Origin of the sequence: Nesterenkonia halobia (genome assembly GCF_039536005.1) — a bacterium.
In the GTDB taxonomy this organism is placed as follows: domain Bacteria; phylum Actinomycetota; class Actinomycetes; order Actinomycetales; family Micrococcaceae; genus Nesterenkonia; species Nesterenkonia halobia.
In genome coordinates, this window is sequence record NZ_BAAAYG010000002.1 from 1 (window position 1) to 55780 (window position 55780).

General features: G+C 72.4%; 52 protein-coding genes and 1 riboswitch (1 of these 53 cut by a window edge). Of the genes, 28 read left to right on the top strand and 24 right to left on the bottom strand.

The window, feature by feature from the left end; translation table 11 throughout:
- The first annotated feature begins 33 nt into the window (after window positions 1-33).
- Both ABD652_RS00795 and ABD652_RS00800 read left to right on the top strand, forming a co-directional pair.
- Window positions 34-996, top strand: coding sequence for an enoyl-CoA hydratase/isomerase family protein (locus tag ABD652_RS00795; protein WP_344717294.1), 963 nt, complete (start codon window positions 34-36; stop codon window positions 994-996).
- Window positions 993-1859, top strand: a complete 867-nt coding sequence (locus ABD652_RS00800) for a 3-hydroxyacyl-CoA dehydrogenase family protein (protein ID WP_344717295.1) — start codon at window positions 993-995, stop codon at window positions 1857-1859. The genes ABD652_RS00795 and ABD652_RS00800 overlap by 4 nt, the downstream gene beginning before the upstream one ends.
- 85 nt (window positions 1860-1944) lie before the next feature.
- Here the strand turns inward: ABD652_RS00800 and ABD652_RS00805 are convergent, their stop codons facing one another.
- The gene (locus ABD652_RS00805; RefSeq protein WP_344717296.1) at window positions 1945-2907 is read right to left on the bottom strand and encodes a GlxA family transcriptional regulator; all 963 of its coding nucleotides are present in this window, start codon (window positions 2905-2907) and stop codon (window positions 1945-1947) included.
- Window positions 2908-2977: 70 nt separating this feature from the next.
- Between ABD652_RS00805 and ABD652_RS00810 the strand changes: the two genes are divergently transcribed.
- Window positions 2978-3652, top strand: a complete 675-nt coding sequence (locus tag ABD652_RS00810; RefSeq protein ID WP_344717297.1) for an HD domain-containing protein — start codon at window positions 2978-2980, stop codon at window positions 3650-3652.
- A gap of 61 nt (window positions 3653-3713) precedes the next feature.
- Here the strand turns inward: ABD652_RS00810 and ABD652_RS00815 are convergent, their stop codons facing one another.
- The 3 genes from ABD652_RS00815 to ABD652_RS00825 are packed head-to-tail and all read right to left on the bottom strand — an operon-like array spanning window position 3714 to window position 7583.
- Window positions 3714-5222: a dihydrolipoamide acetyltransferase family protein gene (locus tag ABD652_RS00815; protein ID WP_344717298.1), complete on the bottom strand. Its 1509-nt coding sequence runs from the start codon at window positions 5220-5222 to the stop codon at window positions 3714-3716.
- Window position 5223: 1 nt separating this feature from the next.
- Window positions 5224-6330 (bottom strand): alpha-ketoacid dehydrogenase subunit beta, encoded by a 1107-nt coding sequence (locus ABD652_RS00820; RefSeq protein ID WP_344717299.1) that lies wholly within the window; start codon window positions 6328-6330, stop codon window positions 5224-5226.
- Between the two features lie 2 nt (window positions 6331-6332).
- Window positions 6333-7583 (bottom strand): thiamine pyrophosphate-dependent enzyme, encoded by a 1251-nt coding sequence (locus ABD652_RS00825; RefSeq protein ID WP_344717300.1) that lies wholly within the window; start codon window positions 7581-7583, stop codon window positions 6333-6335.
- A 218-nt stretch (window positions 7584-7801) separates the two neighbouring features.
- On the opposite strand from ABD652_RS00825, the gene ABD652_RS00830 reads away from it, so the two are divergent.
- Complete coding sequence (locus ABD652_RS00830) at window positions 7802-8293, top strand: Lrp/AsnC family transcriptional regulator (RefSeq protein ID WP_344717301.1); 492 nt, start codon at window positions 7802-7804, stop codon at window positions 8291-8293.
- Window positions 8294-8427: 134 nt separating this feature from the next.
- The gene (paaZ, locus tag ABD652_RS00835; RefSeq protein WP_344717302.1) at window positions 8428-10551 is read left to right on the top strand and encodes a phenylacetic acid degradation bifunctional protein PaaZ; all 2124 of its coding nucleotides are present in this window, start codon (window positions 8428-8430) and stop codon (window positions 10549-10551) included.
- Window positions 10552-10912: 361 nt separating this feature from the next.
- Here the strand turns inward: paaZ and ABD652_RS00840 are convergent, their stop codons facing one another.
- The 9 genes from ABD652_RS00840 to ABD652_RS00880 form a co-directional block, all read right to left on the bottom strand.
- A complete protein-coding gene (locus ABD652_RS00840; protein ID WP_344717303.1) occupies window positions 10913-11683 on the bottom strand; it encodes an enoyl-CoA hydratase/isomerase family protein in 771 nt (256 codons plus the stop codon).
- Between the two features lie 57 nt (window positions 11684-11740).
- The gene (gene paaE / locus ABD652_RS00845) at window positions 11741-12913 is read right to left on the bottom strand and encodes a 1,2-phenylacetyl-CoA epoxidase subunit PaaE (RefSeq protein ID WP_344717304.1); all 1173 of its coding nucleotides are present in this window, start codon (window positions 12911-12913) and stop codon (window positions 11741-11743) included.
- Window positions 12913-13464 carry a 1,2-phenylacetyl-CoA epoxidase subunit PaaD gene (paaD, locus tag ABD652_RS00850; RefSeq protein ID WP_344717305.1) on the bottom strand — a complete coding sequence of 184 codons (552 nt, stop codon included), beginning with the start codon at window positions 13462-13464 and terminating at the stop codon, window positions 12913-12915. The genes paaE and paaD overlap by 1 nt, the downstream gene beginning before the upstream one ends.
- Window positions 13465-13475: 11 nt before the next feature.
- On the bottom strand, window positions 13476-14303 hold the full coding sequence (gene paaC / locus ABD652_RS00855) for a 1,2-phenylacetyl-CoA epoxidase subunit PaaC (RefSeq protein ID WP_344717307.1): 828 nt from the start codon (window positions 14301-14303) through the stop codon (window positions 13476-13478).
- Entirely contained in the window at window positions 14300-14605 is a 306-nt protein-coding gene (gene paaB, locus ABD652_RS00860) for a 1,2-phenylacetyl-CoA epoxidase subunit PaaB (protein ID WP_344717308.1), read from the bottom strand. The genes paaC and paaB overlap by 4 nt, the downstream gene beginning before the upstream one ends.
- 58 nt (window positions 14606-14663) lie before the next feature.
- Window positions 14664-15689 carry a 1,2-phenylacetyl-CoA epoxidase subunit PaaA gene (gene paaA, locus ABD652_RS00865; protein ID WP_344717309.1) on the bottom strand — a complete coding sequence of 342 codons (1026 nt, stop codon included), beginning with the start codon at window positions 15687-15689 and terminating at the stop codon, window positions 14664-14666.
- Between the two features lie 115 nt (window positions 15690-15804).
- Window positions 15805-16455, bottom strand: a complete 651-nt coding sequence (locus tag ABD652_RS00870) for a TetR/AcrR family transcriptional regulator (protein ID WP_344717310.1) — start codon at window positions 16453-16455, stop codon at window positions 15805-15807.
- Between the two features lie 17 nt (window positions 16456-16472).
- Window positions 16473-17864 (bottom strand): phenylacetate--CoA ligase family protein, encoded by a 1392-nt coding sequence (locus ABD652_RS00875; RefSeq protein WP_344717311.1) that lies wholly within the window; start codon window positions 17862-17864, stop codon window positions 16473-16475.
- A gap of 5 nt (window positions 17865-17869) precedes the next feature.
- On the bottom strand, window positions 17870-18472 hold the full coding sequence (locus ABD652_RS00880) for a hotdog fold thioesterase (RefSeq protein ID WP_344717312.1): 603 nt from the start codon (window positions 18470-18472) through the stop codon (window positions 17870-17872).
- Window positions 18473-18710: 238 nt separating this feature from the next.
- Window positions 18711-18827: riboswitch (SAM riboswitch) on the top strand.
- Between the two features lie 129 nt (window positions 18828-18956).
- On the opposite strand from ABD652_RS00880, the gene ABD652_RS00885 reads away from it, so the two are divergent.
- Both ABD652_RS00885 and metX read left to right on the top strand, forming a co-directional pair.
- Entirely contained in the window at window positions 18957-20336 is a 1380-nt protein-coding gene (locus ABD652_RS00885; RefSeq protein WP_344717313.1) for an O-acetylhomoserine aminocarboxypropyltransferase/cysteine synthase family protein, read from the top strand.
- Window positions 20337-20523: 187 nt separating this feature from the next.
- Window positions 20524-21639, top strand: coding sequence for a homoserine O-acetyltransferase MetX (gene metX / locus ABD652_RS00890; RefSeq protein WP_344717923.1), 1116 nt, complete (start codon window positions 20524-20526; stop codon window positions 21637-21639).
- 24 nt (window positions 21640-21663) lie between these two features.
- Here metX and ABD652_RS00895 read toward each other — a convergent pair whose 3' ends face one another.
- Entirely contained in the window at window positions 21664-22581 is a 918-nt protein-coding gene (locus ABD652_RS00895) for an SGNH/GDSL hydrolase family protein (RefSeq protein ID WP_344717314.1), read from the bottom strand.
- Window positions 22582-22792: 211 nt separating this feature from the next.
- Between ABD652_RS00895 and ABD652_RS00900 the strand changes: the two genes are divergently transcribed.
- Window positions 22793-23464: an alpha/beta hydrolase gene (locus ABD652_RS00900; RefSeq protein WP_344717315.1), complete on the top strand. Its 672-nt coding sequence runs from the start codon at window positions 22793-22795 to the stop codon at window positions 23462-23464.
- Window positions 23465-23503: 39 nt separating this feature from the next.
- Here the strand turns inward: ABD652_RS00900 and ABD652_RS00905 are convergent, their stop codons facing one another.
- Window positions 23504-23887 (bottom strand): RNA-binding S4 domain-containing protein, encoded by a 384-nt coding sequence (locus ABD652_RS00905; RefSeq protein WP_344717317.1) that lies wholly within the window; start codon window positions 23885-23887, stop codon window positions 23504-23506.
- Window positions 23888-23973: 86 nt separating this feature from the next.
- Here ABD652_RS00905 and ABD652_RS00910 point away from each other — a divergent pair, with 86 nt between their 5' ends.
- The 6 genes from ABD652_RS00910 to ABD652_RS00935 all read left to right on the top strand — a co-directional run bounded on the left by ABD652_RS00910 (window position 23974) and on the right by ABD652_RS00935 (window position 30867).
- Complete coding sequence (locus ABD652_RS00910; RefSeq protein WP_344717318.1) at window positions 23974-24987, top strand: DMT family transporter; 1014 nt, start codon at window positions 23974-23976, stop codon at window positions 24985-24987.
- Window positions 24988-25045: 58 nt separating this feature from the next.
- Window positions 25046-25492, top strand: a complete 447-nt coding sequence (locus tag ABD652_RS00915; protein ID WP_344717319.1) for a VOC family protein — start codon at window positions 25046-25048, stop codon at window positions 25490-25492.
- Between the two features lie 185 nt (window positions 25493-25677).
- A complete protein-coding gene (locus tag ABD652_RS00920; RefSeq protein ID WP_344717320.1) occupies window positions 25678-27057 on the top strand; it encodes a glycine--tRNA ligase in 1380 nt (459 codons plus the stop codon).
- Window positions 27058-27223: 166 nt separating this feature from the next.
- Window positions 27224-28201 carry a GNAT family N-acetyltransferase gene (locus tag ABD652_RS00925; RefSeq protein WP_344717321.1) on the top strand — a complete coding sequence of 326 codons (978 nt, stop codon included), beginning with the start codon at window positions 27224-27226 and terminating at the stop codon, window positions 28199-28201.
- Window positions 28202-28286: 85 nt separating this feature from the next.
- Entirely contained in the window at window positions 28287-29441 is a 1155-nt protein-coding gene (gene dusB, locus ABD652_RS00930) for a tRNA dihydrouridine synthase DusB (RefSeq protein WP_344717322.1), read from the top strand.
- 103 nt (window positions 29442-29544) lie between these two features.
- The gene (locus tag ABD652_RS00935; protein ID WP_211364957.1) at window positions 29545-30867 is read left to right on the top strand and encodes a deoxyguanosinetriphosphate triphosphohydrolase; all 1323 of its coding nucleotides are present in this window, start codon (window positions 29545-29547) and stop codon (window positions 30865-30867) included.
- On the opposite strand, the gene ABD652_RS00940 is transcribed toward ABD652_RS00935, so the two are convergent.
- A complete protein-coding gene (locus ABD652_RS00940; protein ID WP_344717323.1) occupies window positions 30868-31464 on the bottom strand; it encodes an aminoacyl-tRNA deacylase in 597 nt (198 codons plus the stop codon).
- A 149-nt stretch (window positions 31465-31613) separates the two neighbouring features.
- On the opposite strand from ABD652_RS00940, the gene dnaG reads away from it, so the two are divergent.
- The 6 genes from dnaG (at window position 31614) to ABD652_RS00970 (ending at window position 41810) form a co-directional block, all read left to right on the top strand.
- Window positions 31614-33593, top strand: a complete 1980-nt coding sequence (dnaG, locus tag ABD652_RS00945; protein WP_344717324.1) for a DNA primase — start codon at window positions 31614-31616, stop codon at window positions 33591-33593.
- A 213-nt stretch (window positions 33594-33806) separates the two neighbouring features.
- Entirely contained in the window at window positions 33807-36506 is a 2700-nt protein-coding gene (locus ABD652_RS00950; RefSeq protein ID WP_344717325.1) for a phosphoenolpyruvate carboxylase, read from the top strand.
- Between the two features lie 81 nt (window positions 36507-36587).
- On the top strand, window positions 36588-38756 hold the full coding sequence (locus ABD652_RS00955; protein WP_344717326.1) for a prolyl oligopeptidase family serine peptidase: 2169 nt from the start codon (window positions 36588-36590) through the stop codon (window positions 38754-38756).
- A 229-nt stretch (window positions 38757-38985) separates the two neighbouring features.
- Window positions 38986-39621 carry a dihydrofolate reductase family protein gene (locus tag ABD652_RS00960; RefSeq protein ID WP_344717327.1) on the top strand — a complete coding sequence of 212 codons (636 nt, stop codon included), beginning with the start codon at window positions 38986-38988 and terminating at the stop codon, window positions 39619-39621.
- A gap of 216 nt (window positions 39622-39837) precedes the next feature.
- Window positions 39838-40935 carry an ATP-binding cassette domain-containing protein gene (locus tag ABD652_RS00965; RefSeq protein WP_344717328.1) on the top strand — a complete coding sequence of 366 codons (1098 nt, stop codon included), beginning with the start codon at window positions 39838-39840 and terminating at the stop codon, window positions 40933-40935.
- Entirely contained in the window at window positions 40932-41810 is an 879-nt protein-coding gene (locus tag ABD652_RS00970) for an ABC transporter permease (protein WP_153143379.1), read from the top strand. Before ABD652_RS00965 ends, ABD652_RS00970 begins: the two co-directional genes overlap by 4 nt.
- A gap of 95 nt (window positions 41811-41905) precedes the next feature.
- On the opposite strand, the gene ABD652_RS00975 is transcribed toward ABD652_RS00970, so the two are convergent.
- Window positions 41906-42238: a DUF4870 domain-containing protein gene (locus tag ABD652_RS00975; RefSeq protein WP_344717329.1), complete on the bottom strand. Its 333-nt coding sequence runs from the start codon at window positions 42236-42238 to the stop codon at window positions 41906-41908.
- Between the two features lie 417 nt (window positions 42239-42655).
- On the opposite strand from ABD652_RS00975, the gene ABD652_RS00980 reads away from it, so the two are divergent.
- The 3 genes from ABD652_RS00980 (at window position 42656) to ABD652_RS00990 (ending at window position 44125) form a co-directional block, all read left to right on the top strand.
- Complete coding sequence (locus ABD652_RS00980) at window positions 42656-43468, top strand: SIR2 family NAD-dependent protein deacylase (RefSeq protein WP_344717330.1); 813 nt, start codon at window positions 42656-42658, stop codon at window positions 43466-43468.
- A gap of 72 nt (window positions 43469-43540) precedes the next feature.
- On the top strand, window positions 43541-43822 hold the full coding sequence (locus ABD652_RS00985) for a DivIVA domain-containing protein (protein ID WP_344717331.1): 282 nt from the start codon (window positions 43541-43543) through the stop codon (window positions 43820-43822).
- 132 nt (window positions 43823-43954) lie between these two features.
- Window positions 43955-44125 carry a DUF3117 domain-containing protein gene (locus ABD652_RS00990; protein WP_153143382.1) on the top strand — a complete coding sequence of 57 codons (171 nt, stop codon included), beginning with the start codon at window positions 43955-43957 and terminating at the stop codon, window positions 44123-44125.
- A 43-nt stretch (window positions 44126-44168) separates the two neighbouring features.
- Here the strand turns inward: ABD652_RS00990 and ABD652_RS00995 are convergent, their stop codons facing one another.
- Window positions 44169-44819: an O-methyltransferase gene (locus ABD652_RS00995; RefSeq protein ID WP_246160997.1), complete on the bottom strand. Its 651-nt coding sequence runs from the start codon at window positions 44817-44819 to the stop codon at window positions 44169-44171.
- Window positions 44820-45020: 201 nt separating this feature from the next.
- Between ABD652_RS00995 and ABD652_RS01000 the strand changes: the two genes are divergently transcribed.
- Together ABD652_RS01000 and ABD652_RS01005 are read left to right on the top strand one after the other, a co-directional pair.
- On the top strand, window positions 45021-46088 hold the full coding sequence (locus ABD652_RS01000) for a hypothetical protein (RefSeq protein WP_344717332.1): 1068 nt from the start codon (window positions 45021-45023) through the stop codon (window positions 46086-46088).
- Window positions 46089-46131: 43 nt separating this feature from the next.
- Window positions 46132-46779: a twin-arginine translocase TatA/TatE family subunit gene (locus ABD652_RS01005; protein ID WP_344717333.1), complete on the top strand. Its 648-nt coding sequence runs from the start codon at window positions 46132-46134 to the stop codon at window positions 46777-46779.
- Window positions 46780-46826: 47 nt separating this feature from the next.
- Here ABD652_RS01005 and ABD652_RS01010 read toward each other — a convergent pair whose 3' ends face one another.
- From ABD652_RS01010 to ABD652_RS01025, 4 genes are all read right to left on the bottom strand, one after another.
- Window positions 46827-47954, bottom strand: a complete 1128-nt coding sequence (locus tag ABD652_RS01010; protein WP_344717334.1) for an Mrp/NBP35 family ATP-binding protein — start codon at window positions 47952-47954, stop codon at window positions 46827-46829.
- Between the two features lie 9 nt (window positions 47955-47963).
- Window positions 47964-48773 carry a DUF899 family protein gene (locus ABD652_RS01015; RefSeq protein ID WP_344717335.1) on the bottom strand — a complete coding sequence of 270 codons (810 nt, stop codon included), beginning with the start codon at window positions 48771-48773 and terminating at the stop codon, window positions 47964-47966.
- A gap of 144 nt (window positions 48774-48917) precedes the next feature.
- Complete coding sequence (locus ABD652_RS01020; RefSeq protein ID WP_344717336.1) at window positions 48918-49850, bottom strand: aldo/keto reductase; 933 nt, start codon at window positions 49848-49850, stop codon at window positions 48918-48920.
- A gap of 87 nt (window positions 49851-49937) precedes the next feature.
- Window positions 49938-50798, bottom strand: a complete 861-nt coding sequence (locus tag ABD652_RS01025) for an aldo/keto reductase (protein ID WP_344717337.1) — start codon at window positions 50796-50798, stop codon at window positions 49938-49940.
- Between the two features lie 170 nt (window positions 50799-50968).
- Between ABD652_RS01025 and ABD652_RS01030 the strand changes: the two genes are divergently transcribed.
- A complete protein-coding gene (locus ABD652_RS01030) occupies window positions 50969-51871 on the top strand; it encodes a LysR family transcriptional regulator (protein WP_344717338.1) in 903 nt (300 codons plus the stop codon).
- A 117-nt stretch (window positions 51872-51988) separates the two neighbouring features.
- On the top strand, window positions 51989-52930 hold the full coding sequence (locus ABD652_RS01035; protein WP_344717339.1) for a YflT domain-containing protein: 942 nt from the start codon (window positions 51989-51991) through the stop codon (window positions 52928-52930).
- A gap of 158 nt (window positions 52931-53088) precedes the next feature.
- Here the strand turns inward: ABD652_RS01035 and ABD652_RS01040 are convergent, their stop codons facing one another.
- Both ABD652_RS01040 and ABD652_RS01045 read right to left on the bottom strand, forming a co-directional pair.
- The gene (locus ABD652_RS01040; protein WP_344717340.1) at window positions 53089-53361 is read right to left on the bottom strand and encodes a GlsB/YeaQ/YmgE family stress response membrane protein; all 273 of its coding nucleotides are present in this window, start codon (window positions 53359-53361) and stop codon (window positions 53089-53091) included.
- A gap of 179 nt (window positions 53362-53540) precedes the next feature.
- A complete protein-coding gene (locus tag ABD652_RS01045; protein WP_344717341.1) occupies window positions 53541-55247 on the bottom strand; it encodes an aminopeptidase P family protein in 1707 nt (568 codons plus the stop codon).
- A 251-nt stretch (window positions 55248-55498) separates the two neighbouring features.
- Here ABD652_RS01045 and ABD652_RS01050 point away from each other — a divergent pair, with 251 nt between their 5' ends.
- Window positions 55499-55780: the 5' portion of a PHP domain-containing protein gene (locus tag ABD652_RS01050; RefSeq protein ID WP_344717342.1), read on the top strand. It continues 576 nt past the right edge of the window; only the first 282 of its 858 coding nucleotides appear in the window; it begins with the start codon at window positions 55499-55501; its stop codon lies beyond the right edge, outside the window.

Genomic DNA, 55780 nt, shown 5'->3' on the forward strand with positions numbered 1-55780 from the left:
CTCGGCGCTGCTGCTGGAGAGGGTGTGAGGAGCATGAACGGGCACGACCAGCACGACCAGCACGACCAGCACGACCAGCACGACGGCGGCCGCGACGCCGGTCAGCGCGACGAGCCCGCGGCGCCGCGGCTGGATGCCGCGGCCTTCACCACGCTGCGGATCACCGAGGGTGAGGACCGGCTGCATGCGCGGCTGGACCGCCCCGAGGTCCGCAACGCGATCGACGCGACGATGATCGACGAGCTCCACGCGCTCTGCGCGCATCTGGAGCACACGCCGAAGATCCTCATCCTCTCCGGCAGTCCCTCGACCGACTCCGGAGCCGACGGCGCCGACCCCGAGGCCCGGCCGCGCCGCGGCGTCTTCGCCTCCGGCGCCGACATTGCCCAGCTGCGCGACCGCCGGCGCCAGGACGCGCTGCGCGGGGTGAACTCGACCGCCTTCGACCGGCTGGCGAAGCTGCCGATGCCGGTCATCGCCGCCCTGGACGGCCACACCCTCGGCGGCGGCGCGGAGCTGGCCTGGGCCGCCGACTTCCGGCTGGGCACCCCCGCGCTGCGGGTGGGTCAGCCGGAGACCGGGCTGGGCATCATTCCGGCCGCCGGAGCACTCTGGCGACTGCGCGACCTCGCCGGCGAGGCGCTGGCCAAGGAGATCCTGCTGGCCGGCCGCATCCTCGACGCCGAGGAGGCGCTGGCCCACGGGCTGGTCAGCGAGATCCACCCGAGCCAGGAGCTGCTCGACGCCGCCGACGCCCTGGCCGGGCGCATCGCCGCCCAGGACCCGCTGGCGGTGCGGATCAGCAAGCAGGTCTTCGCCATGCCGCGCGAGGCGCACCCGCAGGTGGACAATCTCGCGCAGGCGATCCTCTTCGAGTCCGAGGCGAAGGTCGACCGCATGCAGGCCTTCCTGGATCGGCGAGAGGCCCGTCAGCAGGACCCGGAGCCGAACCGGGAACAGAACCGGGAGCAGACGACGTCAGGAGAGACGGCATGACCAGCAGCGCACTTCCCCCGACGGTCGGCGTGCTCGGCGGCGGCCGCATGGGCGCCGGGATCGCCCATGCGTTCCTGATCTCCGGGGCCGATGAGGTCCTCGTCGTCGACGTCACCGCCGAGGCCGCAGAGGCCGCACGCTCCCGGATCGCCGCCGACGTCGCCGCCTCCGTCGAGCGCGGCAAGATCGCCGGCGACCCCGAGGACTGGACCGGTCGACTGACGGTGACCACCGATCGGGCGACCTTCTCCCGCTGCGGGCTCGTCGTCGAGGCCGTGCCCGAGGACGCGCGGCTGAAGGCCGAGGCGCTGACCGACGTCGAGCAGCGGCTGGCCGCCGACGCCTGGCTGGCGACGAACACCTCCTCGCTGTCGGTGACCGAGCTCTCCGCCGCGCTGCGCCGTCCCGAGCGCTTCTGCGGGCTGCACTTCTTCAATCCGGTGCCGGCCTCGAAGCTGGTGGAAGTCGTCCTCGGCGGGCAGACCGGCGAGGAGCTGGCCGGCCGCGCCCGGGGATGGGTCGAGGCGCTGGGCAAGACCGCCGTCGTCGTGCAGGATGCGCCCGGCTTCGCCTCCTCGCGGCTGGGGGTGGCCATCGGCCTGGAGGCGATCCGCATGGTCGAGGACGGGGTGGCGGCGCCGCAGGCCATCGACGACGCGATGGTGCTGGGCTATAAGTTCCCCATCGGGCCGCTGGCGCTGACCGACGTCGTCGGGCTGGACGTGCGGCTGGGCATCGCCGAACATCTGGCCTCCGAACTGGGGGAGCGCTTCGCACCGCCCCAGCTGATGCGCGACATGGTCGCCCGCGGCGAGCTCGGGCGGAAGTCCGGGAAGGGGTTCTACGAGTATCCGGAGGGGTGAGCGCTCTGCTCGACGACCGGCCGGAGGACTGGAGTTGAGTCCGGCGACGCGCGGCCCGTCTCCGCTGTCGGGGCGGGCGCGTCCTTCACTTCGTGGACCGTGCGGACCGAAAGCGGCGACGATACTCGCTCGGCGTCACTCCGAGTCGGGAGGCGAAGGCTCGGCGCAGCGTCTCGGTGCTTCCGAAGCCCGCCTCATGCGCCGCGTCGCCGATGGTCGCGCCGGCGTCGAGCAGCACACGGGCTCGATCGAGCCGGACGGCTTCGAGGTGCTTCGACGGCGTGGCCCCGGTCTCGCGGCGGAACAGGCGCGTGAGATGACGCTCGCTGAGGCCGGCGTCCCGGGCCAGTCGGGCGACCGTGTGCGGAGCCGCGGGGTCTGACTCGATGCTCGCGACGACGTCGCGGAGCCTGGCGCTGGAGGCGCTCCCTTCGCGCTGCGGCGTCGAGAACTGGGACTGTCCGCCTGCCCGACGCATGTGCACCACCAGGCTCCGAGCGACTGCGCGGGCCAGCTCCGGGCCGTGATCCTCCTCGACCAGCGCCAGGGCCAGATCGATCCCGGCGGTGACACCCGCTGACGTGTAGACAGTCTCATCCTGGATGAAGATCGCGTCCTCGTCGACGGCGACTCCGGGGTATGACCGCTGCAGTCGCTCGGCCTGCTGCCAATGGGTCGTTGCTCGGCGCCCGTCGAGGGCGCCGGTCGCCGCCAGGATGAAAGCTCCTGTGCAGATGGAGACCACGCGCTCTGATCGCGAGATCAGGTTCTGGGCGGCGTGGACGAGGGACGAGGGCATCGGCCGGCCGGGCAGGTCGTCCCCGCCGCAGAGGACCGCGGTGCGGATGGGGCCTGCGGTCTCGGGCGAGGAGTCGACCGCGATGTCCAGCCCGATCGAGGTCTGCACCGGCCGCCCCGTCGGCGAGCTGTACCGGATCCGATAGTCGGCCCCGAGGCGGGCAGCCTCGCTGAAGACCTCGGCGCAGCCGGCCACGTCGAGCGCCTTCACTCCGGGGAAGACCAGGAACTCCACGTCGTGCGCCACCATGGCTGAAATTGTGGCATGACTGTCTGACAGGACCTTGGCGGCCGAGGGCCCTCGGCCGCATGGTGGGGGCATGGAGACGTCAGGACGCGAGGAAAGCACCGCTCACACCAGTACGACGATCGCGGGCATCACCGTGCCGGACACCGATCTGGTGCGCCGGGCGACGGATTTCGTCCGCGAGCGTGAGGACGATCTGCTCTTCGACCACTCGCGACGGGTGTTCTTCTTCGGCGCCCTCCAGGGGCGGCGGCGGGGCATCGACGTCGACTTGGAGCTGCTCTACGTCGGCGCGCTGTTCCACGACCTCGGCCTGACCGAGGAATACCGAGACTCTCACCGGCGATTCGAAGTCGACGGCGCTGAAGCCGCCTGGAACTTCCTGCTGGAGCATGGAGTCTCGGAGGCCGACGCGCGCCGGGTCTGGCTCGGCATCGCCCTGCACACCACGCCCGGAGTGCCTGAGTTCCTGGAGGGCGAGATCGCGCTGGTCACCGCCGGAGTGGAGACCGATGTGCTGGGCATCGGCTTCGACGACCTCAGCGCGGAGCAGCGTCGCGCTGTCACCTCCGCCCATCCGCGGCCGGACTTCAAGCGACGGATCCTTCACGCCTTCGCCGACGGGAATCGGCATCGACCGGAGACGACGTTCGGCACCGTCAATGCTGATGTGCTCGACCATTTCCTCCCAGATTTCGAGCGGACGGACTTCGTCGAGGTCATCCGATCCAACCCCTGGCCTGAATGAGCAGAGGCGCATGCGGCGGGCGCCGCTCGTCCGTCCCGCCCGGCTGCAGGGGCGACGGGCATCAGAGCTCCGCCAGCGCCGAGGCCGGGTCCTCCACGCAGCTGGCCACGAAGTGCAGGAATCCGCCGGCGGCGCCGCCGTCGCAGACGCGGTGGTCGAAGGCCAGCGTCAGCGTGGCGATGCTGCGCACGGTCAGTTCGCCGTCCACCGCCCAGGGGCGCTCCAGGATGCGCCCGATCCCGAGGATCGCGACCTCCGGATGGTTGATGATCGGCGTCGCCCCGTCGGAGCCGAAGACGCCGTAGTTGTTCACCGTGAAGGTCCCGCCGCTGAGCTCGGCGCCGGAGAGTCGTCCCGCGCGGGCGTCGGCGACCAGCCGGGAGACCTCCCGGTGCAGTCCGCGCGCGGAGAGCCGCTCGGCGCGCCGGACCACCGGCACCACCAGGCCGGTGTCGGTCTGGGCGGCGAAGCCCAGATTCACCCCGTCGAAGTGCACGATCTCCTGCTCGCCGTCCTCGCGGTCGTCGACGCGGGTCGCCAGCTCGGGGTGCCGCGCCAGTCCGGCGAGCACGAAGCGGCCGATCAGCGCCAGCAGCGACGGCGCCTCCTCCCCGGTGCGGGCGGCCTGCTCCTTCAGTCGCGCGCGCAGCGCCAGCAGCTCGGTGACGTCGACGTCCTGCCAGGTGGTCGCCTCCGGGATCTCCCGACGCGACGTCGCCAGCCGGGTGGCCACTGCCTTGCGGATGCCGGTGATCGGGTCGCGGTCGCTGATCGCGAGGCCGGCCGGGGCCGGTCGCGGAGCCTGTGCCGCGGCCGGCGACGCCGGGGGGCCGGCGGCGGAGGCCGGCGACGAGGCGCTCGTCTGCTGCGCCGTCGTCGCCGGTCGGTCTCCGGCCGTCTGCATCGCGGCGAGCACATCGGACCGGAGGATCAGCCCGTCGGGGCCCGAGCCGGCGAGCCCGCTCAGCGGGATGGCATGGTCGCGGGCCAGACGGCGCACCAGCGGCGAGGAGACGCGCGGGGCGCGCTCTCGGGGCGAAGAGGTCGCGGGCGCCGTGGAGGGCGTCGTGGAGGACGCCGACGGCGGGGCCGCACGACGACGGCGACGCCGTGGGCCGCCCGAGGCGCCGGAGGTGCCGTAGCCGATGAGCACGTTCCCGGATCCCTCGTCGGCGGTCTCCGGGGCGGGTGCGGCGTCCGGATCGCCGGGCACTGCGGCGCCGGCGCGCTCCTCCTCGCGATGGTCCAGCGCACCGGCCGACTGTGCGGCCGGCTGGGCGACTGGCGCCTGTGCGGCCGAGGGCTCGGCCGCCGCGTCCGGGCCCGCGGCGTCGTCGCCGGCGTCCACCGAGATCAGCGGACGCTCGACGATCATCGTGTCGCCCTCGGCGCCGTGCAGCCGCGTCACCGTCCCGGCGAAGGGGGAGGGGACCTCCAGAGTGGACTTCGCCGTCTCCACTTCGGCGACGGGCTGGTCGACGGCGATCGTGTCGCCCTCGGAGACCAGCCAGCTCAGCAGCGTGGCCTCGGTCAGTCCTTCTCCCAGGTCGGGAAGATCGAAAGTGGTCATGTCAGTCCTCCCACTGCAGCATGTCGAGCGCATCGAGCACGCGGTCCACGTCGGGCAGGTGGTGCTGTTCGAGCTTCGGCGACGGGTACGGGATGTCGAAGCCGGTCACCCGGCGCACGGGAGAGGCCAGCGAGTGGAAGCAGCGCTCCTGGATCCGGGCGACGATCTCTCCGGCGACGGAGGCGAATCCCTGGGCCTCGGCGACGACGATCGCCCGGCCGGTCTTCTCCACGGTGGCGGTCAGCGCGGCGTCGTCGAAGGGGACCAGGCTGCGCAGATCGAGCACCTCGGCCGAGATCCCCTCCTCCGCGGCGGCCTCGGCGGCGGCCAGCGCCGTGCTCACCGAGGGGCCGTAGCTGATCAGCGAGACGTCGCCGCCGGCCCGGGCGACGACGGCGCGACCCTCGGCGCCGACGCCGTCGGGCTCTGCGCCGGCCTCACCGGACCCGCCGGATCCGCCGGCCTCACCGGACCTGCCGGCCTCGTACTGCCGGCGCAGCGCCTCGAGATCGACCGGCTCCTTCGACCAGTAGAGCTTCTTCGGCTCGAAGAAGATCACCGGGTCGGGGGAGTCCACCGCCTCGCGCAGCATCAGATAGGCGTCGGCGACGGTCGCCGGAGTGTAGACCTTCAGGCCGGGAGTGTGGGCGTAGTAGGCCTCGGAGGAGTCGCAGTGGTGCTCGACGCCGCCGACGCCGCCGCCGTAGGGGATGCGGACCACCAGCGGGATCCGCACGCGGCCCCGGGTGCGGTTGCCGAACTTGGCGATATGGCTGAAGATCTGCTCCAGCCCGGGGTAGGCGAAGGCGTCGAACTGCATCTCGACCACCGGGCGCATGCCGTTCATCGCCATGCCGGCGGCCATGCCGGCGATGCCGGATTCGGCCAGCGGGGTGTCGAAGCACCGGTCGTCGCCGAAGCGACGGGCCAGGCCGTCGGTGATGCGGAAGACGCCGCCGAGCGTGCCGACGTCCTCGCCGAAGACGCAGACGGACGTCTCGGCGGCCATCGCATCGGAGAGCGCAGTGTTCAGCGCCGCGGCGAAGGTCGTCGGCCGCGGGGCGGGGCCGGGATCGGCGGCGCGGGTCTCGAGGTCGGGGGCGGCCATGGTCAGTCCTCCTGTCCGCGGGCGAGCTCGTCGGCGAGCTGGGCGCGCTGCTCGCGCAGCTGGGCGGTGGGCTCGGCGTGGACGTGGTCGAAGATCTCCAGCGGGTCGATCGGCGGATCGGCGGTCATCGCAGCGCGCAGCGAAGCGGCGACCTCCTCGGCCCGACCGCTGATGCGGGACTCGGCCGCGTCGTCGAGCACCCCCTGGGAGCTCAGGAACGTCTGCATCCGGGTCAGCGGGTCGTGGCGGCGCCAGAGCTCGACCTCGTGCGCGTCGCGGTAGCGGGTGTCGTCGTCGGCGTTGGTGTGGGCCTGCATGCGGTAGGTCGTCGCCTCCAGCAGCAGCGGCATCGAGCGCTCGCGCGCCAGCGAGACCGCCCGGCGCAGCGTGGCCAGCACCGCGACCATGTCATTGCCGTCGACCTGCTCGCCGGCCATGCCGTAGCCGATGGCCTTATGCGCCAGCGACGGCGCGGCGGACTGGTGGGAGAGCGGCACCGAGATGGCGTAGCCGTTGTTCTGCACGAAGAAGACCACCGGCACCTCGAAGACGGCGGCGAAATTCAGCGCCTCGTGGAAGTCGCCCTCGCTGGTCGCGCCGTCGCCGCACATCGCCAGCACCACGGTGTCCTCGCCGCGCAGCTTCGCCGCGTGGGCGACGCCGACGGCGTGCAGCAGCTGGGTGGTCAGCGGCGTCGACGGCGCCGAGACCCGATGGGCGATCGGGTCGAAGCCGCAGTGCCAGTCGCCGCGGAAGGAGACCATGACCTCCACCGGGTCCACGCCGCGGGTCATGATCGCCACCGAGTCGCGGTAGGTGGGGAACATCCAGTCGTCGGCGCCCAGCGCCAGCGCCGCGCCGACCTGACAGGCCTCCTGGCCGTGCGAGGAGGGGTAGACCGCCAATCGGCCCTGGCGGACCAGGGCATAGTTCTGGTCGTTGATGCGGCGGCCGACCACCAGGGCCTCATAGGCGGCGAGCAGCGTCTCGTCCTCCGGGACCGGGTACTCGTGCCCGGCGCTGGTGCCCTGCTCCTCCTCGGGGATCAGCGAGCCGTCGGGGGAGAGCATGCGGATCTGCTGGGCGGCGGGGAGCATGTACTGCTCGGGGGTGATGCCGAAGCTGCGGCTGGTCTGCTCGATGCGGGCGGCCTGCTCGGCCTTCTCGTGGGCGAGCGGCTCGTGCGGCTCGTGCGGCTCCTCGGGCGCGACGGCGCGGCCGCGTCCGTCGTCGGCGGCGATCTCCTCGTCCATGGCCTGCGGCCTCCTCGGGGTCATTCGGCTCGGGCCGGGCGGCCCGGGGTGTTCGGCGTCGGTGCGGAACGAGCACCCGGCCGCACGTCGAGTGTGACGCAGGTCATGCACGGTCTGCCATGCGTGCCGCGGATCGCAGACGATGTCCGACGGGAGAGGGGGTTCGGTGGACGATCTGTTCGCAATGCGCGACACGCGCACTGGTATCGTCCAGGAGTATGTCGACATTGCTGGACGATCACGCGACGAGCGGCCGACCGCCGGACGTCCTGGACCATCGGATCCTCGAGATGCTGAGCCTCGACGCCCGCGCCTCGGTCACGCGCATCGCCGAGGAGCTGCACCTCTCGCGGGCGAACGCCTACGAGCGGATCGCGCGGCTGCGCCGCTCCGGGGTGCTGCGCGGCTACACCGCGGTCATCGACCCGCGGGCGGCGGGGCTGGCCACTGCCGCCTACGTCTTCCTCACGCTGAAGCAGGATGACTGGGGCGTGCTGCGCGAGGCGCTGGCCGACGAGCCGGCGGTGCGGCATCTGGCTCTGGTGGGCGGGCAGTACGACGCGGTGCTGCTGGTGCGCACGCGCACTGTGGACGAGCTGCGCGCGGTGATCTTCGAGCGGATCCAGTCGCTCTCCTGCGTCCAGTCCTCGCAGACGGCGCTGATCTTCGACGATCATGCCGAGCACCGGCACGCAGTGCCGGAGGAATGATGGACGACGACGGTCCGTGGCGGCTTTCGGTGAGACCGGTCGTCGGTGTGCGGGCTGTCACACGGACGTGATCGGCGCTACGATGGATGTGATTACCGACCGTTCGGTCAGTTACCCATCGTCGAGAGGACGTCATGACAGCCATCGCCGCCGATCACGAGACGACCATCAGCCCGACCCGGCCGCTGCCCAGCTACCTCGCCGACGCCTGGTGGGCGCCGGAGGACCCGCAGCGGGTCAGTTCAGTGCGTGACGCGTCCACCGGCGAGCCGATCTGCCGGGTCTCCGCCGAAGGGCTGGACACTGCGGCCGCCGTCGCGCACGCCCGCGCCGTCGGGCAGCGCAGTCTGGGGGAGCTGACCTTCCATGAGCGGGCGATGCGGCTGAAGCAGATCGCGAGGCACCTGGACGAGCACAAGGAGGAGCTCTACGCGCTCTCCGACCGCACCGGCGCCACGCGGAAGGATCACCTGGTCGACGTCGACGGCGGCATCGGCACGCTGCGGACCTTCTCCTCGAAGGCGCGCAAGGAGCTGCCGAACGCGCAGGTGATCGTCGACGGCGCCGTCGAGCAGCTCTCCCGCGACGGCTCCTTCCTCGGCGAGCACATCTACACTCGCCTGACCGGCGTCGCCGTGCAGATCAACGCCTTCAACTTCCCGGTCTGGGGCATGCTGGAGAAGCTCGCCCCCAGCTTCATCGCCGGAGTGCCGACGATCGTGAAGCCCGCCTCGCAGACCGCCTACGTCACCCAGGCCTGCGTGCGGCTCATGGTCGGCTCCGGGCTGCTGCCCGCCGGGGCGATCCAGCTGATCTCCGGCTCCGCGGGCGATCTGCTCGATCACCTGGACCACCGCGACGTGCTGGCCTTCACCGGTTCGGCGTCGACGGCGCAGCTGCTGCGTTCGCACCCCAGCGTGCAGACCGCGGGACTGCGCTTCACCGCCGAGACCGACTCGCTCAATGCGGCCATCCTCGGACCCGACGCCGGCCCCGAGACTCCCGAGTTCGAGGCCTTCATCAAGTCCGTGGTCCTGGAGATGACCGCCAAGGCCGGACAGAAGTGCACTGCGGTGCGCCGGACCATCGTGCCCGACGAGCATGTGGACGCCGTCGTCGAGGCGCTGCGCGCGCGGCTGGACTCCCGCGCGGTGCTCGGCGACCCGCGCGACGCGGCGACCACTGTCGGCGCGCTCGCTTCGAAGGACCAGCAGGCCGAGGTCACCCGGGCGGTGGAGTCTCTGGTCGAGGCCGGCGGCGCTGTGCGCTGCGGCGGCGTCGACGGCGACCTGGGCGGCGTCGACGCCGAGGCCGGGGCATTCTTCCCGCCGACGGTGCTCTCCTTCGACGACGCCCGCACCCCGCAGGTCCACGCCGTGGAGGCCTTCGGGCCGGTGACCTCGGTGCTGGGCTACGCCGACGTCGACGATGCGGTGGAGCTCGCCGCCCTGGGCGGCGGCTCGCTGGTGGCGACCGTCTGCACGCACGACCCGGAGATCGCCGGAGCCTTCGCCCGCGGGATCGGCTCCCACCACGGGCGGGTGCTCTTCCTGGACCGCGACGACGCGAAGACCTCCACCGGCCATGGCTCGCCGCTGCCGCATCTGGTCCACGGCGGACCGGGTCGGGCCGGCGGCGGAGAGGAGCTCGGCGGCGTGCGGGCGGTGAAGCACCATATGCAGCGCACTGCGGTGCAGGGGTCGCCGGACCTGCTCACCGGGATCACCGGAGTCTGGCACCGCGGGGCGCGGGCGCAGACCGCGACGCCGGAGACCGTCGCCGACGGCAGTGCGGTCCACCCCTTCCGCAAATCGCTGGCCGAGCTGCGCCTCGGCGATCAGTTCGCCTCGGAGCTGCGGACGGTGACCCTGGAGGACATCGACGCCTTCGCCGCCTCCACCGGGGACACCTTCTACGCGCACACCGACGAGGAGGCCGCGACGGCGAACCCGTTCTTCCCGCGGCGCGTGGCCCACGGGTACCTGCTGGTCTCCTGGGCGGCGGGACTCTTCGTCGAGCCGGCGCCCGGACCCGTGCTGGCCAACACCGGGCTGGAGAATCTCTCCTTCGAGACGCCGGTGACCTACGACGACGCGATCCGGGTGACGCTGACCGCCAAGGAGATCATCCCGCGCGAGGACGAGGACTTCGGCCAGGTCCGCTGGGACGCGGTGCTGCACAACCAGCACGACGACGTCGTGGCGACCTACGACGTCCTCACCCGCGTGGCCGCGGAGAAGAAGCCCGAATGGGCCTGAGGTGATGAGCGGCCGGCTGGTCGATCGCTGAGTCGGTGGGGCCGCGCCGCGGTCGACCACCTGGTCGGCCGGGGCGCGGCGTCGGCTGAGGTCGGGCCGCCGGCCGGGATCGCTTCGCCCCGCCGGCCGGGACCGCTTCGCCCCGCCGGTCGGGACCGCTTCGCCCCGTGCTTTTCACCGGTCCCCGTCCAGTTGGGCCGGGATTCCGGAAGACGACGGGGCCGAGTGGCGACCCCGCCCAACTGGACGGGGAGGACCGGTGGGCCCCGCCCAACTGGACGGGGAGGATCGGATCACGGGCCCGGTGACCGAGCCCGGCTCGAAGCAGGGGAGCCGCGGGCGCTGCCGCGCGGCGGGCCGATCACTCGCCGCGGAAGACCGGCGTGCGCTTCTGCTGGAAGGCGGCGAAGCCCTCGGCGTAGTCGGTCGTGTCGCAGAGTCGGCCCTGGGCGCGATTCTCCTGCTGCAGAGACTCCCAGAGCCCGAGGCGCTCGTCGCGGATCCGGGCGACGAGCGCCTTGGACTCGCGGAAGGCGAGCGTCGGACCCGCCGCCGCACGGGCGGCTCGCGACCGGGTGAACTCCAGCAGCTCCTCGGCCGGCATCGTCCGGGAGAACAGTCCGCCGGCCACCGCCTCGGCGCCGGACATCAGATCGCCGGTGTAGATCAGGTCCAGCGTGCGGTGGGCGCCCAGGCGCTCGGTGAACAGCGCATGGCCTCCCGAGTCCAGCGTGGCGCCCAGGGCGGCGAAGGGCGAGCCGATCGTCGCGTCCTCGGCGACATAGACGACGTCGGTCGCGATCGCCAGTCCCAGGCCCACGCCCAGGCAGCCGCCGTGGACGGCGGCGAACGTCGGGGCGGGGAAGTCCGCCAGCCGGTGCAGCACCGGGGTGACGTGGTCCTGGAGGAAGGCCAGGGCGTCGTCGGTGGCCGGGTCGACGGCCGAGATGTCGCGGCCGGCGCTGAAGCCCTTCCCCTCGCCGCGCAGCAGCAGGGCCCGCACCCCGGCCTCCTCGGCGCGCACCAGGGCGTCGTCGAGCGCGGCCAGCGCCGCGGCATCCAGGGCATTGCGCTTCTTCGGGGCGTCGAGGACGATCTCGCCCAGGTCGTCGTCGAAGTCGGTGCGGATCATGGAGGCTCCTCGGGTCGGCGGTCGATGGTCGGCAGGCGGCTGCCGGCGGTCGGCGTCTCAGGTGTCGTAGTCGACGACGAGCTTCTCCCCGGTCGGCCGGGTCTGGCAGGTGAGCACGTAGCCGGCCTCGAGCTCGTCGGACTCCAGGGCGAAGTTCTCCTCCATGGTGAACTCCCCGGAGACGACCTTGGCGCGGCAGGTCCCGCAGACGCCGCCGGCGCAGGCGAAGGGCACGTCGGAGCGCGAGCGCAGGGCGGCATTGAGCACCGTCTCTCCGGAGGACTCCGGGGAGGTGACGCTGCCGGTGAGCCCGTCCAGAGTGAACTCGATCGTCCGGCCGTCCCCGTCGTCCTCGACCGGCTCCACCGTCCGGCCCTGCTGGCCGGCGGGGCGATCGGGGCGTCCGGTGGTGAACAGCTCGTAGCGGACGGACTCCTCGGGCACGTCCCGGGCGGCCAGCGCGTCGCGGGTCAGCTGCACGAGCTCGAAGGGTCCGCAGAGGAACCATTCGTCGGTCTCGGGGACCTGCAGGACCTGGTCCAGCAGGACCTGCAGCTTCTCCTCGTCGAGCCGGCCGGTGAACAGCGGGTTGATGCGCTGCTCGCGGCTGAGCACGTGGTGGACGGCGAACCGGGAGGGGAAGCGGTCCTTCAGGTCGCCGAGCTCCTCGGCGAACATCACGTCCGACGCCGACCGGTTGGCATAGACCAGGTCGACGGCGGCCTGCTCCGAGGCGGCCAGCACCGAGCGGACGATCGCCATGATGGGGGTGATCCCGGAGCCTGCGGCGACGGCGACCAGATGCACGTCGGGCCGCCGGGCGACCGCCTCGGCGGCCAGCTCCTCGGGATGGTTCATCGAGGTGATCGCGCGGCGCGAGACGAAGGCGCCCGCCGGATTCATCACGTCCAGCTGATCGCCGGGGGCCAGATGCTCGTTCGCCCAGGTGGAGAAGACCCCGCCGAGGTCCCGCTTGATCGCGATGCGGATCTCGCCGGGGATCGGCTGCTGGCACAGCGAGTACGACCGGCGGATCTCCTGGCCGTCGAGCCGGGTGCGCAGCGCCACGTACTGGCCGGGGGCGTAGTCGAAGTCGTCCTGCAGCTCCTCGGGCACGGCGAAGGCGACCTCCACCGAGTCGGCGGTCAGCCGGCGGACCTCGGAGACGGTCAGCGTCGAGAACGTCGCGCGACGGCGGGCGGCGGTCGACGCGGCGGGAGTGGTCGGCATCAGTGCACCTTGAAATGGTCGAAGGGCTCCAGGCAGTCGCGGCACTGGTACAGCGCCTTGCACGCGGTGGAGCTGAAGCGGGTCGTCTCACGGGTGTTCGTCGAGTCGCAGTGCGGGCATTTCACGCTCAGCCCCACCGCGACCGGACCGGCGGCGGCCGTCCCCGTCGGCGGGGCGATGCCGTAGTCGCGCAGGACCTCGCGGCCGCGCTCGGTCATCCAGTCGGTGGTCCAGGCGGGCTGCAGCACTGTGTCGACACGGACCTGCGCGTGGCCGGCGGCGCGGGCCGCGGCGGCGACGTCGGCGGTGATGGCGTCCATCGCCGGGCAGCCGGAGTAGGTCGGGGTGATGGTCACGACGGCGGTGCCGTCCTCGGCGACCCGCGCGTCGCGCAGGATGCCCAGATCGGCGATGCTGATCACCGGGATCTCCGGGTCGGTGACCGCCGCGGCCGCGGTCCAGAGGCCGACGTCGACTCCGGCGGGGGCGTCCTCCGCCGAGGGGAGCCGCGCGGGCACCGAGGTCTCGATCTCTGCGGCGTGGTCGATCATGGTCGTCCCCCTCACCAGGTCGCTCCGGGATGCCGGCGGGCCAGCACCTGCATCTCGGCCAGGAGGTGGCCGCGGTGCTCGGAGAACCGGCCGCTGCGGTCGGCGCCGAAGGATCCGCCGACTTCGGGGATCCGGAGTCCGGCCTGCTCGATGATCTCGCCGAGGCGGGCCATCGTCGGTTCGCGCAGCGTCGAGGGGGCCACGGCGACGGAGGCCAGCCGCGGGATCGGGTCGACGTCGATGAAGAGCTCCTCCACCGAGGCCCAGAGCTCGTCCAGCCCGGCCTGCAGGCGACGGGCTGACTCCTCGGTGCCCAGGCCCAGGCGCAGGGTCCACTGGATCGCATGGTCCTGGTGGTAGGCGACCTCCTTCAGGGCCTTGTCGGCGATCGCGGCCAGCGTCTCATCAGTCGAGCGGACCAGGCGGCTGTACACCTCGTGCTGGAAGATGCTGACGATCAGCTGCCGGGCGATGGTGCGGCCGAAGTCGCCGTTCTCCTGCTCGACGAGCCGGCAGGAGCGGAACTCCTCCTCGTCCCGGAAGTAGGCCAGGTCGTCCTCGGTCCGGTGCCAGGCGGTGCCGGCATAGGTCAGCAGGAAGCGGGCATGGCCCAGCAGGTCGAGGGCGATGTTGCCCAGGGCGACGTCCTCCTCCAGCTCCGGGGCGCGCGAGATCCAGGCGGAGAGGCGCTGGGCGAGCATCAGGGCGTCGTCGCCGAGGATCAGCGCATAGCGGGCGGTGTCCTCGTCGGCGACGGCGCCGGAGGCCGCCACCTCCTCGGCGGTGATCGCCTCGCCCTGCGACTGTCGGGTCGCCGAGTCGTGGGATGCGAAGCTCACAGGTGCTTCACCCCCTCGGAGGCCGTGTAATACGTCGCGTGGCGGTAGCTCTTGCCCTGCGGGGACTCGAAGAAGCTGCCCTTGGCGTCGGGGTCGGAGGCGGTGACCGCCTCGGCCGGCACGACCCAGACGGAGGTGCCCTCGTTGCGTCGGGTGTAGAGGTCACGCGCGTTGCGCACCGCCATGCTGGCGTCAGGGGCGTGCAGCGAGCCGGCGTGGACGTGGGAGAGTCCGCGGGCGGTGCGGATGAACACCTCCCACAGCGGCCAGCCGCCGGCGTCTGCAGAGTGCTCGGAAGTCATGGGTCTCGCCTTTCATGGACGGCGGGCCGACGTCGGCCCGGAGGCGGCGGAGGAGGGGTCAGGCGCCGACCGGCTCGGCGGCGGCCTGGCGGCGGGCGTAGGCCGCGGCGGCCTCGCGCACCCAGGCGCCCTCGTCGCGGGCGCGTCGATAGTGCTCCAGGCGCTGGCTGCTCAGCGGTCCCTGGCCCTTGAGCACGGCGAAGAACTCGTCCCAGTCGAGCTCGCCGAAGTCGTAGTGGCCGCGCTCCTCGTTCCACGCCAGATCCGGGTCCGGCAGGGTCAGTCCGAGCGCCTCGGCCTGCGGGACGATCATGTCCACGAAGCGCTGGCGCAGCTCGTCGTTGGTGAAGCGCTTGATGTTCCAGGCCATCGACTGCTGGGAGTTCGGCGAGTCGGTGTCGGGCGGGCCGAACATCTGCAGCGCCGGGCCGTAGAAGCGGTCGACGGCGTCCTGGGCCATCTGATGCTGCTCGTCGGTGCCGTGCGAGAGGGTGTGCAGGATCTCCCAGCCCTGGCGCTGGTGGAAGGACTCCTCCTTGCAGACGCGCACCATGGCTCGGCCGTAGGGGCCGTAGGAGGCGCGGCACAGCGGGACCTGGTTGGTGATCGCCGCGCCGTCGACCAGCCAGCCGATCGCGCCGATGTCCGCCCAGGTGCGGGCGGGGTAGTTGAAGATCGACGAATACTTCGCCCGGCCGGTGTAGAGCTGGTCGTAGAACGTCTCGCGAGCGGTGCCCAGCGTCTCGGCGGCCGAGTACAGGTAGAGGCCGTGGCCGGCCTCGTCCTGGACCTTCGCCATCAGGATGGCCTTGCGCTTCAGGCTGGGGGCCCGGGTGATCCAGTTGCCCTCCGGCTGCATGCCGATGATCTCGGAGTGGGCGTGCTGGGAGATCTGCCGCGCCAGCGACTTCCGGTAGTCCGCGGGCATCCAGTCGCGCGGCTCGATGCGGGAGTCCTCGGCGATGAGCTCGTCGAAGCGGGCCTGCCCGGCCTCGGCCTCCTCGGCCGCCGCGTCGGCGTCGGACGCGTCCGCCAGGCGCAGCGGGGCGGCGTGGGAGTCCTGCGCAGTGCTCGGGTGCGGCATGGTCAACCTCGATTCCGTCGCATTAATTACCGACCGTTCGTTCAGTATAGCAGGATGCGTGTGATGGTCAACACAGAGCGAGAGTAGGAGTGAAGCGAGAGCGAGGGTGGGGCGGTCAGCTCCGCGGAGCGCGCAGCCCCGTCAGCAGCAGGCCGGTGACCATCTCGGCCAGCGTCTCGTCGGAGTGGTCGTCCGTGGGGCGGTACCAGTCGACGATGGAGTTCACCATGCCCATCGCCAGTCGTGAGGCGGTGCGGGCGTCGACGTCGTCCCGCAGGTCCCCGTCATCCTGGGCCTGGCGGATCAGCTCGGCGATGCGCAGGGTGATCTCGCGGCGCCGTTGCAGCGCGCGGATCTCCAGCTCGGAGTTGCCGCGCAGTCGCAGCAGCAGGGTGACGTGCGGCAGCGAGGCCGTCAGGACCGCCACCGAGCCGCGGATGATCTCCTCGAGCTCCGCGACGGCGGGCGCTCCGCGGGACTCGGCCTCGGAGACGACGCGTTCGAGCTCGGCCAGCGAGCGGCTCAGCGCGATGTCCAGGATCTCCTCCTTGGAGGAGACGTGGTGATAGATCGCCGACTTCGAGATGCCGAGCTCCCGGGCCAGGACGCCCATCGACGTCGCCTCGTAGCCGTGCCGGTTGAAGGCCTCGACGCAGACGCGGATCAGGCCTTCGCGGTCGTAGCCGGGGCGGCCGCGGCGTCCGACGCGGGCGGCCTCGGTGCTACGGTCGGAGTCCTCGGCGGCGGTGGTCGCGATCTCGGGCATGACTCCCAGCCTAGCCGTCAGCCCGAGCGCGGGCGCTGGTCGTGGATCCGGCGCAGCTTGCCCGAGGAGCGGGCCAGCGTGCCCGGCTCCTCCACGCAGACCTCGCAGCTGGAGCCGACGGAGACCTTGATGCGGCGGGCCAGCTCGACGCCGGCCGCCGCGGCCGCCTCGGCGGCGGTCTCGGGGCGTCGTTCGATGCGCACCGTCATCCGGTCCATCGTCTCCGGCCGGCTGAGCCGCAGCTGGAAGTGCGGGGAGAGCGCCTCGAGCTCCAGGGCGATCTCCTCGATCTGCGAGGGGAAGAGGTTCACGCCGCGCAGGATGATCATGTCGTCGGAGCGGCCGGTGATGCGCCCCATGCGCCGGTGGCCGGGCCGGTCCGTGCCGGGCTGCAAGCGGGTCAGGTCGTGGGTGCGGTAGCGGATGATCGGCAGCGCCTGCTTGGTCAGCGTGGTGAAGACGAGCTCGCCGTCCTCGCCGGTGGACAGCGGGTGCTCGTCGAGCGGGTCGATGATCTCCGGCAGGAAGTGGTCCTCCCAGATCGTCGAGCCGTCCTGCCGGGCGGCCGACTCGCCGGCGACGCCGGGCCCCATCACTTCGGAGAGTCCGTAGATGTCGCAGGCGCGCAGCGCGAAGGTCCGCTCGATCTCCTCTCGCATCTGCTCTGTCCACGGCTCGGCGCCGAGCACGGCGACCTCCAAGGAGGTCTCGGCCGGATCGATGCCGGCGTCGCGGAAGGCGTCGGCCAGGGTGAGCAGGTAGGTCGGCGTGCAGAGGATGACCCGCGGGCGGAAGTCGCGGATGAGCTGGACCTGCTTCTCGGACTGGCCGCCGGACATCGGCACCACGGTGGTCTGCAGCTTCTCGGCGCCGTAGTGGGCGCCGAGGCCGCCGGTGAACAGCCCGTAGCCGTAGGCGTTGTGCACCAGGTCGCCGGGGCGGACGCCGGAGTGCCGCAGGCAGCGGGCGAGCAGCGTGGCCCAGGTGTCGAGGTCCTCGTCGGTATAGCCGACGACGGTCGGCAGGCCGGTGGTGCCGGAGGAGGCGTGGAGGCGGCGGATCTGCTCCCGCGGGACGGCGAAGGCCTCGAACGGGTAGGCCGCGCGCAGGAACTCCTTGTCGGTGAAGGGGAACTTCGCCAGATCCTCCAGCGACTGCAGGTCGTCCGGGCCGACGCCGTGGGCGTCGTAGAGCGCGCGGTAGGCGGGGACGTTCTCGTAGGCGTGCCGGACGGTCTGCTGCAGCCGGGTCAGCTGCAGCTCCTCGATCTCGGCGCGGCTGTACAGCTCCTCCGGGTCGGGGGAGGCCGGGTCGCGGCGCGTCGACTCGGGGTCGACCTCCGCCGGGCGGGAGGGGGTCTCGGGGGCGGTCGCGGGGGAGGAGTCGGCGGCACGGGAGGGGGAGGCCATGGGGATCACTTCTCTCCGGGGGTCTGGGCGGTGCGGTCGGCGCCGGCAGGGCCGGCAGGGCCGGCAGGGTCGGCAGGGTCGGCGGGTGCGGCGGAGGGCGCCGGCACAGTGCGCGAGCGGCCGCGGAAGACGGCGACGGGCTCGTCGTCGCAGGTGACCGTCACGTCGAAGACGCCGCTGCGTCCGGTGCGTGCGACCTCCACGGCCTCGGCGACCAGCTCGTCGCCGGGGCGCGTCGCACGCAGGAAGGTGATGTCGGCGCCGGAGGCGACGGTGACGGTGCCGTCGTCCTGATCCGGGTGGTTGCATGCCATCGCGAAGCATGTGTCGGCCAGGGCGAAGATCATCCCGCCGTGGGCGATCGCGAAGCCGTTGGTCATCTCCGGCCGCAGCGTCATGGCCAGGCGGGCGCGGCCGGGCTCGGCGAGGAGCACCTCGGCGCCCAGCCATCCCGCGCATCGATCCGTCTCCAGCATGCGGTGGCGCGGCCCGTCGTCGGGCATCGGCACGCCTCGCGGGGAGGCGCTCGGCGCGGAGGGTCCTGCGGCGTCCGGCGGCTCGACCGTGGCCGTCGGCGACGGCCGCTCGGGGTGGGCGGGCTCGGGCATCACAGGCTCCTCACGATTTATAGACCGATTGGTCGGTAAATAAACTCAAGCACTGGAGGGTGTGTGATGTCAAGCACATCCGTGGAGGCGGGCGGGGCGGGTCGTCGGGCGCCGGGGGCGGAGATCACCGGCGTCGAGTGCACGGCCCGCCGGCGGGAGGGTCCACATCCTGAGATTCTGCGCCGGTCTCCCGGCGGGGACTTGCCCTTTCGGCCTCGCGCGGGCAGACTGATGACCAGGTCAAGAGTGCCAGCGTGAAACCCCGGTTTGCTGGCCGGCAACCCTCCAGTTCGCGGTGGGGTGCCCCGGGTGACGACCAGGCTTCGTCGGGATTCCGGCGGGGCAAGCGCGGGCCATCACACGACACAGTGCGGCCCACCTCATGTCCTTCGACAGGGCCGCATGGCAGGTTCTCTCGCCCGCAGCGCGGGCGGCGCCTCCGTTCCGGTCCCTGTCGCCACGACCGCATTGAACGGAGAGCTCGATGAGCAGCACTGAGAACACCGCTCCCACCTGGAGCTTCGAGACCCAGCAGATCCACTCCGGCGTCGAGCCGGACCCCGTCACCGGCGCGCGGGCGCTGCCGATCCAGCAGACCACCTCCTTCGTCTTCCCGAGCGCCGAGACCGCCGGGAAGCGCTTCGGCCTGGAGGAGCTCGGCCCGATCTACTCCCGGCTGACCAACCCCACCGTCGAGGCGGTGGAGAACAAGATCGCCGCGCTCGAGGGCGGCGTCGGCGCGCTCGCGGTCGGCTCCGGCCAGGCCGCGGCGTCGATCGCGCTGCTGAACGTCGTCGAGACCGGCGGCCACGTCGTCGCCTCGCCGTCGCTGTACGGCGGGACGCAGAACCTCTTCAAGCACACCCTGCCCAAGTTCGGCATCGAGGTCACCTTCGTCGAGGACCCCGACGACGTCGAGTCCTGGCGGGCGGCCACGCGGGAGAACACCGGCGCCTTCTTCGGCGAGGTCGTCGCGAACCCGCGCGGCGACGTGCTCGACCTGGAGGCCGTCGCGGCGATCGCCCACGAGCACGGGGCCCCGCTGATCGTGGACAACACGCTGACCAGCCCGTACCTGATCCGGCCGATCGAGCACGGCGCCGACGTCGTCGTCCACTCGGCGACCAAGTTCCTGGGCGGCCACGGCACGGCGATCGCCGGCGTGATCATCGACTCCGGGAACTTCGACTACACGAAGAACCCGCAGCGCTTCCCGGGCTTCAACGAGCCGGACGAGAGCTACCACGGCATCGTCTTCGGCCGGGACCTGGGCGTCGACGGGATCTTCGGGGTCAACCTGTCCTACATCCTCAAGGCGCGCGTGCAGCTGCTGCGCGACCTGGGCCCGTCGCTCTCGCCGCACAACGCCTTCGAGATCAACCTCGGTCTGGAGACGCTGAGCCTGCGCATCGAGCGCCACGTCTCCAACGCCGAGGCGGTGGCGGAGTACCTGGAGAACCATCCGGCGGTGACGCGCGTGAGCTACCCGGGCCTGGAGTCCAGCCCCTGGCACGAGCGGGCGCGGAAGTACCTGCCCAAGGGCGTCGGCTCGGTGCTGGCCTTCGAGGTCGAGGGCGGCGCGGAGGTCGGTCAGGCGGTCGTCGACGGACTGCAGCTGCACTCGCTGGTCGCCAACGTCGGCGACGTCCGTTCGCTGGCGATCCACCCGGGCTCGACCACGCACCGTCAGCTGACCGAGGAGGAGCAGGCCGCCGCCGGAGTCGTCCCCGGCCTGGTGCGCCTCTCGGTGGGCCTCGAGCACATCGACGACATCCTCGCCGACCTCGACCAGGCCCTCGCCGCGGCCGCCTCCGGCGGCGCCGAGGCCCCGGCCGAGTCGACGGAGCCGACCCCGGTCGGCTGACCCCGGCGCGGCGCGTCGACGACGACGGCCCGGTCCGCCGGCACCCTCACGGTGCCGCGGGCCGGGCCCTCGGCGTCGAGGCCGGGCCGACGAGCACACCATGTCCGACTGCGACGACCGCGACCGCCGCGGCAGCGACGACTGCACGGATCCGCGGGATCCCCGACCTTCAGGAGCCCCCGAGCCGATGACCGCCCAGGTGCCGACCACGACCGTTCGACCCGACGGCGCGCTCGCCGTCGTCGACGTCGGCGCCCACACCTTCGAGACCGGCGGGCGGCTGCCGCAGGTCTCGATCGCCTACGAGACCTGGGGAGAGCTCGCGCCCGACGGCTCCAATGCGGTGCTGGTGCTGCACGCGCTCACCGGCGACACCCACGTCGCCGCCAACGAGGCCGACCCGGAGGCCGGCTGGTGGGAGGGGCTGGTCGGCCCCGGCCGCGCCGTCGACACCGACCGCTGGTTCGTCGTCTCGCCGGCGATGATCGGCGGCTGCTACGGCTCCACCGGACCGGCCTCGGCCGACCCGCAGGGTCGCCCGTGGGGTTCGCGCTTCCCCTACACCACGATCCGCGACTCCGTGCAGCTCGAGGCCCGGCTGGCCGACCAGCTCGGCATCGAGCGCTTCCACGCGGTCCTCGGCGGCTCGATGGGCGGAGCCCGGGCGCTGGAATGGGCGGCGAGCTTCCCGGACCGCGTCGCCGGAGTGGGCGTGTTCTCCTGCGGGGCCGAGTCGACGGCCGAGCAGATCGCCTTCGCCCAGGCTCAGGTCGCCGCGATCGAGAACGACCCGCACTACGACGGCGGCGACTATTACACCGGCCCCTGGCCGGAGGCCGGGCTCGGGCTGGCCCGGCGGATCGCGCACATCACCTACCGCACCGAGACCGAGTTCTCCGCCCGCTTCGGGCGCGAGCACCAGGGTGACGAGGACCCCTTCGGATCCTCGCGCCGACCGCGCGGGCGCTTCCAGGTGGAGTCCTATCTGGACCACCAGGCGCGCAAGCTGGTCTCGCGCTTCGACCCGAACGCCTACATCCTGCTCACCGAGGCGCTGGCCGGCCACGACGTCGGCCGCGGCCGCGGGGGCGCGGCGGCGGCGCTGCGACAGGTGACGGCGACGCCGTTCGTCGCGGCAGTGGACTCGGATCGGCTGTACCACCCCGAGCAGTCGCATCGGCTCGCCGAGCTGCTGCCCGGCGCCGGGGGAGTGCACATGATCTCCTCGCCGATCGGCCACGACGGGTTCCTCACCAGCCCCGACCAGATCGCCGAGCCGCTGCGCGAGACGCTGCGGCTGTAGCACCGTCCGGCGTCCGCCGGGCGGTCAGTCGCCCTGGGCCGCCGACCCGCCCGGCGGCATCGCCCCGCCGAAGAGCGGCTCATAGGTGGGGCGCTTCGCGGTGACCCCGTCGCCGGAGGATCGGCCGCGCAGCCGCCGCAGCACCCAGGGGAAGAGATGGTGCCGGGCCCAGACGGCGTCGTCGGCGCGCGCCTCGCGCCAGCTGCGCTCGGGCGTCGGACGCGGTTCGAGCGGCTCGAGGTCGTGCTCGACGTTCAGCGTGTCCAGCGCCATCGCGGCGATGGTGTGGTGCCCCAGCGGGGAGAAGTGCAGCCGGTCCTCGTCCCACATCTCCGGACGGGTCAGGCTGCGCAGCGCCCACATGTCGGCGACGACGGCGTCGTGCCGGGCCGCGACGGTGCGGACGTTCTCGTTGTAGATCGCCACTTTGCCGCGCACGGAGCCGACCACCGGAGTCTCGCGCACGTCCGGTCCGGTGAACAGCAGCAGCGTCGCGCCGGTGGTCGCCAGGAGCTGCACCATGGTGTCCAGCGTGCGCGCGGTCTCGTCGGGGTCGCCGCCGGGTCGGATGACGTCGTTGCCGCCGGCGCAGAGGGTGATCAGATCCGGCGCGAGGTCCAGCGCCGGGGCGATCTGGTCGTCGCGGATCTGGGCGATCAGCTTGCCGCGCACCGCCAGGTTCGCATAGGCGAAGTCGGCCGTTCCGGCCGCGAGCTCCTCGGCCATCCGGTCGGCCCACCCGCGGTGGTATCCGGGGCGGGACTCGTCGGGGTCGCCGATGCCCTCGGTGAAGGAGTCGCCCAGCGCGACGTAGCGGCTCCAGGGGTGCCGATGGTCCGCCGCGGAGTGCGCGGCGTCGGGTGCGGAGTCATGATCTGCGGGGTGGTGGAGTTCTGACGAGTGCACGCCTTCATTCTGCCGGAGCCGCCCCTGGAGTTCCATGACCGACGGCGGCGCCGCCCCGCCCGCGACCAGCGGCCCGACGGCGGCGCCGCCCCGCGATGAGTCCGCGGCTCGGGTGGGAATACGGTCGTATTCCCACACCGACCGCCGAGTCATCGCCGGGGGATGAGATCATGGACCGCCGGATGCGTCGACGGCGCGTCCGATCCGTCCTGGTCCCGACCGAGCCTGACCCGAGGAGTCCCCGCCGATGAACCCCGAGCCCGTCGTCGTCTGGTCCCGCGAGCCCGACGAGCGCCGCGACACCCACCTGGTCGTGCTGCTGCACGGCTACGGATCCCACGAGCACGACCTCCTCGGCCTGGTGCCGAATCTGCCCGAGGAGTTCACCTACGCCTCGCTGCGGGGGCCGCAGACGGCCGGGCCCGGGTACGGCTGGTTCGCCCTGGATCCCCAGGATCTGAGCTACGACTCCGCCGAGGTGCTGCAGGCCGCCGAGGACGTGTGGTCCTGGATCGAGTCGGTGCAGGACCAGCACCTCTCGGTGACGCTGCTGGGCTTCTCCCAGGGCATGGCCGTGGCGACGACGCTGCTGCGCACCCGTCCGCACCAGCTCGCCGCCGTCGTCGGCCTCTCCGGATTCGTCCTCGACCCGGGCGAGGACGAGCGGGTCGCCGCCGCCGTCGACGACGAGGCGCTCGCGGCCGCGCAGGTCCCGTTCTTCTGGGGGCGCGACCAGGAGGACCCGATCATCCCGGCCGCCGCCGTCGACCACACCCACCGGTGGGCCACCGAGCACGCGAACCTGACCAAGGTCCTCTACGCCGGCGCCGGCCACGGCGTGGTGCCGCAGGAGATCTCCCACGTCGGCGAGTTCCTCACCCACATGGTGCTCAAGCCGGCGCGCACCGCCCGCCGCTGACGACGCCGACGCCGCCCGCGCGGCTCGGTGCCGCGCCGCTCAGTCCTCGAGCTCCTCGGGCTCCTCATCGAGCTCCTCGAGCTCCTCCGCGACCGGCGTGAGGGCCGCCTCGGGCAGGCCGAGCGCCTCGCCGTCGAGCTGGACGATCTCGCCGGGGCGGATCTGCCGGCCGCGGCGGGTCTCGACCTCCTCGTCGACGGTCACCGCCCCGGCGTCGAGCACCTCGCGGGCCATGCCGCCGTGCTCGACGACGTTGGCCAGCTTCAGCAGCTGCCCCAGCCGGATGGACGCGTCCCGGATGGGGATCTGGTCGACCTCGATGAACTCGCCCTCGTCGTGGTCCTCGTCGAAGCCTTCGTCGAGCGCCTCCTCGACGTCGTCCTGGTGCCGCCGCGCGTCCTGGTCCTGGTGCTCCTCGCTCATGCCTCCAGTCTGGCGCATCCGACGGCGCGCCACAGGACGTCATCATCCGGCCGGTCGAATCCTCAGGGACGTTCTACGCTGGGTCCATGTCCTCCTCGACCATCACACAGACGCCGGTCCGCGACGCCGGACAGTCCCGGACCGCCTGGATCCTGTTCCTGGTGATGTCGCTGGTCGCCGGAGCGGCCATCCCCTCGCAGGGACGGATCAACTCCGCGCTGGCCGCCGAGACGGCCGACCCCTTCCTCGCCGCGCTCATCTCCTTCGCCGTCGGCCTGGTGCTGATGCTCGTCATCGTCGCGGCCACGCCGCGCGGGCGGGCCACGATGCGCCGCGTGCGCCCGGCGCTGGCCGCCGGCGAGGTGCGCTGGTGGTACCTGCTGGCCGGCTGCCTGGGCGGCTATCTGGTGCTGACCCAGTCGCTGACCATCGGGATGATCGGCGTGGCCGTCTTCACCGTCGCAGTGGTCACCGGCCAGACGCTGGGCGGGATGCTCTGGGACCGCGTCGGGCTGGGGCCGGGCGGGCGCAAGCGGCTCTCCCCGCTGCGCGTGATCGGCGCGATCCTCACCGTGCTGGCGGTGCTCTGGACGGTCTCGCCGCAGCTGGGCGCCGACCACGGCGGGCCCGAGTGGCTGCTGCTGGTGATCCTGCCGCTGCTCGCCGGCGTCGGCTCCAGCGCCCAGCAGGCGCTCAACGGACGGCAGTCGGCCGCCTACGGCAGCCCGATCCCCGGGACGCTGATCAACTTCATCGCCGGCACCGCGGTGCTGCTGGTCGCCTACCTGATCAAGCTGGGGGTCGGCGGCGTCGGCGAGGCGCTGCCCACAGCCGGCTGGTACTACCTGGGCGGGCCGATGGGCTGCGTGTTCATCGGCCTGGGCGCCGTGCTGGTGACCCGGGTCGGGGTGCTGCTGGCGGCGATGGGCATGATCGCCGGTCAGCTCATCGGCTCGCTGCTGCTGGATCTGATCATCCCGGCTCCGGGCTCGGTGGTCACCACGGCCACCGTGCTCGGCACGTTGCTGACGCTGGTCGCCGTCGTCGTCGCCTCGCTGCCGGACGGCCGGGCCTCCCGCCGGCGCGGCGCGGGGCACTAGACTCGGACTCCGCCGGCTCCGCAGGGGAGCGGGACCCGTCGGAACGGAGGCGAGCACGATGGACCAGGACGTCCACATCATCACCGTCGCCGTGGACGACCTCGACGCCGCCCGCCGCTTCTACGTGTCCGGACTCGGCTGGCGCCCGCTCTTCGAGGAGCCCGGCGAGATCCAGTTCTACCAGTCGGCGCCCGGCCAGGTGCTGGGCCTCTTCGACGCCGAGGCGCTGGACGTCGACATCGGCGACGGCGGCGTCCATTCCCGGCCCGGCGGATTCACGCTGGCGCAGAATCTCCACGACGCCGACCTCGTCCACCGGACCGTCGACCGGATGGAGCGCGCCGGCGCGACCATCCTCAAGCAGCCTCAGCCCGCGGCGGTGCCCGGCATGATGCACGCCTACGTCCGCGACCCGGTGGGCATCGTCTGGGAGATCGCCCACAACCCCGGCTGGCGGATCGACGACGACGGCGCGGTGGTCTTCGACGCGCCCGACGCCGGCTGACGCGCGGCGTCGCCGCCCGGCGGACGACGGCGGGCCGGAGGCGGCGTCGTCGAGGGATCCGGGCGCGAATCGGCGCACCGGCGGGCGGCGCGGTACGCTTTCCCCGTCCGTCCGCACGTCGCGGCCCGCAGCCCGACGGCATCCTGCACAGCACACTGCACCCCGACCAGAGGTGAAGCTCTTCCATGGCCACAGAGACCGCACTCGACAAAGTGATCGCCCTGGCGAAGCGCCGCGGCTTCGTGTTCCAGTCCGGTGAGATCTACGGAGGGTCGCGGTCGGCCTGGGACTACGGTCCGCTGGGCACGGAGCTGAAGGAGAACATCAAGGCCGAGTGGTGGCAGACCTTCGTCCGCGGCCGCGGCGACATGGTCGGCCTGGATTCGGCGATCATCCTGCCGCAGCCCGTTTGGCACGCCTCCGGCCACGTGAAGACCTTCTCCGACCCGCTGGTCGAGTGCGTCCAGTGCCACCGCCGGCACCGCCAGGACCACCTCGAGGAGGCCTTCCAGGACAAGAAGGGCCGGGCGGCCGAGTCCATGGAGGAGATCGTCTGCCCCGACTGCGGCACCCGCGGGCAGTGGACCGAGCCGCAGCAGTTCTCCGGGCTGATGAAGACCTATCTGGGTCCGGTCGACAACGAGGAGGGGCTGCACTACATGCGCCCCGAGACCGCCCAGGGCATCTTCGTGAACTTCAACAACGTGGTGACCTCCGCGCGGCAGAAGCCGCCGTTCGGCATCGGCCAGATCGGCAAGGCCTTCCGCAACGAGATCACCCCGGGCAACTTCATCTTCCGCACCCGCGAGTTCGAGCAGATGGAGATCGAGTACTTCACCCGCCCGGACGAGGCGCCGCAGTGGTTCGACCACTGGGTCGACGCCTGCTACGCCTGGTTCGTCCAGCTCGGCCTGGACCCGGAGAACCTGCGGAAGTTCGACGTGCCGGAGGAGGAGCGGGCCCACTACTCGGCCGCGACCATCGACCTGGAGTACCGCTTCTCCTTCCCGGGCTCCGAGTGGGGCGAGCTGATGGGCGTCGCCAACCGCACCGACTACGACCTCGGCTCGCACACCGAGGCCTCGGGCGCGAAGCTGCAGTACTTCGACCAGGGCACCGGCGAGCGGTACACCCCGTATGTCATCGAGCCCTCCTTCGGCCTGACGCGGGCGATGATGGCGTTCCTCGTCGACGCCTACACCGAGGACGAGGCGCCGAGCGTCAAGGGCGGCGTCGACACCCGCATCGTGATGAAGCTGCACCCGAAGATCGCCCCGATCAAGGCCGCGGTGCTGCCGCTGTCGAAGAAGCCGGAGCTGGCCGGCCCGGCGCAGGAGCTGGCCGACCGGCTGCGCCGCCACTGGAACGTCGAGTACGACGAGTCCGGCGCCATCGGCCGCCGCTACCGCCGTCAGGACGAGATCGGCACCCCGTTCTGCCTGACCTTCGACTTCGACTCGCTCGAGGACCAGGCGGTCACCGTCCGCGACCGCGACGAGATGACCCAGGAGCGGGTGAGCCTGGACCAGATCGAGGGCTACCTCGCCGCGCGGCTGCTGGGCTGAGCGGCCGCGTCCCGGCGCCGAGGCGCCGACGCGCCGTCGTCCCGGTCCGCCGCGGAGCCGGCCGATCTCTCGAAGAATCGCGCATCGCCCCGCATTGCCCCGCCCGGTGGACGGGACTAGAATCGCGTGGCTGACCCGAAGCCGCCTCCCCGATGAAGGACACGCGATGAGCACCATGCCCGAGGACTCCGTCCCGTCGGAGCACGACGACGGCGCGGACCGCCTCACCCTGGAGTCGGGCCTGACCGTCCGGCCGTGGGCCGAGGGCGACGACCTCGCCCTGCTGGAGGTCTGGGGCGACCCGGAGAATGCCCTGCAGCACCAGGACCGGGCGCTGCTGCGGCCCTCCTCCGACGACCCCTGGGCCCGCTGCATCGTCGCCGAGGACCACGGCGTCCCGGTGGCCGCGGCGACGATCCTGCGCTCCTCGCTGCACCCGGACCGGCTCTCCTTCTACGCCGAGGTCGCCGAGGACCACCGGCGTCGCGGCATCGCCGCGGAGATGCTCGAGCTGCTGGCCGCCGAGGCGGGCAACTGCTCGACGCAGAGCCTCAAGGCCCGCTGCGGCAAGCGCACCGCCGCGCAGTGCTTCCTCAAGGACAACGGCTTCACCAAGATCCAGCGGTCCCGCCAGGTCGTGGTCAGCGCCGGCGCGCTGGCCCTGCCGGACCTGGAGGGCACCGGCCTGGACCTGGAGGACCTGGCGACCGGATCGGTCGCGCTGACCAGCGCCGTCGTCGACTTCTACAACGCCGTCCATGACTGGGACCGTGCGGAGATGACCGTCGGCAAGGCGCAGAAGCTGCTGCTCGGCGACGGCACCGGCGCCTCGGGCGCCGTGGCGCTGCGCGACCGGCGTCCCGGCGCCGACGGCGGCATCCTCGCCTTCGCCGTCAGCTACACGCCCGAGCGCACCGAGGATCCGGCCGACGTGCTGCTCGGCTGGAACCCGGAGCTCGCCGACGACGACGCCGAGACCGCCTGCCAGTCGCTGCTGGCGCTGCTCGCGGCCCGCTACCCGGTCAGCGTCGAAGTCGACGACTCGATGGAGCCGCTGACCCGTGTCACCGACGAGCTGCTCTCCGCCGGCCGCGCCGAGTCGGACTTCGAGGCGCTGATCTACGCCCGCGACGCCGCGAGCTGACGCGCCCGCGCCGGAGATGGCCCGGAGATGCTCCGGAGCCGCGCCGGAGAACCGCCCTGGAGACCACGACTGAGGGGACCCGCTGATGAACGCCGTCCTGCCGCCGCTGCAGATCGGGCCCATCACCGTCGACACGCCGGTGGTGCTGGCCCCGATGGCCGGCATCACCAACACCGCCTTCCGCCGCCTGTGCCGCGAGCACGGCGGCGGGCTCTACGTCAACGAGATGGTCACCGCCCGCGCGCTGGTGGAGCGGCGCCCGGAGTCGCTGCGGATCATCAAGCATGAGCCCGACGAGGTGCCGCGCTCGGTCCAGCTCTACTCGGTCGACCCGGTGACCACCGGGCAGGCGGTGCGGATGATGGTCGAGGAGGACCGGGCCGACCACATCGACCTGAACTTCGGCTGCCCGGTGCCGAAGGTCACCCGCAAGGGCGGCGGCTCAGCGCTGCCGTGGAAGATCCGGCTGTTCGAGTCCATCGTCTCCACCGCCGTCCGCGAGGCCTCGAAGGGCGGGGTGCCGGTGACGGTGAAGATGCGCAAGGGCATCGACGAGGACCACCTGACCTTCACCGAGGCCGGCAGGGTCGCCCGCGACGCCGGCGTCGCCGCCGTCGCGCTGCACGGTCGCACCGCTCGGCAGCACTACTCGGGCACCGCCGACTGGGACGCCGTGGCCGAGCTGCGCGAGGCCCTGCCGGATCTGCCGGTGCTGGGCAACGGCGACATCTGGTCGGCCGAGGACGCGCTGGAGATGGTCCGCCGCACCGGCGTCGACGGCGTCGTCGTCGGCCGCGGCTGCCAGGGCCGGCCCTGGCTCTTCGGCGACCTGCAGGCCGCCTTCGAGGGGCGCGACGAGCGGCATCGCCCGGATCTGGCGATGGTCGTCGAGACCCTGCTGCGCCATGCCCGGATGCTCATCCCGTACTTCGACGGCGACGAGCTCAAGGCCATGCAGGACATCCGCAAGCATGTCTCCTGGTACTTCAAGGGCTACCCGGTCGGCTCGCAGCTGCGCACCCAGCTGGTCACCGTGGAGACGCTGGCCCAGCTGCAGGAGCTGCTCGGCCGGCTGGACCATTCGATCGACTACCCGGGCGCCGACGCCGAGGGGCCGCGCGGTCGGGCGGGCTCGCCGAAGAAGGTCCACCTGCCGGAGGACTGGCTGGTCTCGCGGGAGCTCGACGAGGACCAGCGCGAGATGATCGCCGCCGCCGAAGTGGACACCTCCGGCGGCTGAGTCGTGCCCGACGGCGGTCTGCGGCGTGCGTCGGCCCGGCGGAGGGCGGGGTCGCCCCTCGCCGCCGCGCGGGGCCGGGCCGCGGGCCGCTAGGCTGGAGTCCATGGATGTCCAGCCCCACGAGCGTGCCGAAGCCGGCTATGCCGCCCTGCGCCCCGGCTACACCGTCGAGGATGAGGAGCGGTGGCTTCCCGAGCACGGCAAGTCGGTGTATCGCTCCTCCTTCGAACGCGATCGGGCCCGGCTGCTGCACTCCTCGGCGCTGCGCCGGCTGGGGGCGAAGACCCAGGTGGTCTCGCCCGACGCCGACGACTTCGCCCGCACCCGGCTGACCCATTCGCTGGAGGTCGCCCAGGTCGGCCGCGAGCTGGGGCGGATGCTCGGCTGCGATCCCGACGTCGTCGACGCCGCCTGCCTGGCCCACGATCTGGGCCATCCGCCCTTCGGCCACAACGGCGAGAAGGTCCTCGACGAGCTGATGGGCGCCTCCGGCGGGTTCGAGGGCAATGCGCAGACGCTGCGGCTGCTCACCCGGCTGGAGACCAAGCGCTTCCACGACGACGGCCGCTCGGCGGGGCTGAACCTCACCCGGGCCTCGCTGGACGCGGCGATCAAGTACCCCTGGCGCCAGCACGAGGCGCCGCTGCTCGCCGACGGGACGCGCGGCGCGAAGTTCGGCGCCTACGAGGACGACCTGGACGTCTTCGCCTGGATCCGCCGCGGCGTCGACGGGAGGCGGCAGTCCATGGAGGCCCAGGTGATGGACGCCGCCGACGACATCGCCTACTCCGTCCACGACGTCGAGGACGGGATCTTCTCCGGACAGTTCCAGCTGCGCTTCCTCGAAGTGCCGCTGCAGCGCAAGCGGGTCATCCGGGTGACCCGCGAGTGGTACCTGCCGGACACGGAGGAGGACCGCATCGAGGAGGCCTTCGACCGGCTGGCCTCCATCGACCGCTGGGTGCGCGAGTCCGACGGCTCGCGGCGTTCGCTCGCGGCGCTGAAGAACATGACCTCGGAGCTGATCGGACGTTTCTGCGGGGCCATCTACGAGGCCACCCGCGAGGCCTATGGAGACAGGCCTCTGGTGCGCCACGAGGCTGATCTGGTGATCCCGCGGGAGACGCACGAGGAGATCGCGGCGATGAAGGGGCTCTCAGCCTCCTACATCATGACCTCGGAGCAGCAGCGCCCCGTCTATCAGCGCCAGCGCGAGGTCATCGAGTCGCTGATCGAGCTGCTGCGCGACTCCGGCGACCGGTACCTGGAGCCGATGTTCCGCGAGGACTTCCAGCTGGCCGAGGGCGACGCCGCGCGGTCCCGGGCGATCGCCGACCAGGTCGCCTCGCTCACCGACGGCGCGGCCCTGGAGTGGTACTACGCGCTGGTCAGGGGAGAGCCCTTCGCCAATCGCCTGTTCGGCTGATCAGTCCGGCGGCGCCGGCTTGGTGATGTCGGCGGTGACGACGTCGAAGGCGGCGAAGAGCTCGTGCGCCTCGACGAAGAGGCTCAGGTCCCGCGCCCCGGATCCCATGCCGATGCGGCCGGCGATGGATGCGTCGGCGTAGACCGGCCAGCGGGTGCCCGCGACGCTCTCCGCGGCGAAGGGCGTGATCGTGCCGGGGCGGTGGCCGGTGGCCTCCACCGCCTCCTCGGGCGCGGTCATCGCCATCTTCTTCATCCCGGCCAGCCGCCGCAGCTTCGCCCAGTCGACCTGCCGGTCACCCGGGATCAGGGCGATGACGTAGGTGTGCTCGTCGGCGGTCTGGGTGAGCTTCGCCCGGGCGACCAGCGTCTTGACGATCTCCCGGGGCGCGATCCCCAGCGCGGCGGCGGCCTCCTCCAGGGAGCCCGACGGTCCGCGGGCGACGAGCTCGATCGCGACGCCGCGGGCGGCGGCGTCGGCGCGGATGCGCTCGACCGAGGCGCGGTCCTCGGCGGAGAGCTCGACGTCGGCGGGGATCGGCGCGGGGGCCGGCGCGGTGGTCGGCATGGGGGAGGCGGGGGTGCTCTGCTGCTCCATGCCCGGGACAACCGAGACCGCCGCCGGCGGATTCCCCGAGCCGTTCCCCGGGCCGTTCCCCGGGCCGTTCCCCGGGCTGTTCCCCGGGGTGATCCGTCGGACTCCTGCACAGGCGCCTGCGGGGTGGCGCTCATCGGTAGACTCGAGGCGTGGCCGGACTCATCAAGCGCGAAGACATCGACGCCGTGCGCGAACGTGTGGACCTGCGGGAGGTCGTCGAGGAGTATGTGACGCTCAAGAGCGCGGGCATCGGCTCCTGGAAGGGGCTCTGTCCCTTCCACGACGAGCGCACTCCCAGCTTCCACATCCGCCCGCAGGTGGGCACCTATCACTGCTTCGGCTGCGGGGAGTCGGGTGACGTCATCGCCTTCGTGATGAACATGGACCACACCTCGTTCCAGGAGACGGTGGAGCGGCTGGCCGCGAAGGCCGGGATCGAGCTGCGCTACGAGGACGGCGGCACCGGGCCGGACAAGGAGGAGGTCGGCCGACGTCGGCGGCTGCTCGACGCGCACAAGATCGCCGACGAGTACTTCCGCGAGCAGCTGCACTCCCCGGAGGCGCAGATCGCCCGGGAGTTCCTGGCCGGCCGCGGCTTCACCCGCGAGCATGCCGAGCAGTTCGGGGTCGGCTATGCCCCGCAGGGCTGGGATCACCTGCTCAAGCACCTGCGCTCCCGCGGCTTCACCGACGAGGAGCTCTCCGCCAGCGGGTTGTTCTCCGAAGGCTCCCGCGGCCTGTACGACCGTTTCCGCGGACGGCTGATCTGGCCGATCCGCGACATGACCTCCAACACCGTCGGCTTCGGCGGCCGGCGCCTGCACGAGGACGACAAGGGGCCGAAGTACCTCAACTCGCCCGAGACGACGATCTACAAGAAATCGCAGGTGCTCTACGGCATCGAGCACGCCAAGCGGAACATCGCCAAGAAGCGCGAGCTGATCGTCGTCGAGGGATACACCGACGTGATGGCCTGCCACGTCGCCGGCGTGGACACCGCAGTGGCGACCTGCGGCACCGCCTTCGGCGAGGGCCACATCAAGATCGCCCGCCGGCTCCTCTCCGACGACGGCGGCGGGGGAGAGGTGATCTTCACCTTCGACGGCGACGAGGCCGGCCAGACGGCGGCGCTGAAGGCCTTCAAGGAGGACCACCAGTTCCTGGCCAAGACCTTCATCGCCGTCGGACCCGAGGGCATGGACCCCTGCGACGTCCGCCAGCACCGCGGCGACGAGGCCGTCTCCGAGCTGATCCGCGCCCGGCGCCCGCTGTTCGAGTTCGCCATCCGCGCCGGGATGAAGGACTACGACCTCTCCACCGTCGAAGGCCGCGTCGGCGCGCTGCGCTACGCCGCCCCGGTGGTCGCCGGGATCAAGGACCCGGCGCTGAAACCGGCCTACACTCGCGAACTGGCCGGCTGGCTGGGCATGGACATGGACGACGTCAATCGGGCGGTGCAGGCCGCCGCCCGCCGCGGCGTCGCCCCGCAGCGGCAGGTCGACCCGGCCGTGCAGGCGCACCGGCGCGGGTTCGGCCCGGCCCCCGACGCGGACCCGGCCGACGGCGCCGAGCCGGTCCAGCATCAGCCCGGCCCGCACGACCACGGCGGACCGGCCGGCGAGCCGGCGGCGTCGTCGGCCGCGCCGACGCACTATCCCCGGCCCGACACGCGGGACCCGGCGGTGATGATGGAGCGCCAGGCGCTGGAGGTGATCCTGCAGCATCCCACGCGGCTGACCGCCGACCAGTGGGAGGAGATCTTCACCGTGCGCTTCACCGCCCCGGCGCATGCGGCCGTCCATGCGGGACTGCGTTCGGCGGCGGCCTCGGCCACCGACCCGCGCAACTGGGTGCGGGCGGTCTCCGACGAGGTCCCCGAGCCGCTGAGGCCGCTGGTCGCCGAGCTGGCCGTCGCCCAGCTGCCGGCGCGCACCGAGGAGGAGGTCGAGACCTACTGCCAGTCGATCCTCAATCGCCTGGTGGAGCTGAAGATCACCCACCAGAAGGCCGATCTGCTCGGGCGGCTGCAGCGCATGGGGCCCGACGAGTCCCCGGAGGAGCACCAGCGGCTCAACCGCGAGCTGATGGACCTCGAGCATCGGCGACGGGCGCTGCGCGGCGACCAGTGAGCACTCCGCACCGGGACCGCTGAACACTCCGCTCGGAGGGCCGGTGCGGACGCTCCGCGTCCGCCCGTGTCCTGCTCACGTCGGTCCGCGGCCGAGGCCTGCGACGAGGCCTGTGCGACGCCGCACACCGGGTCCTTGGTACCGTGAAGTGCACGTCCGCGCGTGACGATGGGGTCGCGCTACGCCTCCGCACCCTTGATCGAGGAGACACGCATGCCCCAGCACGACGGCCCCGCCGCGCCCGCACGACACGCCGCCGACGACACCCGCACCGCCGCCTCGCATGAGATCCCCGACGCGATGCGCCAGGACGTCGGCCTGCTCGGCGGCCTGCTGGGCCAGGTGCTGCAGGAGTACGGCAGCGAGGGCCTGCTGGGCGACGTCGAGGCCCTGCGCGAGCTGACCATCTCCGCGCTGGACGACGACTCCGGAGACGTCCTCGCCCGCGCCGAGGAGTTGGTGGGCTCCTTCTCCGCCGAGCGGGCCAAGGAGGTCGCCCGGGCCTTCACCTGCTACTTCCTGCTGGCGAACCTGGCCGAGGAGCAGCACCGCATCCGCACGCTGCGCTCCCGCGACGGGCAGGTCCCGCTGGAGGAGCAGCGACCCAGCGAGTCGGTGGCCGCGGCCTTCACCCACCTGCAGGAGGAGGTGGGACAGGAGGAGGCCGAGCGCCGGCTGGCCGAGCTGCGCTTCCACCCGGTGCTCACCGCCCACCCGACGGAAGCTCGCCGCAATGCGATCGCCTCCTCGGTCCGCCGCGTCGGGGAGCTGCTCGACGAGCGCGACGACCCGCGGATGGGCAGCGCCTCGCTGGCGAAGAACCGCCGCGAGCTCCTGGAGGAGATCGACAACATGTGGCGCACCGCCCAGCTGCGCGTCTCCGCGCCGTCGCCGCTGGACGAGGTGCGCACCGCCCTCTCGGTCTTCGACTCCTCGTTCTCCCAGGTCTTCACCGAGGCTTACCGCCGCATGGACGACTGGCTGCAGGGCGACGAGGCCGGCACCCGTCCGCCGAAGGCGCCGGCCTTCATCCGGCTGGGCTCGTGGATCGGCGGCGATCGCGACGGCAATCCCAACGTCACCGCCTCGATCACCCGGCAGGCCGTCGGCCAGGCCGCCGACCGGGTGCTGGCCGATCTGGAGGAGCGGGCCCGCGCCGTCGGCCTCTCGATGACCCTCGACGACCGCTACACCAGCCCCAGCGCGGAGCTCGACGGCCTCTGGGGCCGGCAGAAGCAGCTCTCCGAGGAGCTGACCGCCCGCGCGGTCGAGCACTCGCCGCGCGAGCCGCATCGCCAGGTTCTGCTGGCGATCGCCGGACGGCTGGCCGCCACCCGGGAGCGCGACGCCGACCTGGCCTACACGGTGCCGCAGGAGCTGCTCGACGACCTGCGCGCGGTGCAGCGCTCGCTGGAGGCCGGCGGGGCGAAGCGCGCGGCCTTCGGCGACCTGCAGGAGCTCATCTGGCAGGTGGAGACCTTCGGCTTCCACCTGGCCGAGCTGGAGGTCCGGCAGCACTCGAAGGTGCACTCCCAGACCCTGGCCTGGCTGGAGGACCCGGAGTCGGTGGAGTCCATGGCGGTGCCCGGTGAGGAGGTCATCGAGACCTTCCTCGCGATCGCCTCGGTGCAGCAGCGTTTCGGCGTCGACGCCTGCCGTCGCTACATCGTCTCCTTCACGCAGAGCGCGCAGAATCTCGCCGACGTCTACACCTTGGCGGAGAAGGCCCTCGGCGGCCCGGAGCAGGCCCCGGTCATCGACGTCATCCCGCTGTTCGAGACCTACGAGGACCTGCAGAACGCCCCGCGCATCCTCGACGAGATGCTGGATAACCCCGCGGTGCAGCGCCGCCTGGAGCAGACCGGCCGTCGCGTGGAGGTGATGCTCGGCTACTCCGACTCCGCCAAGGACGTCGGTCCGGTGGCCGCCACGCTCGCGCTCTACGAGGCCCAGGAGCGCATCGCCGACTGGGCGAAGCGCCACGACATCGCGCTGACCCAGTTCCACGGCCGCGGCGGCGCGCTCGGCCGCGGCGGCGGGCCGGCCAACCGGGCCATCCTCGCCCAGCCGCCGCACTCGGTGGACATGCGGTTCAAGGTCACCGAGCAGGGCGAGGTCATCTCCGCCCGCTACGGCAATCCGGAGATCGCCCTGCGCCACATCGAGCAGGTCGCCGCGGCGACGCTGATGGCCTCGGCGCCGTCGACCGAGGAGCGCAACGCCCGCGCCGCCGAGCAGTTCTCCGAGATGGCCGCGACCATGGACGCCGTCTCCCGCGAGCGGTTCGACGGACTGGTCGGCGCCGACGGCTTCGCCCCCTGGTTCGCCCAGGTCACCCCGCAGGACGAGGTCGGCCTGCTGGCCATCGGCTCGCGTCCGGCCAAGCGCGGACTGTCGGTGGAGTCGCTGGAGGACCTGCGCGCGATCCCGTGGAACTTCGCCTGGGCCCAGGCGCGGATCAACCTGACCGGCTGGTACGGGCTGGGCAGCGCGCTGGCCGCCGTCGGCGACGTCGAGCAGCTGCGCGGCGCCTATGCGGAGTGGCCGCTGTTCCGCGCGCTGATCGACAACATCGAGATGTCGCTGGCCAAGACCGACCGTCGGATCGCCGAGCGGTACCTCGCCCTCGGCGACCGCGAGGACCTCGCGTCGCTGGTGCTCGAGGAGCTGGACCTGACCACCGAGTGGGTCCTGAAGATCACCGACCAGTCCCGGCTGCTGGAGTCCCATCAGGTCCTCGGCCGGGCGGTCGAGCTGCGCAATCCCTATGTGGATGCGCTCTCGCTGCTGCAGCTGCGCGCGCTGCGGGCGCTGCGCTCCGGCGAGCTGGACGACGAGCAGCTCGACGATCCGCGGAACCTGCTGCTGATCAGCCTCAAGGGCGTGGCCGCCGGCCTGCAGAACACCGGCTGAGCCGCGCGTCGCCGGGCCGTGCGCCCTTCGTCGGGGAAGTCCTCGGCGAAGGGTGCACGGCCCGAGACATACGATGGGCCCATGAGTTCCTCGCAGACCCGCCTGATCGATCCGGACCACGACCCCCACCGCTGGTTGGAGGAGGTCGAGTCCGCCGAGGCGCTGGACTGGGTGCACCGGCGCAACGCCGTCGCCGAGGCGGAGCTGGCCGACGCGGAGTTCGAGCCGCTGCGCGAGGACCTGCGCGAGATCCTCGACGCCTCGGACCGCATCCCCGGCGTGGTCCGCCGCGGCGAGCATCTGTACAACTTCTGGACCGACGCCGAGCACCCGCAGGGGATCTGGCGGCGCACCACGCCGGCCTCCTACCGCACGGAGGAGCCCGACTGGGAGCTCCTGCTGGATCTCGACGCGCTCTCCGCGGACGAGGGCGTCACCTGGGTCTGGCACGGCGCCGACGTGCTGCGCCCGGCCGCCGACGAGCCCTGGCGGCATGCGCTGGTCTCGCTCTCGCCGGGCGGCTCCGACGCCGACGTCACCCGCGAGTTCGACCTGCTCGAGCGCCGCTTCCTCCCGGAGGCCGACGGCGGCTTCGTCCGTGGGCAGGGCAAGGGGTCGCTGAGCTGGATCGACGGTGACACCGTCTACGCGACCGTCGACCGGATGCCGGCGGCGCCGGAGGCGACGGCGGAGGCCGCCGACGCCGACGTCGCCCCGGACCCGGCGATGGTCACCTCCTCCGGATACCCGCGCACTGTGCGCCGATGGCGCCGCGGCACGCCGCTGTCCGCCGCCGAGGAGGTCATCTCGGTCGAGTCCGACCATCTCACCGCCGGGGCCGGACATCTCGACACCCCCGGCTTCGAGCGCGACGTCGCCGTCCGCGCGCTGGGCTTCCACGACCACGAGACCCACCTGCTCACCGCCGACGGGCCGCGGCGCATCGAGGTCCCCACCGACGTCCGCGTCGGCGTCCACCGGGACCTGCTGCTGTTCATGCCGCGCACCAGCTTCACCGCCGGCGGGGTGACGGTGTCGGGCGGAGGGCTCGCCGTCGCCGACGTCGACGGCTTCCTGGCCGGGGAGACCGCCCCGACGGTCCTCTTCGCCCCCGACGCCTCGACCTCGCTGCAGGCGGTGACCACCACGCGGACGATGCTGGTGCTCACGCTCATGGAGGACGTCGTCCACCGCGTGGAGGCCTTCTGGCGCGGAGAGGCCGGCGCCTGGACGTCGACGCCGGTCTTCGCCGAGGTCTCGGGGTCGCTGAGTCTCGGCGCCGTCGACGAGGCCGACTCCGACGAAGTCTGGCTGACCGCCGCCGACCACCTGCGGCCGACCACGCTGCACCTCGGCGACCTCTCCGCGCTGCCCGACGGCGGGAGCGAGACGCTGGAGGTGCTGAAGCAGGCGCCGGAGCGCTTCGACGCGACCGGGCTGACCAGCGTCCGGCGCTTCGCGACCAGCGACGACGGCACGCGCGTGCCGTACTTCCTCATCGGCCCGGCCGAAGTGCTGGACCCGGCCGACGGCACGACGCCGGAGCCGGCGCCCACGCTGCTCTCCGGCTACGGCGGCTTCCAGGTCTCCCGGACGCCGAGCTACCTGCCGCTGACGGGGAAGGGCTGGCTGGAGCGCGGAGGAGTCTTCGCCGTCGCCTGCATCCGCGGCGGCGGGGAGTACGGCCCCGACTGGCACCGGGCGGCGCTGCGCGAGAACCGTCACCGCGCCTATGAGGACTTCGCCGCCGTCGCCCGCGAGCTGGTCGACGCCGGAGTGACCACAGTGCCGCAGCTGGCCTGTCGCGGCGGCTCCAACGGCGGCCTGCTGACCGGGATGATGCTCACCACCCGTCCGGACCTCTTCGGGGCGGTGGTCATCCAGGTGCCGCTGCTGGACATGAAGCGGTATTCGCATCTGCTGGCCGGGGCCTCCTGGCGCGCCGAGTACGGCGACCCGGACACCGAGGACTGGGAGTTCATCCGCACCTTCTCGCCGTACCACCTGCTGCACGAGGGGGCCGAGCTGCCGCCGGTGCTGCTGACCACCTCCACCCGGGACGACCGCGTCCACCCCGGCCACGCGCGCAAGATGACCGCGGCGCTGGAGTCGATCGGCGCGGACGTCCGCTACTGGGAGAACACCGAGGGCGGCCACGGCGGCGCGGCCTCGCCGGCTCAGCAGGCCACGCTCGAGGCGCTGATCCAGCGTTTCCTGGACCAGCAGCTGCGCGGCGGCGCCGCGCACTGACTCGGCGACGTGACGGTCCCGGGCCGTGACCCTGCGGTCGCCCGCGCGGCGGCCGGAGTCCCGGGACCGCCTCCGGCCGTCGGCCCGGGACGGCGGCGCTGGTCGACGGTTACTCTCTGCGCAGACAAGCTCACCGCCGTCGACGGGGCGAGGACCGCCTCAGTGTGAATCCGGCGGCCTTCCGCGCCGGGCGTCCCCGCGGTGCGGGCGCAGGAGGAGGGAAGCACACATGGGACGGACCATTCTGGGAGCGGCCGCCGTCTCGCTGGACGGTTTCATCGCCCACGAGGACGACTCGGTGGACCCGCTGTTCGACTGGTTGGGCAGCGGAGACGTGGAATGGAGCCTCTCGGAGCACGATCACTACCCGCTCCGCACCACCGTCGCCTCCCGGGACTTCATGCAGGCCGTGTACGCGCACATCGGCGTGATGATGATCGGACGGCGGCTCTTCGACCACACCGACGGGTGGGGAGGCACGCCTCCGGCCGGCCAGCACGTGGTCGTGGTGACCCATGCACCGCCTCGCGACTGGGCCCCGGCGGCGGCCGCGCCGTTCACCTTCGTCACCGAGGGAGTCGACGCCGCGATCGCCACGGCGCAGGAACTCGCCGGAGACCGCGACGTCGACGTCGCCGCCGGTCAGGTCGGCGGCCAGGCGCTGCGGCGAGGGCTCATCGACCAGGTGGTGATGAACGTGGTGCCTGTGGTCTTCGGGACCGGGCGATCCTTCTTCGGCGTCCCCGAGGGCGGGACGCCGGTGCGGCTGGGCGATCCGACGCGCCTCGTCGCCGGTGACCGGGTGACGCATCTGCTCTACGACGTGCCGCCCGAGAGTCGGCGCGGGGCGCCGCAGGACGCCTGACCCCGGATCGGAGAGCCGGCGTCGCGCCGATGCGGACAGGGACTGTCCGCATCCGGCTCTATCGTCAGACCCGGGGCCTGTCCCGGCAGGACGCCGTGCCGATATCCTCGTCGCAGCGTCTCGGAACCCCGTGTGCCGAGGGATGCGGCATGAGCCGCGGCAGGCTCCGACGCTCGCACCTCACGACGCTCCGGCCCGCCGGAGGAAGGACACTCGATGACTCTGAGATCAGACGACCTCGCCGTGGAGACGCGCGGTCTGGTGAAACGCTTCGGCGAGACGACCGCCGTCGACGGCGTCGACCTGTCCATCCGCCGCGGCGGCATCTACGGCGTGCTCGGCCCCAACGGCGCGGGCAAGACCACAGTGATCCGCATGCTGGCCACGCTGCTGCGCCTCGACGGCGGGCAGGCCCACGTGCTGGGCCACGACGTGCGGTCCGAACCTGCGGCCGTGCGCGGCAAGATCGCGCTGACCGGCCAGTTCGCCTCGCTCGACGAGGACCTGACCGGACTCGAGAACCTGGTGCTGCTGGGGCGGCTGCAGGGCTTCGCCGCGCGCGCCGCCCGGAGTCGGGGACAGGAGCTGCTCGAGGCGTTCGGCCTCGGCGACGCCGCAGGACGGCAGGTGAAGAAGTACTCGGGCGGCATGCGGCGCCGGCTGGACATCGCCGGGTCCCTGCTGGTCACCCCGGAGCTGATCTTCCTCGACGAGCCGACCACCGGCATCGACCCGCGCAGCCGCAATCAGGTCTGGGACATCATCCGCACGCTCGTCGACTCCGGCACCACAGTGGTGCTGACGACCCAGTATCTCGAGGAGGCCGACCAGCTGGCCGACCGGCTGGCGGTCATCGACCACGGGCGGGTCATCGCCGAGGGCGCTCCGGGACAGCTGAAGGCCCAGGTCGGCGCCGGCGCGCTGAACGTGCGGGTGGTCGAGGCCGAGGACCGCGAGCGGGCCGCGGAGATCCTGGCGGCCGCGCTGTCCGCCGACGTCGTCCGTGAAGCCGACCCGACGGCGCTCACCGCGCGGCTCGAGGCCGGGGCGCGGGCCTCGACGGCGTTGACCGCGCTGGAGGAGGCCGGCGTGGAGGTGGAGACCTTCTCCGTGGGGCAGCCGAGCCTGGACGAGGTCTTCATGGCGCTGACCGGCAGGAAGCCCGAGCCCGACGGCGACGTCGCGGGCGACGAACAGGAGGCCGCCGACGACGGCGGCGAGCATCGCGGAGCGGCGCACGGCGCCGACCACCGCGGCGATCACGGCACCGACGGCCGCGCGGCCGACGACGAGGCGGAGGCGAGGACCCGATGAGCACCACGACGAACGGCACGTCCACGGTCCCGGCGGAGGCCGAACGGATCCGCCATATCCTGGTCAGCCGTCAGGACACCCCGCAGCGGCCCGGAGCCGTCAGCGCCTCGCTGACCTACGGCTGGCGGGCGCTGCTGAAGATCAAGCACGTGCCCGAGCAGCTCTTCGACGTCACCATCTTCCCGATCATGATGACGGTGATGATGACCTACGTCTTCGGCGGCTCCATCGGCGCGGCGGTCTCGGGCCAGGAGGCCGGCGGCGACGCCGTCGGCGCCTACGTGCAGTGGCTGATCCCCGGCATCTTCGCCCAGACGCTGGTGATGATCACGATGTACACCGGACTGACGCTGAACCGGGACATCTCCAAAGGGGTCTTCGATCGCTTCCGCTCGCTGCCGGTCTGGCGTCCGGCCCAGCTGGTCGGCGCGCTGCTGGGCGACCAGGTCCGCTACACGCTGGCCGGCGTCATCATCCTGGTGGTCGGCTTCATCATGGGGTTCCGACCGGCCGGCGGACTGCCGGGAGTGCTCGCGGCCTTCCTGATGCTGCTGGTGTTCAGCTTCTGCCTGTCCTGGGTATGGACCACAGTGGCGCTGCTGATGCGCACCGAGCAGGCGGCGATGGGCGTGTCGATGTTCATCATGATGCCGCTGACCTTCGTGTCCAACATCTTCGCCCCCACTGAGTCGATGCCCGGCCCCGTGCGGGCCTTCGCCGAGGCCAACCCGGTCTCCACGCTGGTCGGCTGCATCCGCGAGTTCATGGACGGGGTCTACGACATCGGCTCGATCACCGCGGTGCTGATCTACTGCGCGGTGCTCGTGGTGATCTTCGGGCCGATCTCGATGTTCGTCTACAACCGCAAGTCCTGAGCGGGACGCCGGTCCCACCGCCCTGCGGCGCGATGCCGGGAACGACGTCGGCCGGGCCGGGTCCGGCCGACGTCCGTCCCGGCTCGGCCGAGTGGTCAGGAGACGAACCGGATGGAGACCGGATACCGATACGCCTGGCGCTTATTCGCCGCGACGGAGGCCAGGATGGCGAAGACGATCGAGCAGACCCAGGCGGCGAGGCTGATCAGCGGGCCGATCAGAATGATGGTCAGCACCCAGCCGGCCACATAGGCGATCGCCACTGTGATCTGGAAGTTCAGCGCTTCCTTGGCGTGGTCAGCGACCATGCGGCTGCGCTCGCGGAAGACCAGCCAGATCACCAGCGCAGGGATGAAGCTGGCGATGATGCCGCCCAGATGGGCGCCGATGCTCCAGCCCTGCTCCTCGCCGGCGGTCAGCGGAGGCACGGTCGGCGCGGGTCCGGCCGGCGCCGGGCCGCCGCCGGGAGGGGCCTGCGGCGGGCTCTGCGGAGGTGGGCCCTGTGCGGGAGGCTCCTGTGCGGGATGTCCCTGCGGAGGGGAGCCCTGCGGCGGCGTCTGCTCGTCCGGACGGTTCTGCGGTGCTCCGCCGGGGGTCCCGCCCGGGGGCCGGCTCGAGGCGTCGTCAGGGCCCGTCGGGCGGTCGGGACCGGGACCGTGGGGTGGCTGCTGAGTCATCGTTCCTCCTCGTGGACGCGCGGCCGCTGGGGCCTGACTCGGCGGACCGAGTTCCCTCCTCACCCTAGGTGTTCGAGGGGGCGGCGGGGAACGGTCGACGGCCTGGTCAGCCGGACGCGCGGGCCGCGGCGCTTCAGCTCGGGGACGCCGACTCGCTACGGTGAAGGCATGCGAGAGCTCTCCGTCAGTGAAGAGGTGCCCGACGAGGTCGTCGCGCTGGTCCGCGAGGCCCGTCGCGTCGTGGTGCTCACCGGCGCCGGGATCTCCGCGGAGTCCGGCGTGCCGACCTTCCGGGAGGTCCAGACCGGGCTCTGGGAGCGGTTCTCCGCCGAGGAGCTGGCGACTGTCGAGGCCTATGAGAACGACCCCGCCCTGGTCTGGACCTGGTACCGCTGGCGCCAGGCGCTGATCGCCGCAGTGGAGCCGAACGCCGGGCACCGGGCCCTGGCACTCTGGCAGCAGCGTCTGGCCGACGTCGACGGCGGATGGCTGGCGGTCTCCACGCAGAACGTCGACGATCTGCATGAGCGCGCCGGCGCCGACGTGCTCGGACATCTGCACGGGCGCATCGCCGCCCACCGGTGCGCCGACTGCGGCGAACCCGACGAGCTGCCGCCGCCGGAGTTCGACGGCTTCACCGCCCCGCCGGAACCGGTGGATCCGCCCTTCTGCACCCACTGCGAGGAGGGACTGATGCGTCCGGACATCGTCTGGTTCGGCGAGATGCTGCCCGCCTCGGACTTCGACGCCTCCTCGGCGGCGATCCGCGCCGCCGACCTGGTGCTGGCTGTGGGAACCTCCGGCATGGTCCAGCCCGCGGCCTCGCTGCCGCTGCTGGGCCTGGAGCGCGGGGTGCCGATCATCGAGGTCAATCCGCAGGAGACCGAGCTGACCGACCTCGTCGACTTCGCGATCCGCGGCCCCTCGGGGGAGGTGCTGCCGCAGCTGCTCCAGGCCGCCGGCATCGCCGGCCGTCGCTGAGCCGGTCCTGCGCGCCGGGCACGCCCGGAGCGCAGGGTCCTGCGCCCCTGCGGCGGGTATAGGGTGGAACACATGGTCTGGCTGTATCTGCTGGCGCTCATCGTGCTCGGCGGCATCGTGCTGCTCCTGATGGGCCGCTGGAGCGGTCCGAAGCCGGTCGAGGAGGACCCGCCGGCCGGGGGAGCGAGCGACGTCGACGAGCTCATCGAGCGTGCCCGTGCAGACGGCCTGACCGCCGAGGACCTCGACGAGGTCCGATTCGACTCCGCAGTGCGCGGCTATCGGATGGACCAGGTCGACGCCCTGCTCGACACGCTGGCCGACCAGCTCCGTGACGAGGGGGTTCGACGCTGATCCCGGCGAGGATCCTCCGCCATGGGGGATACTAGGAGACAGGATGCCGCGCGCATCCGACCTGATCGGGCGACCGCCGTGCGCGGCGGGCGGCCCGATCCGCAGTGAGGAACACCAGAAGGGAAGCACTCGATGGCTGCAATGAAACCGCGTACTGGTGACGGTCCGATGGAGGTGGCCCAAGAGGGCCGCAGCCTGATCATGCGAGTGCCGATCGACGGCGGAGGCCGTCTGGTCCTGGAGATCAACGACGAGGAGGCCCAGGCGCTCAAGGAGTGCCTGATCGACGCCGTCGGGGAGTGAGAGCCCCGGGCGGCGGGCGTCGCCCGCCGCCCGTGGGACGACGTCACCGCACGACGGCGACCAGCAGTCCGGTGCCGGTGCCCAGCATCGTGGTCACCAGGCGCTCGTCGTCGCGCAGCATCCGCTCGACCTCGCGCATCATCCGGGTGCTCTCCTCGCGCACGGCCGGCCGCGGCACGCGGTCGTGGTCGAGGGCGTCGTTGATGATCAGCATGCCGCCGGAGTGCAGCATGCGCAGCGCCTCGGAGACGTAGACGGGCACGTCGGGGGTGCCGGCGTCGAGCAGCACCAGGTCATAGCCCGATGTGGTCAGGCGCCGCAGCACGACGGCCGCATCCCCGGTGATGAGCCGCGTCCTCGAGGCCGGGACGCCGTCGTCGGCGAAGGCCTGACGGGCCGCCTGCAGGTGCTCGGGATCGGGATCGATGCTGGTCAGCACCGCCTGTGCGGTCGCGCCGCGGAGCAGCGAGACTCCGGAGACCCCGACGCCGGTGCCCACCTCCACCAGTGCCCGGGCGTTCGAGGAGGCGGCGAGCACCGTCAGCGTCGCCGCCGCGCCCTCGGAGACCGGACGGACGCCGAGATCCTCGCCGCGCGCCCGTGCCGCCTCCAGCACCGGATCCTCACCGCGATGCTGCTCGGCGTACAGCCAGCCGGCGTGCTTGGCGGTGTGCGGGGAGTTCAAGGCTTTCATGGCACCTTTCTGCGGCGAGGACGGGGAGAGACGGCGCCGCGGACTGTGGAGCCGGGAGATCGTCCGGGGAACCGGTGGCGTCCGACGCCGCTCCGGCTCATCCTATAGACCTCGCGAGGTTCCCACACCCTCCCTGGTGTTTCGAGACCCGCCGGCTCATATCCAGCCTACGCTCAGCTGTCCCTCGCATCATGGGCAGTGATGCCACAGGCCCCCGCCCCCGCCCAGCACCGCCGGCCCCGACCGAGTCGTCCGCGTCTCGGCTGGCCCGGGGTGATGTGCCTGGTGGCCCTCACCGCCTGTGCCGCAGTGGTCGCCGCGGCGTGGTACCTCGGCGGACGGGGGGCCGGGCAGGTCTCCAGCGTGGAGGCGCTGACCACCTCTCGCCAGGACGGCGGCAGCTCCGCGGAGACGGGCGATGTCTCCGCCGCGGCGACGGCGCCGGGGGCCGCCGACGGCGCGTCGTCCTCGCCGGATCCGAGCTCCGTCGACATCACCCGGTCCGCGCCGCCGCAGCCCTCCGGCGACGGGGCCAGTGCCGCCGCACCCGTCCCGTCGATCGGGCCGGACGCCCGGAGGTCGCAGGCCTCCGACGGCGCCGGGCTGTCGGGATCCGCGCCGTCGTCCGCGCCGGGATCGGGTGCTGCCGCGGCGTCGACGCCCGCGGCCAGTCTGCCGGTCGGTCTGGAGGAGTCTCGGCGACCGCAGGGTCGCGTCGCGAGCCTCCCCGGAGCCGTCGAGCGGATGCCGGTGCGCAGCGTGCCGGTGGACCAGCTCGACAGGCTGCACCGGCTCGGCTGGAACGTCGCCGAGCTGCACGGGCTCGGACAGGCGATGCAGGCCGACGACGCCGCCACTGCCCAGGCTGCGGGCGTGCGCACCGTCCAGGTGCACCATACCGACGGCGAGCACACGATCACCGTCGCCGAGACCCGCCCGTCCGACGACTCGACCGAGCTGCGGCCGCTGGCCGAGAAGCTCGACGAGATCCTGGACCTCGACGCGGTGGATCGCGAGTCGCTCACGCTGCCCACCGGGGAGGACTGCACCGTCTACCGTTCGGCCGCCGAGGGTCGCTGGACGGCGGCCGTCGACGCCGGCTCCGTGCAGTACGTCATCACCTCCGATCTCGACGCCTCCGCCGTGGCCGCCGTGGCCGACTGGGTGATGACCACCGATCGCTCGCGCGTGCAGCAGATGCCCTCCTCGCCGGATGCGGGCGAGCGACTCGAGCGCGGCTTCCGCTCGCTGCTCGGCTGGATGGACTGAGCCGGCGCCGCAGCAGGCGCCGACAGCAGGTAGATTTGAGCACATGCCTGGTCTCAATGGGTACGAGTTCATCATCCTGGGTGTGCTCGCCGTCGTGCTCCTCGGTCCCGAACGTCTGCCCGCCTATGCGCAGACGCTGGCACGGTGGGTGCGTCAGGCGCGCAGCAAGGCCGAGGACGCCAAGGAGTATTTCCGGGAGGAGACCGGCACGGACTTCGACGAGGTCGACTGGAAGCGCTATGACCCGCGCCAGTACGACCCGCGGCGCATCATCCGTGAGGCGCTGGCCGAGGACTACGAGGAGACCCGCCAGGCGGTGACCGAGGTTCGCGACTCGGCCCGCCTGCCCACCGGGCGGAGTGGCACGGCGGCCGGATCCGCGCGCGGCGCGGCCGGTTCGGGCAGTTCGCGGAGCACCTCCGGCGGCGCGGCCGCGTCAGGAGCGGCGACGGGCTCCGGCGCCGACGATCCCCGGTCGGTCTTCGGCGGCGCCTCCGCCGCGACGGGCGCGGCCATGGCGGCCGGTGCCGCCGGGGCGGCCGCGGGCACGACGCCGGAGGGATCCGCCGGCGGCTCCGCGTTGGCCGCCGGGATGGCCGGAGCCGGAGTGCAGCCGGGCTCGACGAGCGACGACGGCACCCCCGAGGTCCCGGGGCTGCACCCGGCGCCCTTCGACGTCGACGCCACCTGAGTCGCCGCGGCGTCGACGCCGCGAGCCGGAGGACGAGTCGTCGGGGGTCAGGCGGGGCCGAAGGGCAGCGAGCGGTCGGCGATGCCGCGCGGACGGTGCGCCAGCGCCGAGGCGATCTCCCGCAGCGCCGAGCCGGCCGGGGACTCGGGGGCGGAGAGCACCACCGGATCGCCGGCGTCGCCGGCGGAGCGCAGGTCCATGTCCAACGGCACAGAGCCCAGCAGCGGCACCTCGGCCCCCAGATCCTCGGTGAGCCGGTCGGCGACGACCTGGCCGCCGCCGGAGCCGAAGAGGTCCAGCGAACTGCCGTCGGGCAGGACCATCGGAGCCATGTTCTCGATGACCCCGGCGACCCTCTGCTCGGTCTGCGTGCTCAGCCCGCCGGCGCGCTCGGCGATGCCCGAGGCCGCCGCCTGCGGCGTGGTGACCACCAGCAGCTCCGAGCCGGGCAGCAGCTGGGCCACGGAGATGGCGATGTCGCCGGTCCCCGGCGGCAGGTCCAGCAGCAGCACGTCGAGATCGCCGAAGTGGACGTCGGTGAGGAACTGCTCCACCGCCCGGTGCAGCATGGGCCCGCGCCAGGCCACCGCCTGGTTGCCCTCGACGAACATGCCGATGGAGATGGTCTTCACCCCGTGGGCGACCGGCGGCAGGATCATCTCGTCCAGCCGGGTGGGGGTGTCGGTGATGCCCATCAGCCCGGGCACCGAGAAGCCGTGGACGTCGGCGTCGACGATGCCGACCTTCAGCCCGTCGGCGGCCATCGCGCAGGCGAGGTTCACCGTCACCGAGGACTTGCCGACTCCACCTTTGCCGGAGGCCACCGCGTAGACGCGGGTCAGGCTGTCGGGCTGGGCGAAGTGGTTGATCTTGCCGCCCTCGCCGCGCAGGTCCTCCTTCAGCCGGGCGCGCTCCTCGGGGGTCATCACGTCCAGATGGACCCGGGCGGTGGAGACCCCCTCGGCGCGCACCGCCGCGGCGGTGACGTCGTCGGTGATCGTCTGCTGCTTCGGACAGGCGGCGATGGTCAGCTTGACGGTCACATCGGCGACGCCCTCGCCGTCCACGGCGACGTCGCCGACCATCCCCAGCTGGGTGATCGGCAGGCGCAGCTCGGGGTCCATGACCTGGGCGAGGTGGCGGCGGATGCTGTCTTCGACGGTCGGATCAGGCACCGTCCCAGTCTAGGCGTCCGACCCGCCGTCAGTGGAGGCGATCCCGGGACGGGTCCACTGTGCGGTCGGACGCCCCGGACGTTCCCCATGGTCGCCGATGCCGACGGCGCGACCGGAGACGTCGGTGCGCAGGTAGCTGTGCGTCGGATCCTGCGGCCAGCCGGCCGGGGAATCCTCCCAGACCTCCTGGCGGCCGTAGGGGGTGAGATCGAGGAGGTCCAGTGTGGAGAGCTTCTCCACCCCGCGGCCCGTCGTCGAGTAGGTCAGGAACACCCGGTTCCTCCGCCGCAGATAGCAGGTGATGCGCCCGCCGCCGCCCACGGCCGGATCCTCGACCTGCTGGTTGGAGTACCAGGGGTGGGTGTAGCCCATGAAGGCGCGGAACCGGGCCAGTTCCTCATAGGGCCCGTCGCCGAAGACGGCGAAGCTCACCCCGCGGGCGTTCAGATAGGGCCAGGCATCGCGGATGTTCCAGAGATTGTGCGTGCAGCCCTCGCACTGTCGGTCGAAGGGCTCGCCGTCGTAGAACATGTGTCGGTAGACGATCAGCTGCTCGCGCCCGTCGAAGACGTCGACCAGCGGTGTCGGCCCCTCAGGGCCGACGAGCTCCACCGGGGCGACCTCGGTCATCGGCAGTCGCCGGCGCTCCGCGGCGATCGCGTCGCCCTCTCGCGTGTGGGCCTTCTCGTGCAGCAGCACAGCCTCCCGGCGACGGCGCCAGGTCTCGCGGTCGACGACCGGGGGAACCGCCTCGCCGTCCTCACCATGCCCGTCGGCGCCCGGGGGCTCAGGTGTGTCCGCGTCTCGTCCGCCGCTCATCGTGACCTCCCGCCGTGGGCCCGCACCGGCGACGAGCCCGATCGAGGCCTTCAGTCTCGCGCGGCGACCCGTGGGGAGTCACCCCCTGGGGCCGCCGCGCGGACCGCCGGGCGCCGCCTCGCAGCACCCGCGATGCTCAGTCGCTCACGGGATCGTGTAGCCGGCGGCCCGGGTGAGCTCGTACCACTCCGCGCGGGTCAGCGGGATCTCGGAGCCCTGGGCGGCTCCGGCGACGCGCTCCGGCGACGTCGTGCCCAGCACCACCTGCATGTCCGCCGGGTGGCGGGTGATCCAGGCGGTCGCGATCGCGATGGGCGGCACGTCGTAGGCGGCCGCCAGCCGGTCGACGACGGCGTTCAGCTCCGGGTAGCGGTCCGAGCCGAGGAAGGGGCCGTCGAAGAAGCCCGCCTGGAACGGCGACCAGGCCTGCACGGTGATGTCGTGCAGCCGGCAGTAGTCCAGCAGGCCGTCGTCGCGGCTGACCGACTGGTCCAGGTTCTGCATGTTCGCCGCCACGCCCTGGGCGACCAGCGGCGCGTGGGTGATCGACAGCTGAACCTGGTTGGCGATGATCGGCTCGTCGACGTACTTCCGGAGCAGATCGATCTGCCGCGGGGTGTGGTTGGAGACGCCGAAGGCCCGGACCTTGCCGGAGGACTTCAGCTCGTCGAAGGCCGCGGCGACCTCCTCGGGCTCGACCAGCGCGTCGGGGCGGTGCAGCAGCAGGATGTCGATGTAGTCGGTGTCCAGGGCCTCCAGCGATCCTTCGACGGAGGAGACCAGGTGCTCGCGGCTGAAGTCGAAGTACGGCCCTTCGCGGACGATGCCGGCCTTGGTCTGGAGGGTCCACTCCTCGCGCTCCGAGGGGGTCAGCTGCGTCGCCTCGGCGAAGCGACGTTCGCAGCCGTGCAGCTCGGCGCCGTAGACGTCGGCGTGGTCGAGGAAGGTGATGCCGGACTCGCGGGCGGTGCGCACCAGCTCGCGGACCTCGTCGTCGGTCTTCTCCTGGATGCGCATCAGGCCCTGGACGATGTTCGGGGCGGGCAGGCGGACGTCGGGCATGTCGATGGTCTTCATCAGGTCTCCTCGGGGATCTCGCGGTGGTCGTGCGGGACAGGTCAGGGTGCAGGCCGGAGGGTCGGACGGGGCCGGAGGGCCCGCCGGTCAGGAGGCGGAGAGCCGGGCGAGCTGCTCGGCGCTCAGCGTCAGCTCCGCCGCGGCGGCCGAGCTGTGCACGCTCTCCGGCCGCGAGGCGCCCGGGATGGGCACGACGACGTCGGCCAGCGAGAGCTCCCAGGCCAGCGTCACCTGCTGCGGCGAGGCGCCGGTCTCCTCGGCGACGGCGGCGAGCTCCGCGTGGTTCGCCGCCAGGTCGGCGGCGTTGGCGATGCCGCCCAGCGGACTCCACGGCAGGAAGGCCACGTCCTTCTCGGCGCAGCGCCGCAGCTCCTCCTCGGAGGAGCGGAAGCGCGGGGAGAACTGATTCTGCACCGAGGCGAGCCGGCCGCCGAGGACCTCGTCGGCCTCGTCGATCTGCGACAGGTCCGCGTTCGAGATCCCCGCCATGCGGATCACCCCCTCCTCGAGCAGCTCGACCAGCGCGCCGATCGACTCGGCGTAGGGGACCTCCGGGTCGGGGCGGTGGAACTGGTGCAGGCCGATGGCCTCGACGCCGAGGCGGCGCGCGGACTCCTTCGCCGCGGCCTTGAGATGCTCGGGGCGGCCGTCCTGGGTCCAGGTGCCGTCTCCCGGGCGCAGGTGTCCGGCCTTGGTGGCGACCAGCACCTCGTCGGCGTCGGAGCCGCGGCTGCGGAGCGCTGCGGCGATGAGCTCCTCGTTGTGGCCGGCCTCGCCGGCGTCGCGGTGGTAGGCGTCGGCGGTGTCGATGAACGTGACGCCGGCGTCGAGCGCGGCGTGGACGGTGCGGATCGCCTGATCGCGGTCCGGGCGGCCCTCGATGGACAGCGGCATGCCGCCGAGTCCGATGGCCGAGACGGACCGGTCGCCGATTCTGCGGGTCTGCATGGGGCTCTTCTCCTCCGGGGGTCGGGGCGCGCGCCGGCCGGCGACGTCGCGTCGAGGCTGAGGATGCGGCGGCGAGTGGAGTCCTCGGCGTGCCGTGTGTCACTCTATGGAGGCTCGATTGAGAAAGTCCAACAATCGCCGGCACTGGACGGCAGAAGCAGGAGCGATCAATGGATCTGCGGCAGATGGAGTATCTGCTGGCGCTGGCGGAGGAGCGGCATTTCACCCGGGCCGCCGAGCTGGTGGGCATCTCGCAGTCGGGCTTCTCCGCGGCGATCCGCGGGCTGGAGGAGGAGCTGGGCACCGCACTCTTCGACCGGACCACCCGACGGGTGGTGCCCACTGAGGCCGGCGCGGCGCTGCTGCCCCATGCCCGCCGCCTGCTCGCCGAGGCCGCCGACGCCCGCGACACGGTGGTCACCGCCAGCCGCGCGGTGACCGGCCGACTGCGGCTCGGCTCCGAGCAGTGCCTCGGGGTGGTCGACGTCGTCGCGCTGCTCGAACGCTTCCACCGGCGCCACCCGAACGTGGAGATCGAGTTCACCCAGACCGGCTCGCAGGACCTGCTGGCCATGCTGCGCGCCGAGGCGCTCGACGTCGCCTTCGTGGCCGGCGACCGGCATCTGGATCCGCTGCCGCACCGTCGGCTGGGGGAGGAGCAGCTGGTGCTGCTCGCCGCTCCGGAGCATCCGCTGGTCGCCGGCCGCGGTCCGCTGGCACGTCGCGAGCTCGCCGACGCGGAGTTCGTCGACTTCAACGACTCCTGGGCGATCCGCGCGCTCAACGAATCGGCCTTCGGCGATCAGGGCATCACCCGCCGGGTGCGCTGCGCGGTCAACGACGTGCACTCGCTGCTGGACCTGGTGCGCCGCGGGCTCGGCGTCGCGGTGGTGCCGCGGCACGTCGCCGCCAAGCCGCAGGCGGCCCCGCTGGCGGCGCGGCCGCTGGCGACCGACGCGCCGACGTGGACGGTCTCGGCGGTGTCCACCTCCTGGGATCGCGTCGAGGCGCCGGCGACGCATCTGCTCGAGCTGCTCGACGACGCCCCGGCGTGCGGGACGGAGGCCGCCTGAGCACGGGTCGGCACGACGGCGCGGCGGCGTGACGGCACGACGGCGCGCCGGTGCGCCCTGTGCGAACGTCCGGGGCCGCGGTGCGCGTCGGGCGGCGCGACCCGGCACAATGGGGCCATGGCGATGAACGCATCCATGACTCCCCAGCAGGCCGGCGGCCTGCCGCGCGGCGAGCTGCTGGGCCGCTACCGCACGTACGAGGAGGCCCAGCAGGTGGTGGACCACCTGGCCGCGTCCGAGGGCTTCGACGTCAAGATGCTGACCATCGTGGGCAATGACCTGCGGTCGGTCGAGCACATCCGCAGCCGGCTGTCCTACCCGCGGGTCGCCGGCGCCGGCGCGGCGCAGGGGGCGATGTTCGGCGCCTTCATCGGCTTCCTGATGTACCTCTTCGGTCCGCAGGCGAATCCGCTGGACATCCTCTTCGCCGTGCTGCTCGGCAGCGCGGTGTGGATGATCGTCGGAGTGATCGGCTACGCGGTGCGCCGCGGGCGGCGGGACTTCGCCTCCTCCTCGCAGCTGGTGGCGACCTCCTTCGACGTCGTCTGCTCCTTCGACGCCGCCGGCCACGCCCGGCGGCTCATGCAGGGCGTCGGAGTCTCCAGCATGCAGCCGGCGCCGGCGCCGGGCCCGCAGGCGCCGGTGCAGCAGCCGGCTCCCGGCCCGCAGCAGCCCGTGCCCGGCCAGCCGGGCGCCCAGCCCGGTCCGGACGGCGGACAGCCCGAGGGCTCTCCGGCGGCGCAGGCCGCGGAGCCGCGGGCCGGCTACGGCGATCTGCCCGACGGCCGGCCGCGCTACGGGGTGCGGACCACCAGCTCCTCGAGCGCGAGCAGCGCGACGAGCGCCGCGCCCGCCGCCGAGCAGCAGGCGTCGGAGCAGCAGGGGCCGGAGCAGCAGACGCCGGAGCAGGCGCCGTCCGAGTCCGCGGAGCCGTCCGCCCCGCAGGATGCCTCATCGCAGCAGGACGTGCCGGCGCAGCAACCCGCCTCGTCGCAGCAGGCACCTCCGCAGGACGCGTCGTCGCAGCAGGACGAGTCCTCCGAGGAGACCACCCGCTGAGTGGTCGATTCCGACGGCATCTCGGTCCGACACGCCGCGTCGAGCCCGCCGGATGCCGTCATTCGTGACCACTCGAGTTCGCCGCAACACGCGAACTCGTGACCACGTGAGCTCGTGACCACGCGAGATCGCGACCCCGCGCCGTCGCGGCGGGGGCGTCACACTTCGGAGCGCCCGCGCCCGGTCAGCGCCTGCCAGAGGAAGGCGACGATCACGCCGCCGGCGATCGCGAAGATCCAGGTGCCCAGGTCGAAGAACGACTCGCCGATGCCGACGCCGAAGAGCGCCGAGGCGAGGAAACCGCCGAGCATCGCGCCCAGCACGCCGGTGATCAGTGCGGCGATCCAGCCGCCGGGCTGCTTCCCCGGCAGGATGGCGCGGGCGATCGCTCCGGCGATCAGTCCCAGGATGAGCCAGCCGATGATGCCCACAGGAGCCTCCCTCCGCTCGATGCGACCCCGGAGAGAACGTCGGGGGTCGTCGATGGGGTCAGCATACGGCCCCGCCCCGGCGCACCGGGAAGGCCTGCGGGCCGGTGACGTGCGCGGACGCGGCCGCCGTGCGACTGCTGCGCAGTCAGCGGCCTCGTCCGTCGAGACCCGGCGCCGGGTCAGCCGCGGGCGCGGGTGCCGGCCTGGACCTCGCGCATCCAGGCCTCGACGTCGTCGGGCTTCCGCGGAAGCTCCGCGGAGAGGTTCTCCGCGCCGTCGGCGGTGACCAGCACGTCGTCCTCGATGCGCACGCCGATGCCGCGGAACTCCTCCGGCACGGCGAGGTCCTCGGCCTTGAAGTACAGCCCCGGCTCGATGGTGAAGACCATGCCCGGCTCGAGCACGCCGTCCAGGTACAGGTCCCGCTTGGCCTGGGCGCAGTCGTGGACGTCCAGGCCCAGGTGGTGGCTGGTGCCGTGCGGCATCCACCGGCGGTGGTGCTGGCCGGAGTCGGCCAGGACCTCCTCCAGCGGCTCCGGCAGCAGGCCCCAGGAGTCCAGGTGCTCGGCGAGCACGGTCACTGCGGTGCGGTGGACCTCGCGGAAGCGGATCCCCGGGCGCACGACGGCGAAGGCGGCGTCGGCGGCGGCCAGCACGGCCTCGTAGACCTTCCGCTGGACGGGGGCGTAGGTGCCGTTCACCGGCAGGGTGCGGGTGATGTCGGCGGTGTAGAGCGAGTCGGCCTCCACCCCGGCGTCCAGCAGCAGCATCTCGCCGTCGCGGACGGCGCCGGTGTTGCGGATCCAGTGCAGCACGGTGGCGTTGTTGCCGCTGGCGGCGATCGTGTCGTAGCCGAGGTCGTTGCCCTCCAGCCGCGCCCGGGAGAAGAAGGCGCCCTCGACCACGCGCTCGCCGCGGGTGTGGCCGACGGCGCGCGGCAGCACTGAGACGACGTCCTCGAAACCGGCGATCGTCGAGCGCACCGACTCGCGCAGCTGCGCGATCTCCCAGTCGTCCTTGACGAGCCGCAGCTCGGAGAGCTCCTCGGCCAGCTCGGCGTCGGTGGCGTCGGAGGCCTCCAGATCCATGCCGGTGTTGATCCGCGAGGTGTCGACCAGCGCGTCGACGTCGAAGTCCACCTCGCGCAGCAGCCGGATGCGGGTGCCGCCGAGCTCGGCGGGGCCGGCATCCTTGGTCACCGCGACCTCCAGCTGGGACACGTCGGCCGTGCGCACGCCCAGCCGCTGACGGAACTCCTCCAGATCCGGGCGCGGGCCGATCCAGAACTCGCCGGAGCGGGCGTCGGCGTAGAACTCCTCGGTGTCGCGACCGGCCATCGGCTTGAAGTACAGCGTGGACTCATGGCCGGAGCCGTCGTCGCCGGCGCCCTCCTCGACCGGTTCGAGGACCAGCGCGGCATGCGGCTCGTGGTCCAGGCCCAGGCCGGTGAGGTGGGCGAAGGCCGAGTGCGGGCGGAAGCGGTAGTCGGTGTCGTTCGAGCGGACCTTCAGCGGGCCGGCCGGGATCACCAGGCGCTCGCCGGTGTGGTTCCGCGAGACGCGGGCGCGGCGGCGCGCGGCATGGTCGGCCACCGCGTCGCGGGCATGCTCGACCTGCTCGGCCGGCGCCCAGTGGGAGGCCATGAACTCCTTGAACGCCTCCGAGGTCGGCTTCTGCGACCGGTTCGACCCGCGCTCCTCGAGGGGCTGGCCCTCGGCGCCGGCGGCCTCGTCGGAGGCGGTCTCCTGGTCCGGGCCCGCGGGGGTGAGCGTGGTCCGCTCGACGGAGGAGACGACGTCGAACTCCTCCGCGGGGCCGGCCGATCCGGCCGGCTCGGAAGACTCGGAGGACTCGTGGGAAGACGGATGATTCTGCGAACTGACCATGCTCCATAGTCTGTCACTTCGGTGCGCGCGGTCCCACCGGGGCAGTCCCGCCGGCGCGGGATCGGCCCGGCTCGTCGTGCCGGATGTCACGTCCTGACCCGGTCGCCACGCCCGGGCCCGGACGTGACGACCCGGTGCGGACGTGACACGCGGGTCGGGCAGCGAGCCGGGCAGGGGCCGGGCCGGGGTCGGCCGGCGAGGCGCGACGTCGTCGGTCCGCGCAGCGCTTCCGCGGGGATACAGTGAGGGGCATGGGCGTCGACCTGCATGCGCACTCCTGGTACTCCGACGGCACCGAGCCCCCGGCGGCCGTGGTGGCCGCCGCCGCCCGCGCGGGGCTGGACGGCATCGCGCTGACCGACCACGACACCACCGCCGGCTGGGCGGAGGCGATGCGTGCCGCGGGGGAGCACGGGGTGCTGCTGGTCCCGGGGATGGAGATCACCACGCTCTCCGCGGACGGCATCAGCGTGCACGTGCTCAGCTACCTCCACGACCCGCACGAGCCCCAGCTCGCGGAGGCGATCCGCGGT

Coding starts and splice junctions, on each gene's coding strand:
- ABD652_RS00900 (WP_344717315.1), top strand. CDS start 22,793: ATGAACCCCGAGCCCGTCGTCGTCTGGTCCCGCGAGCCCGACGAGCGC.
- paaE (WP_344717304.1), bottom strand. CDS start 12,913: ATGCCGACCACTCCCGCCGCGTCGACCGCCGCCCGCCGTCGCGCGACG.
- ABD652_RS00870 (WP_344717310.1), bottom strand. CDS start 16,455: ATGCCCGAGATCGCGACCACCGCCGCCGAGGACTCCGACCGTAGCACC.
- ABD652_RS00820 (WP_344717299.1), bottom strand. CDS start 6,330: ATGGCCGCCCCCGACCTCGAGACCCGCGCCGCCGATCCCGGCCCCGCC.
- ABD652_RS00965 (WP_344717328.1), top strand. CDS start 39,838: ATGACTCTGAGATCAGACGACCTCGCCGTGGAGACGCGCGGTCTGGTG.
- paaD (WP_344717305.1), bottom strand. CDS start 13,464: ATGATCGACCACGCCGCAGAGATCGAGACCTCGGTGCCCGCGCGGCTC.
- ABD652_RS00985 (WP_344717331.1), top strand. CDS start 43,541: ATGGTCTGGCTGTATCTGCTGGCGCTCATCGTGCTCGGCGGCATCGTG.
- ABD652_RS00960 (WP_344717327.1), top strand. CDS start 38,986: ATGGGACGGACCATTCTGGGAGCGGCCGCCGTCTCGCTGGACGGTTTC.
- ABD652_RS00825 (WP_344717300.1), bottom strand. CDS start 7,583: ATGGACGAGGAGATCGCCGCCGACGACGGACGCGGCCGCGCCGTCGCG.
- ABD652_RS00810 (WP_344717297.1), top strand. CDS start 2,978: ATGGAGACGTCAGGACGCGAGGAAAGCACCGCTCACACCAGTACGACG.
- ABD652_RS00880 (WP_344717312.1), bottom strand. CDS start 18,472: ATGCCCGAGCCCGCCCACCCCGAGCGGCCGTCGCCGACGGCCACGGTC.
- ABD652_RS01005 (WP_344717333.1), top strand. CDS start 46,132: ATGCCTGGTCTCAATGGGTACGAGTTCATCATCCTGGGTGTGCTCGCC.
- ABD652_RS01020 (WP_344717336.1), bottom strand. CDS start 49,850: ATGAAGACCATCGACATGCCCGACGTCCGCCTGCCCGCCCCGAACATC.
- ABD652_RS00830 (WP_344717301.1), top strand. CDS start 7,802: ATGTCGACATTGCTGGACGATCACGCGACGAGCGGCCGACCGCCGGAC.
- dusB (WP_344717322.1), top strand. CDS start 28,287: ATGAACGCCGTCCTGCCGCCGCTGCAGATCGGGCCCATCACCGTCGAC.
- ABD652_RS00915 (WP_344717319.1), top strand. CDS start 25,046: ATGGACCAGGACGTCCACATCATCACCGTCGCCGTGGACGACCTCGAC.
- ABD652_RS00800 (WP_344717295.1), top strand. CDS start 993: ATGACCAGCAGCGCACTTCCCCCGACGGTCGGCGTGCTCGGCGGCGGC.
- paaZ (WP_344717302.1), top strand. CDS start 8,428: ATGACAGCCATCGCCGCCGATCACGAGACGACCATCAGCCCGACCCGG.
- paaB (WP_344717308.1), bottom strand. CDS start 14,605: ATGACTTCCGAGCACTCTGCAGACGCCGGCGGCTGGCCGCTGTGGGAG.
- ABD652_RS00815 (WP_344717298.1), bottom strand. CDS start 5,222: ATGACCACTTTCGATCTTCCCGACCTGGGAGAAGGACTGACCGAGGCC.
- ABD652_RS00795 (WP_344717294.1), top strand. CDS start 34: ATGAACGGGCACGACCAGCACGACCAGCACGACCAGCACGACCAGCAC.
- ABD652_RS01030 (WP_344717338.1), top strand. CDS start 50,969: ATGGATCTGCGGCAGATGGAGTATCTGCTGGCGCTGGCGGAGGAGCGG.
- paaA (WP_344717309.1), bottom strand. CDS start 15,689: ATGCCGCACCCGAGCACTGCGCAGGACTCCCACGCCGCCCCGCTGCGC.
- ABD652_RS01000 (WP_344717332.1), top strand. CDS start 45,021: ATGCCACAGGCCCCCGCCCCCGCCCAGCACCGCCGGCCCCGACCGAGT.
- ABD652_RS00955 (WP_344717326.1), top strand. CDS start 36,588: ATGAGTTCCTCGCAGACCCGCCTGATCGATCCGGACCACGACCCCCAC.
- ABD652_RS00935 (WP_211364957.1), top strand. CDS start 29,545: ATGGATGTCCAGCCCCACGAGCGTGCCGAAGCCGGCTATGCCGCCCTG.
- ABD652_RS01025 (WP_344717337.1), bottom strand. CDS start 50,798: ATGCAGACCCGCAGAATCGGCGACCGGTCCGTCTCGGCCATCGGACTC.
- ABD652_RS00840 (WP_344717303.1), bottom strand. CDS start 11,683: ATGATCCGCACCGACTTCGACGACGACCTGGGCGAGATCGTCCTCGAC.
- ABD652_RS00885 (WP_344717313.1), top strand. CDS start 18,957: ATGAGCAGCACTGAGAACACCGCTCCCACCTGGAGCTTCGAGACCCAG.
- ABD652_RS00995 (WP_246160997.1), bottom strand. CDS start 44,819: ATGAAAGCCTTGAACTCCCCGCACACCGCCAAGCACGCCGGCTGGCTG.
- metX (WP_344717923.1), top strand. CDS start 20,524: ATGACCGCCCAGGTGCCGACCACGACCGTTCGACCCGACGGCGCGCTC.
- ABD652_RS00895 (WP_344717314.1), bottom strand. CDS start 22,581: ATGGAACTCCAGGGGCGGCTCCGGCAGAATGAAGGCGTGCACTCGTCA.
- ABD652_RS00905 (WP_344717317.1), bottom strand. CDS start 23,887: ATGAGCGAGGAGCACCAGGACCAGGACGCGCGGCGGCACCAGGACGAC.
- ABD652_RS00950 (WP_344717325.1), top strand. CDS start 33,807: ATGCCCCAGCACGACGGCCCCGCCGCGCCCGCACGACACGCCGCCGAC.
- ABD652_RS01035 (WP_344717339.1), top strand. CDS start 51,989: ATGGCGATGAACGCATCCATGACTCCCCAGCAGGCCGGCGGCCTGCCG.
- ABD652_RS00910 (WP_344717318.1), top strand. CDS start 23,974: ATGTCCTCCTCGACCATCACACAGACGCCGGTCCGCGACGCCGGACAG.
- ABD652_RS00980 (WP_344717330.1), top strand. CDS start 42,656: ATGCGAGAGCTCTCCGTCAGTGAAGAGGTGCCCGACGAGGTCGTCGCG.
- ABD652_RS00970 (WP_153143379.1), top strand. CDS start 40,932: ATGAGCACCACGACGAACGGCACGTCCACGGTCCCGGCGGAGGCCGAA.
- ABD652_RS00875 (WP_344717311.1), bottom strand. CDS start 17,864: ATGGCCTCCCCCTCCCGTGCCGCCGACTCCTCCCCCGCGACCGCCCCC.
- ABD652_RS00990 (WP_153143382.1), top strand. CDS start 43,955: ATGGCTGCAATGAAACCGCGTACTGGTGACGGTCCGATGGAGGTGGCC.
- ABD652_RS00925 (WP_344717321.1), top strand. CDS start 27,224: ATGAGCACCATGCCCGAGGACTCCGTCCCGTCGGAGCACGACGACGGC.
- ABD652_RS00805 (WP_344717296.1), bottom strand. CDS start 2,907: ATGGTGGCGCACGACGTGGAGTTCCTGGTCTTCCCCGGAGTGAAGGCG.
- ABD652_RS01015 (WP_344717335.1), bottom strand. CDS start 48,773: ATGAGCGGCGGACGAGACGCGGACACACCTGAGCCCCCGGGCGCCGAC.
- ABD652_RS00920 (WP_344717320.1), top strand. CDS start 25,678: ATGGCCACAGAGACCGCACTCGACAAAGTGATCGCCCTGGCGAAGCGC.
- ABD652_RS00940 (WP_344717323.1), bottom strand. CDS start 31,464: ATGGAGCAGCAGAGCACCCCCGCCTCCCCCATGCCGACCACCGCGCCG.
- ABD652_RS01045 (WP_344717341.1), bottom strand. CDS start 55,247: ATGGTCAGTTCGCAGAATCATCCGTCTTCCCACGAGTCCTCCGAGTCT.